This window comes from Streptomyces sp. RKAG337, assembly GCF_023701715.1.
Lineage (GTDB): Bacteria > Actinomycetota > Actinomycetes > Streptomycetales > Streptomycetaceae > Actinacidiphila.
The window spans coordinates 56,602-111,763 of the sequence record NZ_JAJOZA010000001.1; the positions used below are offsets into that span (position 1 = coordinate 56,602).

General features: G+C 71.4%; 54 protein-coding genes and 2 pseudogenes (2 of these 56 running past the window's edge). 16 read left to right on the forward strand and 40 right to left on the reverse strand.

The genetic code is table 11. The features are described from left to right. Both LNW73_RS00290 and LNW73_RS00295 read right to left on the reverse strand, forming a co-directional pair. Positions 1-658, reverse strand: a pseudogene (locus tag LNW73_RS00290) (AfsR/SARP family transcriptional regulator); its annotated part reaches 191 nt to the left of the window's first position; the annotation flags it as partial. Between the two features lie 262 nt (positions 659-920). Then, a complete protein-coding gene (locus LNW73_RS00295; RefSeq protein WP_250988370.1) occupies positions 921-1,889 on the reverse strand; it encodes an NADP-dependent oxidoreductase in 969 nt (322 codons plus the stop codon). A gap of 202 nt (positions 1,890-2,091) precedes the next feature. Here LNW73_RS00295 and LNW73_RS00300 point away from each other — a divergent pair, with 202 nt between their 5' ends. Beyond that, positions 2,092-2,472 (forward strand): winged helix-turn-helix transcriptional regulator, encoded by a 381-nt coding sequence (locus LNW73_RS00300; RefSeq protein WP_250979320.1) that lies wholly within the window; start codon positions 2,092-2,094, stop codon positions 2,470-2,472. A gap of 87 nt (positions 2,473-2,559) precedes the next feature. Next, on the forward strand, positions 2,560-2,916 hold the full coding sequence (locus tag LNW73_RS00305; RefSeq protein WP_250979319.1) for a hypothetical protein: 357 nt from the start codon (positions 2,560-2,562) through the stop codon (positions 2,914-2,916). Between the two features lie 6 nt (positions 2,917-2,922). Here the strand turns inward: LNW73_RS00305 and map are convergent, their stop codons facing one another. Further along, positions 2,923-3,690, reverse strand: a complete 768-nt coding sequence (gene map / locus LNW73_RS00310) for a type I methionyl aminopeptidase (protein WP_250988371.1) — start codon at positions 3,688-3,690, stop codon at positions 2,923-2,925. Between the two features lie 66 nt (positions 3,691-3,756). Between map and LNW73_RS00315 the strand changes: the two genes are divergently transcribed. From LNW73_RS00315 to LNW73_RS00325, 3 genes are all read left to right on the forward strand, one after another. After that, positions 3,757-4,032, forward strand: a complete 276-nt coding sequence (locus LNW73_RS00315; protein ID WP_250979317.1) for a helix-turn-helix domain-containing protein — start codon at positions 3,757-3,759, stop codon at positions 4,030-4,032. A 168-nt stretch (positions 4,033-4,200) separates the two neighbouring features. After that, on the forward strand, positions 4,201-5,142 hold the full coding sequence (locus tag LNW73_RS00320; RefSeq protein WP_250988372.1) for an AEC family transporter: 942 nt from the start codon (positions 4,201-4,203) through the stop codon (positions 5,140-5,142). A 101-nt stretch (positions 5,143-5,243) separates the two neighbouring features. Continuing rightward, positions 5,244-5,837 carry a DUF4291 domain-containing protein gene (locus LNW73_RS00325; RefSeq protein ID WP_250992757.1) on the forward strand — a complete coding sequence of 198 codons (594 nt, stop codon included), beginning with the start codon at positions 5,244-5,246 and terminating at the stop codon, positions 5,835-5,837. Positions 5,838-5,854: 17 nt separating this feature from the next. Here LNW73_RS00325 and LNW73_RS00330 read toward each other — a convergent pair whose 3' ends face one another. Together LNW73_RS00330 and LNW73_RS00335 are read right to left on the reverse strand one after the other, a co-directional pair. Continuing rightward, positions 5,855-7,471 carry an MFS transporter gene (locus tag LNW73_RS00330; protein ID WP_250988373.1) on the reverse strand — a complete coding sequence of 539 codons (1,617 nt, stop codon included), beginning with the start codon at positions 7,469-7,471 and terminating at the stop codon, positions 5,855-5,857. 132 nt (positions 7,472-7,603) lie between these two features. Then, positions 7,604-7,930 carry a carboxymuconolactone decarboxylase family protein gene (locus LNW73_RS00335; RefSeq protein WP_250979315.1) on the reverse strand — a complete coding sequence of 109 codons (327 nt, stop codon included), beginning with the start codon at positions 7,928-7,930 and terminating at the stop codon, positions 7,604-7,606. A 273-nt stretch (positions 7,931-8,203) separates the two neighbouring features. Between LNW73_RS00335 and LNW73_RS00340 the strand changes: the two genes are divergently transcribed. Continuing rightward, positions 8,204-8,689 carry an amphi-Trp domain-containing protein gene (locus tag LNW73_RS00340; RefSeq protein ID WP_250988374.1) on the forward strand — a complete coding sequence of 162 codons (486 nt, stop codon included), beginning with the start codon at positions 8,204-8,206 and terminating at the stop codon, positions 8,687-8,689. Here LNW73_RS00340 and LNW73_RS00345 read toward each other — a convergent pair. From LNW73_RS00345 to LNW73_RS00355, 3 genes are all read right to left on the reverse strand, one after another. Then, on the reverse strand, positions 8,673-9,188 hold the full coding sequence (locus tag LNW73_RS00345) for a universal stress protein (protein ID WP_250988375.1): 516 nt from the start codon (positions 9,186-9,188) through the stop codon (positions 8,673-8,675). The genes LNW73_RS00340 and LNW73_RS00345 overlap by 17 nt on opposite strands. A 236-nt stretch (positions 9,189-9,424) precedes the next feature. Continuing rightward, positions 9,425-10,774: a diaminopimelate decarboxylase gene (lysA, locus tag LNW73_RS00350; protein WP_250988376.1), complete on the reverse strand. Its 1,350-nt coding sequence runs from the start codon at positions 10,772-10,774 to the stop codon at positions 9,425-9,427. Then, on the reverse strand, positions 10,771-11,010 hold the full coding sequence (locus LNW73_RS00355; protein ID WP_250988377.1) for a hypothetical protein: 240 nt from the start codon (positions 11,008-11,010) through the stop codon (positions 10,771-10,773). The genes lysA and LNW73_RS00355 overlap by 4 nt, the downstream gene beginning before the upstream one ends. A 341-nt stretch (positions 11,011-11,351) precedes the next feature. Between LNW73_RS00355 and LNW73_RS00360 the strand changes: the two genes are divergently transcribed. Next, on the forward strand, positions 11,352-11,780 hold the full coding sequence (locus LNW73_RS00360; protein WP_250988378.1) for an SAV_915 family protein: 429 nt from the start codon (positions 11,352-11,354) through the stop codon (positions 11,778-11,780). Between the two features lie 30 nt (positions 11,781-11,810). Here the strand turns inward: LNW73_RS00360 and LNW73_RS00365 are convergent, their stop codons facing one another. From LNW73_RS00365 to LNW73_RS00375, 3 genes are all read right to left on the reverse strand, one after another. Continuing rightward, positions 11,811-12,341: a SixA phosphatase family protein gene (locus LNW73_RS00365; protein WP_250988379.1), complete on the reverse strand. Its 531-nt coding sequence runs from the start codon at positions 12,339-12,341 to the stop codon at positions 11,811-11,813. After that, entirely contained in the window at positions 12,338-13,057 is a 720-nt protein-coding gene (locus tag LNW73_RS00370) for a hypothetical protein (RefSeq protein ID WP_250988380.1), read from the reverse strand. Before LNW73_RS00370 ends, LNW73_RS00365 begins: the two co-directional genes overlap by 4 nt. An 81-nt stretch (positions 13,058-13,138) precedes the next feature. Further along, entirely contained in the window at positions 13,139-13,483 is a 345-nt protein-coding gene (locus tag LNW73_RS00375) for a MerR family transcriptional regulator (RefSeq protein WP_250979307.1), read from the reverse strand. A 257-nt stretch (positions 13,484-13,740) separates the two neighbouring features. Between LNW73_RS00375 and LNW73_RS00380 the strand changes: the two genes are divergently transcribed. Next, positions 13,741-14,181, forward strand: coding sequence for an STAS domain-containing protein (locus tag LNW73_RS00380; RefSeq protein WP_250988381.1), 441 nt, complete (start codon positions 13,741-13,743; stop codon positions 14,179-14,181). An 81-nt stretch (positions 14,182-14,262) separates the two neighbouring features. On the opposite strand, the gene LNW73_RS00385 is transcribed toward LNW73_RS00380, so the two are convergent. The 4 genes from LNW73_RS00385 to LNW73_RS00400 all read right to left on the reverse strand — a co-directional run bounded on the left by LNW73_RS00385 (position 14,263) and on the right by LNW73_RS00400 (position 20,684). Beyond that, positions 14,263-15,801 carry a DEAD/DEAH box helicase gene (locus LNW73_RS00385; protein ID WP_250979305.1) on the reverse strand — a complete coding sequence of 513 codons (1,539 nt, stop codon included), beginning with the start codon at positions 15,799-15,801 and terminating at the stop codon, positions 14,263-14,265. Positions 15,802-16,084: 283 nt separating this feature from the next. Next, positions 16,085-16,288 carry a cold-shock protein gene (locus LNW73_RS00390; protein ID WP_037915390.1) on the reverse strand — a complete coding sequence of 68 codons (204 nt, stop codon included), beginning with the start codon at positions 16,286-16,288 and terminating at the stop codon, positions 16,085-16,087. 272 nt (positions 16,289-16,560) lie between these two features. Further along, positions 16,561-17,937, reverse strand: a complete 1,377-nt coding sequence (locus tag LNW73_RS00395; protein WP_250992758.1) for an MFS transporter — start codon at positions 17,935-17,937, stop codon at positions 16,561-16,563. A 272-nt stretch (positions 17,938-18,209) separates the two neighbouring features. After that, entirely contained in the window at positions 18,210-20,684 is a 2,475-nt protein-coding gene (locus LNW73_RS00400) for an RICIN domain-containing protein (protein ID WP_250988382.1), read from the reverse strand. Between the two features lie 268 nt (positions 20,685-20,952). Here LNW73_RS00400 and LNW73_RS35790 point away from each other — a divergent pair, with 268 nt between their 5' ends. The 3 genes from LNW73_RS35790 to LNW73_RS00410 all read left to right on the forward strand — a co-directional run bounded on the left by LNW73_RS35790 (position 20,953) and on the right by LNW73_RS00410 (position 22,634). After that, positions 20,953-21,084, forward strand: a complete 132-nt coding sequence (locus LNW73_RS35790) for a hypothetical protein (RefSeq protein ID WP_285369875.1) — start codon at positions 20,953-20,955, stop codon at positions 21,082-21,084. A 291-nt stretch (positions 21,085-21,375) separates the two neighbouring features. Continuing rightward, positions 21,376-22,215, forward strand: a complete 840-nt coding sequence (locus LNW73_RS00405) for an MEDS domain-containing protein (RefSeq protein WP_250988383.1) — start codon at positions 21,376-21,378, stop codon at positions 22,213-22,215. Beyond that, on the forward strand, positions 22,209-22,634 hold the full coding sequence (locus tag LNW73_RS00410; RefSeq protein WP_250988384.1) for an ATP-binding protein: 426 nt from the start codon (positions 22,209-22,211) through the stop codon (positions 22,632-22,634). Before LNW73_RS00405 ends, LNW73_RS00410 begins: the two co-directional genes overlap by 7 nt. A 38-nt stretch (positions 22,635-22,672) precedes the next feature. On the opposite strand, the gene LNW73_RS00415 is transcribed toward LNW73_RS00410, so the two are convergent. The 3 genes from LNW73_RS00415 to LNW73_RS00425 all read right to left on the reverse strand — a co-directional run bounded on the left by LNW73_RS00415 (position 22,673) and on the right by LNW73_RS00425 (position 26,237). Continuing rightward, positions 22,673-24,163: a UDP-N-acetylmuramoyl-L-alanyl-D-glutamate--2,6-diaminopimelate ligase gene (locus LNW73_RS00415; protein ID WP_250979302.1), complete on the reverse strand. Its 1,491-nt coding sequence runs from the start codon at positions 24,161-24,163 to the stop codon at positions 22,673-22,675. Between the two features lie 569 nt (positions 24,164-24,732). Next, on the reverse strand, positions 24,733-25,272 hold the full coding sequence (locus LNW73_RS00420) for a GNAT family N-acetyltransferase (protein WP_250988385.1): 540 nt from the start codon (positions 25,270-25,272) through the stop codon (positions 24,733-24,735). Positions 25,273-25,304: 32 nt separating this feature from the next. Next, the gene (locus LNW73_RS00425; protein ID WP_250988386.1) at positions 25,305-26,237 is read right to left on the reverse strand and encodes an AraC family transcriptional regulator; all 933 of its coding nucleotides are present in this window, start codon (positions 26,235-26,237) and stop codon (positions 25,305-25,307) included. A gap of 145 nt (positions 26,238-26,382) precedes the next feature. Between LNW73_RS00425 and LNW73_RS00430 the strand changes: the two genes are divergently transcribed. Beyond that, complete coding sequence (locus LNW73_RS00430; RefSeq protein ID WP_250988387.1) at positions 26,383-26,892, forward strand: anthrone oxygenase family protein; 510 nt, start codon at positions 26,383-26,385, stop codon at positions 26,890-26,892. Between the two features lie 65 nt (positions 26,893-26,957). Here the strand turns inward: LNW73_RS00430 and LNW73_RS00435 are convergent, their stop codons facing one another. From LNW73_RS00435 to LNW73_RS00455, 5 genes are all read right to left on the reverse strand, one after another. Then, entirely contained in the window at positions 26,958-28,613 is a 1,656-nt protein-coding gene (locus tag LNW73_RS00435) for a glycosyl hydrolase family 8 (RefSeq protein ID WP_250988388.1), read from the reverse strand. Positions 28,614-28,770: 157 nt separating this feature from the next. Further along, entirely contained in the window at positions 28,771-30,036 is a 1,266-nt protein-coding gene (locus LNW73_RS00440; protein WP_250988389.1) for a discoidin domain-containing protein, read from the reverse strand. 125 nt (positions 30,037-30,161) lie between these two features. Further along, positions 30,162-30,962 (reverse strand): alpha-L-fucosidase, encoded by an 801-nt coding sequence (locus tag LNW73_RS00445; protein WP_250988390.1) that lies wholly within the window; start codon positions 30,960-30,962, stop codon positions 30,162-30,164. Beyond that, positions 30,959-32,884: a glycosyl hydrolase family 28 protein gene (locus LNW73_RS00450; RefSeq protein WP_250988391.1), complete on the reverse strand. Its 1,926-nt coding sequence runs from the start codon at positions 32,882-32,884 to the stop codon at positions 30,959-30,961. Before LNW73_RS00450 ends, LNW73_RS00445 begins: the two co-directional genes overlap by 4 nt. Before the next feature lie 4 nt (positions 32,885-32,888). Then, positions 32,889-34,184, reverse strand: coding sequence for a glycoside hydrolase family 88/105 protein (locus LNW73_RS00455; protein ID WP_374118021.1), 1,296 nt, complete (start codon positions 34,182-34,184; stop codon positions 32,889-32,891). Positions 34,185-34,536: 352 nt separating this feature from the next. Between LNW73_RS00455 and LNW73_RS00460 the strand changes: the two genes are divergently transcribed. Continuing rightward, positions 34,537-35,331, forward strand: a complete 795-nt coding sequence (locus tag LNW73_RS00460; RefSeq protein ID WP_250988392.1) for a VOC family protein — start codon at positions 34,537-34,539, stop codon at positions 35,329-35,331. Positions 35,332-35,510: 179 nt separating this feature from the next. Here LNW73_RS00460 and LNW73_RS00465 read toward each other — a convergent pair whose 3' ends face one another. Together LNW73_RS00465 and LNW73_RS00470 are read right to left on the reverse strand one after the other, a co-directional pair. Beyond that, positions 35,511-36,686, reverse strand: a complete 1,176-nt coding sequence (locus LNW73_RS00465; RefSeq protein ID WP_250988393.1) for a 4-hydroxybenzoate 3-monooxygenase — start codon at positions 36,684-36,686, stop codon at positions 35,511-35,513. Beyond that, positions 36,686-37,891, reverse strand: a complete 1,206-nt coding sequence (locus LNW73_RS00470; RefSeq protein ID WP_250992760.1) for a thiolase family protein — start codon at positions 37,889-37,891, stop codon at positions 36,686-36,688. The genes LNW73_RS00465 and LNW73_RS00470 overlap by 1 nt, the downstream gene beginning before the upstream one ends. A gap of 245 nt (positions 37,892-38,136) precedes the next feature. Between LNW73_RS00470 and LNW73_RS00475 the strand changes: the two genes are divergently transcribed. Continuing rightward, a complete protein-coding gene (locus LNW73_RS00475; protein ID WP_250988394.1) occupies positions 38,137-39,684 on the forward strand; it encodes an alpha/beta hydrolase in 1,548 nt (515 codons plus the stop codon). Here LNW73_RS00475 and LNW73_RS00480 read toward each other — a convergent pair. Together LNW73_RS00480 and LNW73_RS00485 are read right to left on the reverse strand one after the other, a co-directional pair. Beyond that, a complete protein-coding gene (locus tag LNW73_RS00480; RefSeq protein ID WP_138355235.1) occupies positions 39,677-40,048 on the reverse strand; it encodes a hypothetical protein in 372 nt (123 codons plus the stop codon). The two genes, LNW73_RS00475 and LNW73_RS00480, sit on opposite strands and share 8 nt — an antisense overlap. Positions 40,049-40,111: 63 nt before the next feature. Beyond that, on the reverse strand, positions 40,112-40,291 hold the full coding sequence (locus tag LNW73_RS00485; RefSeq protein WP_250979292.1) for an Arc family DNA-binding protein: 180 nt from the start codon (positions 40,289-40,291) through the stop codon (positions 40,112-40,114). A 29-nt stretch (positions 40,292-40,320) separates the two neighbouring features. On the opposite strand from LNW73_RS00485, the gene LNW73_RS00490 reads away from it, so the two are divergent. Then, positions 40,321-41,544 (forward strand): RNA-guided endonuclease InsQ/TnpB family protein, encoded by a 1,224-nt coding sequence (locus LNW73_RS00490; protein ID WP_250988395.1) that lies wholly within the window; start codon positions 40,321-40,323, stop codon positions 41,542-41,544. Between the two features lie 12 nt (positions 41,545-41,556). On the opposite strand, the gene LNW73_RS00495 is transcribed toward LNW73_RS00490, so the two are convergent. Next, entirely contained in the window at positions 41,557-41,772 is a 216-nt protein-coding gene (locus LNW73_RS00495; protein ID WP_138355234.1) for a ribbon-helix-helix protein, CopG family, read from the reverse strand. A 44-nt stretch (positions 41,773-41,816) separates the two neighbouring features. Then, complete coding sequence (locus LNW73_RS00500; protein ID WP_250988396.1) at positions 41,817-42,458, reverse strand: hypothetical protein; 642 nt, start codon at positions 42,456-42,458, stop codon at positions 41,817-41,819. A gap of 140 nt (positions 42,459-42,598) precedes the next feature. Between LNW73_RS00500 and LNW73_RS00505 the strand changes: the two genes are divergently transcribed. Beyond that, positions 42,599-42,817 (forward strand): DUF2277 domain-containing protein, encoded by a 219-nt coding sequence (locus LNW73_RS00505; protein ID WP_250979290.1) that lies wholly within the window; start codon positions 42,599-42,601, stop codon positions 42,815-42,817. A gap of 152 nt (positions 42,818-42,969) precedes the next feature. Here LNW73_RS00505 and LNW73_RS00510 read toward each other — a convergent pair whose 3' ends face one another. The 11 genes and pseudogenes from LNW73_RS00510 to LNW73_RS00560 all read right to left on the reverse strand — a co-directional run. Continuing rightward, the gene (locus tag LNW73_RS00510; RefSeq protein ID WP_308407622.1) at positions 42,970-44,844 is read right to left on the reverse strand and encodes a glycoside hydrolase family 3 protein; all 1,875 of its coding nucleotides are present in this window, start codon (positions 44,842-44,844) and stop codon (positions 42,970-42,972) included. Between the two features lie 212 nt (positions 44,845-45,056). After that, positions 45,057-46,115, reverse strand: a complete 1,059-nt coding sequence (locus LNW73_RS00515; RefSeq protein WP_250988397.1) for a 5'/3'-nucleotidase SurE — start codon at positions 46,113-46,115, stop codon at positions 45,057-45,059. Then, a complete protein-coding gene (locus tag LNW73_RS00520; protein ID WP_250979288.1) occupies positions 46,112-47,407 on the reverse strand; it encodes an MFS transporter in 1,296 nt (431 codons plus the stop codon). The genes LNW73_RS00515 and LNW73_RS00520 overlap by 4 nt, the downstream gene beginning before the upstream one ends. A gap of 310 nt (positions 47,408-47,717) precedes the next feature. Further along, positions 47,718-48,302, reverse strand: a complete 585-nt coding sequence (locus tag LNW73_RS00525) for a DUF1990 family protein (RefSeq protein ID WP_250988398.1) — start codon at positions 48,300-48,302, stop codon at positions 47,718-47,720. Between the two features lie 179 nt (positions 48,303-48,481). Continuing rightward, positions 48,482-49,288 (reverse strand): annotated as a pseudogene (locus LNW73_RS00530) (YndJ family protein); the annotation flags it as partial. A 27-nt stretch (positions 49,289-49,315) separates the two neighbouring features. After that, positions 49,316-49,774: a ribosomal maturation YjgA family protein gene (locus tag LNW73_RS00535; protein WP_250988399.1), complete on the reverse strand. Its 459-nt coding sequence runs from the start codon at positions 49,772-49,774 to the stop codon at positions 49,316-49,318. 139 nt (positions 49,775-49,913) lie between these two features. Next, positions 49,914-50,432 (reverse strand): flavin reductase family protein, encoded by a 519-nt coding sequence (locus LNW73_RS00540; protein ID WP_250988400.1) that lies wholly within the window; start codon positions 50,430-50,432, stop codon positions 49,914-49,916. Continuing rightward, positions 50,429-51,202, reverse strand: a complete 774-nt coding sequence (locus LNW73_RS00545; protein WP_250988401.1) for a serine aminopeptidase domain-containing protein — start codon at positions 51,200-51,202, stop codon at positions 50,429-50,431. Before LNW73_RS00545 ends, LNW73_RS00540 begins: the two co-directional genes overlap by 4 nt. Positions 51,203-51,284: 82 nt before the next feature. After that, complete coding sequence (locus LNW73_RS00550; RefSeq protein ID WP_250988402.1) at positions 51,285-52,451, reverse strand: LLM class flavin-dependent oxidoreductase; 1,167 nt, start codon at positions 52,449-52,451, stop codon at positions 51,285-51,287. Between the two features lie 5 nt (positions 52,452-52,456). After that, positions 52,457-54,865: an ATP-binding cassette domain-containing protein gene (locus LNW73_RS00555; RefSeq protein WP_250988403.1), complete on the reverse strand. Its 2,409-nt coding sequence runs from the start codon at positions 54,863-54,865 to the stop codon at positions 52,457-52,459. Then, positions 54,862-55,162, reverse strand: the 3' portion of a protein-coding gene (locus tag LNW73_RS00560; protein WP_250988404.1) for an ABC transporter ATP-binding protein. 872 nt of this gene lie beyond the right edge of the window; the window shows 301 of its 1,173 coding nt (coding positions 873-1,173); the start codon falls outside the window, past its right edge — the gene reads right to left on this strand; it ends in the stop codon at positions 54,862-54,864. Before LNW73_RS00560 ends, LNW73_RS00555 begins: the two co-directional genes overlap by 4 nt.

Sequence of the window (55,162 nt, forward strand, 5' to 3'; positions counted from 1 at the left end):
CGGTCTGCAGGTACTCCTTCACCACGCGGTACTCGCTCAGCGCCTCGGCCCGCCGGCCGGTCCTGTGCAGCGCCTCGACGAGCTGGGCCCAGAAGTGTTCGTGCGCCGGGTGGGAGCGGGCCTCGGGCCACAGCTCCGCGAGAACCTGACGACATCGGCCCAGCGCCAGCTCGATGTCGAAGACCCGTTCCAGGGTGCGCAGCCGCTCCTCGGTCAGCCGGGGGACGACCTCGCGCCGCAGGATGTCGGAGTCGATGTTGACCAGCAGCGGCCCGTGCCACAGGGACAGCGCGGCCCGCAGGGTGCGCAGCTCGCCGTCCGGATCCGGCTCCGCCTCCGCTCTCCTGAGCAGCTCGCGGAAGGCGATCAGGTCGAGCGTCCTGGCGTCCGCGGCGATGCGGTAGCCGCCGGGCACGGCCTCGATGAGGTTGCCCGCGATGCCGTACTTGGCGAAGAGCTGCCGCAGCCGCTGCACGCAGGTGTGCAGGGCCGCCTTCGCGGTGACGGGCCGCTCCTCGCCCCACACGACCCGCTGCAGAAAGTCCACCGACACCACGGAGTTCGGATGCAGGAGCAGTGCGGCCAGGAGATTGGCGGGTTTCGACGGCTGCAGCACGATGACGTCCCGGCCGTCCGTTATCCCCACAGGGCCCAGCAAAAGGAATCGCGGATAGGTCTCCCGGGAACTCGGGGCAGCACTCGTTCCCGGTTCCCAGGAATCGTCTTCCCTGATGTCGACAGATTGCTCTCTACGCATTTCCGCCCACTCCCAACTGATGCCCGAGAAAGTATCAGCGGCGAGAACAGGCCACAAGGGAGCGGGAATGCGGAAAGGGGCCCCTATCAATGACAGGAGCCCCACCCCTTAACCCTTGGAATTCCTAAGGGTTGACGTGCACTGCGAATGCGTTTCCGGCCCCTTACGCAACGTGCAGGGTGAGCTTGCCCCGGGTACGGCCCTCCTCGCCGCGGCGGTGCGCCTCGGCGGCCTCCGCCAGCGGAAGGACGTCCTCGACCTCGACGGCGATGCCGCCCTTGTCGATCAGCCCGGCGATCGTGGCCAGCGAGTCGCCGTCCGGCTCGACGAGGTAGGCCGCGGCCCGCAGGCCGCGCTCCCGTGCCCCCTCCATCAGTTCGGGCGAGACACCCGACGGGACGGCGACGAGGATCCCGCCGGGGCGCAGGGTGTCCAGCGAGCGGGTGCTCGTACGGTCGTGCTCGTCGCCGATCAGGTCGAGGACGACGTCGATGTCGCGCACCTCGTCCTCGAAGCGGACCGCGGTGTAGTCGACCAGCTCGTCGGCGCCCAGTTCACGCAGCCAGGCGTGCTTCGGGGCGCGGGCGGTGCCGGTGACGTGCGCACCCAGGTGCTTGGCGAACTGCACGGCGAAGTGCCCCACCCCGCCCGCCGCGCCGTGGATCAGCACCCGCTGCCCGGCCGTGACCCCGGCGGTGACGGTCAGGGCCTGCCAGGCGGTCAGGGCGGCGAGCGGTACCGCGGCGGCGTGGTCGTGGTCGAGCGTGGCGGGCTTGCGGGCGAAGTGCCGGGCCGGGGCGGTCACGTACTCCGCGTACGCGCCGGCCTCCCGGGGGAACGACGGCATCCCGTACACCTCGTCACCGACCTCCAGGGTGTGGACGCCGAACCCCACCTGCTCGACGACGCCGGAGACGTCCCAGCCCAGCACGAACGGCGGCGCGCTCAGCGCACCGGCCATGCCGCCGCCCTCCCGGGTCTTCCAGTCGACCGGGTTGACCCCGGCGGCACGCACCCGCACCAGCACCTCGTGCGGCACGGGCTCCGGGCGCGGCAGCTCGGTGAGACGCAGCACTTCCGGACCGCCGAAGGTGTCCTGGGTGATCGCGCGCATGGTCGGCTTCTCGTTCATCTGGTGGCTCCCGGTGGGGGGTGGGACCGGCGCGCCCGCGGCGCGCCGACCGGTTATCGTCAACACCGTGGACGCTACCTATGGGGTAGTGGTTACCTGCAAGGGCTACTACTATCTTTTGGAAAGCATCACAGGTGGGAGCCGTGAGCGGCAGCGCAACCGGCGTGTCGCCCACCCTCCACGACCAGGAAAGGCAGTGGCCATGACCATCGCGTGCACGACAGGAAACCACGCACAGCACGACGTCTACGCCGCGCTGTGTCCGTGCCGCGACGTGCTGGACCTGCTCGCCAACAAATGGACGGCGCTGGCGATCGGAGCGATGGAGGAGGGACCGCAGCGCTTCGGCGCGCTGCAGCGCCGCCTCCAGGGCATCAGCCCCAAGGTCCTCACGAGCACCCTGCGGCGCCTGGAGGACAGCGGGTTCGTCGACCGCACCGTCTACCCGGCCGTCCCGCTGCACGTGGAGTACGAACTGACGGATCTGGGGCGCGGTGTCGCCGTGCCGCTGGGCGTGCTGCGCGCCTGGGTGGAGACCCACCTGGACACCGTCAAGCCGGACGCCCCGGCCGGGTGCGCCTGACCGCCGGACTCACCTGTCGAGCCGGACGGGATACGGTCCCCCGCCCGGGCACACATCAGCGGCACGGGAGGGGACATACGTACAGGTATGAGCTTCCCCAGAGCAGAGCCGCACAAGGAAGGGACCATCGGCACCAGGTCACTGGCCGAGGTCGAGGACGCGTATCACGCCCTGGAGGCCGTCGGGGCGGGGCCTGCCCAGCAGACGCAGCTCTCCCGGGGCGCGCTGACGGGCTACCTGTGGGCGCTGGGCCGGGGGGACCCGGCCCCGGTCACGGGCGCCTCGTGCGAGGGCGCACCGGATCTGCCCCTGCTGACGGCCGAGGCGGACGCCGCGGTGGTGCAGCTGGCGGACGCCACCCAGCGCACGATCCCGCGCGACTACATCCAGGGCGTGCACGACGCGCTGGCCTGGGTCTGCGGGCACAGCGACATGCGGCCCTGACCCGCGTCAGGGCAGGGTGAGGACGCGGGGGCCGTCCGCCGTGACGGCGACGGTGTGCTCGATGTGGGCGGCCCGGCTGCCGTCGGTGGTGCGCAGCGTCCAACCGTCGGGATCGGTGCGGTACTCGTCACGTCCGCCCGCCATCAGCATCGGTTCGATGGCGAGCGCGAGACCGTGCCGCAGCGGGAAGCCGCGGCCGGGACGGCCGCGGTTGGGCACTCCCGGATCCTCGTGCATCCGGCGGCCGATGCCGTGCCCGCCGAAGTCCGCGGGCATACCGCAGCCGGCCGCCTCGGCGACGGTGCCGACGGCGTGCGAGATGTCCCCGATCCGGTTGCCCGGGACGGCGGCCGCTATGCCGGCGTCCAGCGCCCGCTGGGTGGCGTCGATGAGCCGCAGGTCGGCGGGGCGGGGGGTGCCGACGATGAAGCTGATGGCGGCGTCGCCGGCCCAGCCGTCGAGCTCCGCCCCGCAGTCGATGCTGACCAGATCGCCGTCGCGCAGCCGGTAGTCGCCGGGGATGCCGTGCACGACCGCGTCGTTGACCGAGGCGCAGATCACCGCGGGGAACGGCACCGGGGCGAACGCCGGCTGATAGCCGAGGAACGGAGAACGCGCCCCGGCCGCGCGCAGCACGTCACGGGCCACGGCGTCCAGCTCCCGCAGCCGGACCCCTACGGCCGCCGCCCCGCGGACGGCTCCGAGCGCCTGGGCCACGACGCGCCCGGCCTCGCGCATCGCCTCCAGCGCCGCGTCGGTCTTGATCTCCACCATGCTGCTGACTCCTGACTGATGACCTCGATGATGCCCAATACTTATACCGGTATTAGTATCACGGTCATGGTGAGAACTCCTTTGACCCCCTGGGAACGTGACCGCGGTGAGCGCTTCGGCGCACTGCTGCGCCGGGCCCGTGGCGACCGCAGCATGGTGGAGGTCGCCGCCGCGGCGGGACTGTCCGCGGAGACCCTCCGCAAGATCGAGACCGGCCGGGCACCGACCCCGGCCTTCTTCACCGTGGCGGCCCTGGCCGCCGCGCTGGACGTGTCCCTGGACGAGCTGGTCACCGCGTGCGCGGAAGGCGCCGAGGACGCGCCGGAGGCGCTGACCGCCTAGGGCGCGGTCCGACCGGATCGGCAGGAACCGCGGCGGGTCGGCCCGGCGGCGCCCTCCGGCATGCCCTGCCGCAGGCGCCCGGAAGCGGGCGGGGATCATGGACGGCGGCAAACCGCCGACCCGTGGCCCGTTCGGGCCGCGCCCGCGACCCATCGGACCCGAGGATTCATGCACTCCCTGCTCGCCGGCTTCGCCCCGATCTGGATACTCACCGCGGCCGGCTACCTGGTCGGCCGCACGGGTCTGCTGGGTGAGCAGGCGGAGACCGTCCTCGGCCGGTTCGTCTTCCACGTGGCCATGCCCGCCGCGCTGTTCGTCATGATCTCCAAGGCGCGCCTCGACACCTTCGCGAACACCTCGATGATCGCCTTCGCCGCCGGCACCGTCGTGGTCTGCGCCCTCGGCCTCCTGGCCGCTCGCCGGTTCTTCCACCACAAGCTCGCCGACCAGGCGATCAGCAGCATGGCGGCCGGCTACGTCAACTCGGCCAACCTCGGGATCCCGGTGGCCCTGCAGGTGCTCGGGGACGCCTCGTTCGTCGCCCAGATCCTGCTCTTCCAGGTGCTGCTGATATCTCCCGTCATCCTGACCCTGCTCGACGCCGGCACCGGCGCCGGCTGGAAGAGCGGCGGACTCACCAGGATGCTGATGATGCCGGTGCGCAACCCGATCATCATGGCCTCGGCCCTCGGCGCCGTCGTCTCCGCCGCCGGCTGGCAGCTTCCGACAGCGCTCGGTCACTCCTGCGAACTGCTCGGCGCGGCCGCCGTTCCCACCGCCCTCGTCACCCTCGGCATGTCGCTGCACGGCCGCCCCGCCGCCACCGGCGCGGGCCGGCTCACCGAGGTCGGGGTGACGGTCGTGCTCAAGACCCTCGTGCAGCCCCTCGTCGCCCTGGCGGTCGGCGGCCTCCTTCTGCACCTGCCGCAGCACCAGTTGCTCGCCGTGGTCCTCTGCTCCGCGCTGCCCACCGCCCAGAACGCCTTCATCTACGCGCGCCAGTACGACCTGGACACCGATCTCGCCCGCGACTCCGTGATGGTCTCCACCCTCGTCTCGATGGCCACCCTGTCCGTCGTCTACTGGACCCTGGGCCCGACCCACCAGTAGAAACCGCTGGCGCGCCAACGGCCGGTGGCCGCACCCTGTATCCCGTGGAAGAACCGAAACACCTCGCAGGACCGGCACACCTCGCAGAGCCGAACCACCTCGTGGACGAGCCCAAACACCGGATCCGCGCGCTGCACACGGAGACCACCGTCACCGTCTACCAGGCGTACCCCCCGCACATCGGCCTTCCCGCGGCGAGCACCGGCCGGTTTCCGGCGGCCTGGCAACGGGACCGGATGACGTGGATCAAGCCCAGCTTTCTCTGGATGATGTACCGCTGCGGCTGGGGCGTGAAGGAGGGCCAGGAGACGGTACTCGCCGTCGAGATCGCCCGCGAGGGCTTCGAGTGGGCGCTGCGGCACGCGTGCCTCTCCCACTACGAACGCGGGCTCCACCCCGACCGGGCCTCCTGGAAGCGCGATCTCCAACGCTCCCCCGCCCGCGTCCAGTGGGACCCCGAACGCGACCTCCAGCTCCAGCCGCTGCCGTACCGATCCCTCCAACTCGGCCTCACCGGCGACGCCGCCCGCCGGTACGCGGACGAGTGGACGGTCGCCATCACGGACGTGACCCCGCTCGCCCAGGAGATCCACACCCTCGTACGCGCCGGCGACCTCAGCGCCGCGGGCCGGCTGCTGCCCGCCGAACTCCCCTACCCAGCGGACGAGGAGTTGCTGGGACCGCTGCTGCCATGAGACGGGACGGCCCGCAGCTACGGCTCCGTCGAACGGGGCTGGGTCGTCGGGATCCGTGAGGTGAAGAACATCGCGAGGAGGGCGCTGAAGGCGAGGATGGCGAGTGCGGCGCGCAGGCCGTCGATCCTGGCGTCGGCGTTCGCGTCGAGGGCCGCCTGAGTCACCTTCGTACTCGTGCCCGCATCGCCGAGAGCGGACTTGAGCTGGGCGTCCGACAAGAACGGTACGCCGCTCTGGAGCTCGACGGCCGCCTGGTTCTTGACCTCGGCCGGGACCGCCGGATTCTGCTCCACGCTGGTCAGGAACGAGGTCGACAGCGCGGCGATCATGATCGACCCGGCGAGCGCCGTACCGATCGAGGCGCCCAGGTTGGTGACGGCGTTCTGAACGCCGCCGACTTCCGAGCTCTGTGCTTCCGGCACGGCGGACACGGTGACCGACCCGAGCTGGGAGGCCAGCGCGCCCATGCCGAGTCCGATCAACAGGAGCGGAACGGTGACGACTTCCGCGCCGGCGTCCGCGTCGAGCGCGGCCATCAGGATCACCGCGCCCGCGAGCAACGCGAGGGTCCCCAACCGCACCACCCGCCGCGGCGAGACATCCGGGAAGAGGCGCGGAATCAGGACGGCGGCGGCCAGCAGCGTCACGGAGAGCGGCAGGATGCGGGCGCCGGTCTTGAGCGCGGACAGGCCCAAGGCGACGGACAGATAGAGCGGTACGACGAAGAAGACGCCCATCTGCACGAGGTACTGGAAGAAGAACATGGTCAATCCGCCGGTGAGCTGCCGGTTGCGCAGCATGGCCGGGTCGACGAGGGGTTCCCTGCGCCGCTCCACCATGCGGGCCTCCCAGCGAAGGAAGAGCCAGATCAGCAGCAGGCCGGCCAGCATCAGCCACACGACCAGCGTAACTCCGAGCCACGAGGGCGCGTCGGGCTTCGGCCGGAACCAGCCCCATTCGTCCGAGCGGAGTACGCCGTAGACGAAGACCCCGAGCCCGAGTGCGGACAGCACGGCGCCCACGATATCGATGCGCGGCCGCTCGCTGACCGGCGCGTCGGCGATGCGGGCGGCGAGCAGCAGGATGCCGAGCACCATCACGACCTCACCGGCGAACACCCATCGCCAGGAGAAATACGTCGTCGCGACACCCCCGATGAGCGGCCCGACCGCGATCGCCACGGCCCCTGCGGCCGCGACGAGACCGTAGGCGGCGGGACGGCGCTCGGCGGCGAAGTTGCTCGCCACGAGTGCCACGATCGCGGGCAGGATCAGTGCCGCCCCGATCCCCTCGAGGAACGCCCAGCCGAGCAGCAGCACGGCCAGGTTCGGTGCGAGTGCCGTGGTCAGGGAGCCGCAGCCGTAGATGACGCAGCCGATCATGAACGCGCGTCTGCGGCCGATCAGCGCCCCCACCTTGCCGCCGAGGATCATGAACATCGCCATCACAAGGGTGTAGGCCGTGATGGCGCCCTGGATCCCCGTCACCGTCGTGCCGACGTCCTCGGCCACCGTCGCGATCGAGACGTTCATGACCGAGCTGTCGAGCGCCATCAGGAACTGACCCGCCGCGAGTGCCAGCAGGACGATGCGCGCCGTTGCCGGACTCACGGCGGTTCCTGCCTTGGATGCCATGGGCGAATCGTCCCAGTTGCCCAGGAGAGCGGATCCGCGACCCGCCACGGAGGTCAACCGGTTGGTGGACCCGGGTCGACCGAGTCACTTCGGACGTCAACTGCATCTGCGGCAGGACGAGCAGACGGGGAGTCAGCCCTGGGCGTCCATCTCGGCGTCGGCGACGGCGATGGCGATGCCGAGCGCCGTGGCGATGTTGCCTGCTGCCGTCATGACACGGGCGGTGCCGACGATGGGCGCGATGGCAACCAGGACGTCCTGCACCTGCTCGGCGGTCAGGCCGGCTTGCAGTGCGGGGTCGATATGCGCCACGTAGGAGATGGGCGGGGCATCCGAGGCGGCGAGTGCCGCGATACGCGTGACGATGAACATGTCCGGTGCCATCCCGCATCGCTCGATCGAGTCGACAGTCATGGCGGCAAGGGTGTCCAGGACAGGGGTTTCCGACGCAGTGGACATGGCGCATGGCCTCCTGGTGAGTTGCGAGCTCCAGGGACATATCTCGAGGGAGGGAGAGAGGGAGATATGAGGCGGAGAGAACCGAGTTCCGCGAGCGTGAAGCTTCCCCAATCCTAGAACCCATCCCGGGCTCCCGCATGGGGGCGCATGGTCCGCCGCGCCATGGGGGCAGGCGGCGCTGCCGGTGCGGCACCCCGAGGTGCGGAGTGATCCCGGTGGGTCGACATTGGAAGTAGCCCGAGCGGCCGAGCGGCCGAGCGCGAGCGCGCGGTAATGATCTTCGCGGGTATCGCCGCCATCGCTGAGGACGACGTGTTGCCAACGCGCCCGCTCACGCACGGCCTCGATGCGGCGCCCGACGCCCCTGCCGTTTCCGGATCGGAGACACCCATGAAGGACCTCAAGTTCGAGCAGAAGCGCTCACTGACACGCCTTGAGGCGGCTGATCAGCTCACAGCCCTCGCAGCCGCGCTGAGGGAAGGTGAGGACGCCGAACTTGAACTCAGCCCGGGAACACTGAGCCTGCGGATCGCGGACGACCTTCGCAGCGAGATCGAGGTCGAGATCGGCAATGGGGAGATCGAGCTCGAGATCGAGTTCAAATGGTCGACCGGGCCGACCCGGACAGAGCCGTCGCGGAAGGCCGCAGGCACGGCGAAGGCCGCAACGCGGAAGAAGGTGCCCGCAAAGCCGGTACGCGGCAGAACGGGCACCAACGGACGCAAAGGCGCGAAGCGGTCCGCTACGAAAACGACGTGACCGTCGACGGGAACGGGAGGCCGTGGCGTCCCGCGCGTTCCAGCGTCTCCAGCAGGTCGGACGGCGGTACGGCGATCACCGGGCACTTGGCGTGGGCCAGGCAGTAGCGGGCCACCGAGCCGTGGAACATCCGGTTCAGCGGGCCGCGCCGGCCCGCGCTCACCACGAGCAGGTCGTCCGGCTGGTCGGCGATCTGCACCAGCGCCTGACCGGGCGCGGCGCGTACGACGAGCGGGCGGATGCGCAGGCCGTTGGGGTAGCCGCCGAGGGCCTGCTCGAAGGCGGCGTCCAGGCGTTTGCCGGCCGCGCGCTCCCATTCCTTGAGCAGCGGCGGGCAGGGCGTCCTGCGGTACGCGATCTCGCCGCCGACCGGTGCCCAGGCGAGCACCGGTACGAGGAGGGCGTCGTGGCGGCGCGCCTCGGCGACGCCGCGGTGCAGGGCGGCCAGGCTGCTCAGCGATCCGCTGACTCCGACGATGATCCGCGTGGCCTCGGCCATGGTGGTTTCGCTTCCTTCTCCGCTGCGACCGGTGAACCGGGGACCGTGTGTCCCGGTTCGTGTCCCGGTTCCTTGTGCTTCGTGCTTCGTGCTTCGTGCTTCGTGCTTCGTGCTTCCAGTGGATCTCCGCGCAGCGCGGGCCGGGCGTCCCTTGACGGACCCGATACGCGGCCCGCGGGATCCTTGACGGCCCCCTGACAGCCGCGCGCCCGGACGGCGGGTCCTGACGGCGGCTGTCACAGGCCGATGTCGCGCACGCTCATGTCCATCAGCGTCTCTCGGCGTACCAGGAGCCGGGCGCTGCCGTCGTGGACGGCGACGACGGGCGGGCGGCCCACCAGGTTGTAGCCGGACGCCATGGACAGGTGGTAGGCACCCGCGACCGGGACGGCCAGCAGGTCACCGGGGCGGACGTCGTCCGGCAGTGCCGCACCGGCCGCGAGGACGTCACCGGCCTCACAGTGCCGGCCGACGACGGTGACCGGCCGCACCGGGGCGGTGGAGCCGCGGCCGATGACCCGGGGCGCGTAGCGCACCCCGTACAGGGCGGGCCGCGGGTTGTCGCTCATGCCGCCGTCCACGGCGACGAAGCGCTGCCCGCCGGTGTCCTTGACCGACAGCACGCGGTAGACCGCGACGCCCGCGGGGCCGGCGATCGCCCGTCCCGGCTCGATGGTGAGCCGTGGCAATGGCAGCCCGGCGCGGGCGCAGCCGTCCGCGAGCTCGGTGCGGACCCGGGCGGCGAGCGCGGCCACGTCGAGGACGTCCTCGCCCGGCCGGTAGGCCACCGCGTGGCCACCGCCGAGATCGAGTTGCGGAAGCACGACGCCGTGGTCGTCCCGGATCCGGGCCAGCAGGCCGATCAGCCGGCGCAGCGCCGTGATGTACGGCTCGACTTCGGCTATCTGGGATCCGATGTGGCAGTGCAGGCCGACCAGTTCCAGCTCGGGCCGGCCGAGGATCCGGACGACGGCCTCCTCGGCGGAGCCGTCGGTGATCGACAAACCGAACTTCTGCCCGTCGGTGCCGGTTCTGACGGCCGCGTGGCCGCCCGCCGAGACGTCCGGCACCACCCGCACCATGACCTGCTGCCGGGTGCCCCTCGGCACCAGCACGGCCAGGTGGTTGATCTCCGAGGCGCTGTCGACGACGATCCGCGCGACACCGAGCCGTACGGCCGCGCTCAGGTCCTTGGGACTCTTGGCGTTGCCGTGCAACACGATCCGCTCGGGCGGGAATCCCGTGGTGACGGCGAGCTCCAACTCGCCCGCCGAGCAGACGTCCAGGCCCAGTCCTTCCTCCTCCACCCAGTGCAGCAGGGCGCGGCAGAGGAAGGCCTTGGCCGCGTAGATCACATCGGCCTCGGGAAAAGCGGCGCGGTAGGTGCGGCAGCGGTCGCGGAACTCGCCCTCGTCCAGGACGTAGAGCGGGGTGCCGAAGCGGTCGGCCGCCTCCGCCAGCGAGACGCCCGCGACGGTGACGTCGCCGTGCGCGGCGGACCGGGCGGAGGCGGGCCATACGACGAGCGACGAAGGGTCCACGGCCGGCGCCGTGGCCAGGGCCGGCACGAGCGAGGTGGCGGTCATGCGCAGCGCGCCCGCGTCGTGCGGTCCGCGTGGCGCCAGTTGTCCGGTGCCAGGGTCGTGGCGGGCGCGGGAGCGACGACGTCGGGGCCTGCGGCGGAGTACGCCGGGGCCGACCGGGCGCAGAGGGTGGTGCGGACGTACGGAGCCGGGTGGTCCGACGGCGCCGGGAGGAGAACGGATCCGGCCGCGAACGGTTCGGTCGGCTCGGGTTCGTCCTCGTACTGGCACAGGCACATGGCGGTCCTCCGGGGGGGAGACGAGACGCTCTCCGGCGTGATCGCCGGGAGCACTCCATCGACGCTAAGCCCGCAGGTCCGGGCCCCGGCTCCGCCCTGACGCGGGCTTGACGCGCAGGCCGAAGCTTTGACGCCCTCCTGACGACGCACCCCTCCTGACGACGCGCCCCTCAGGACGCCGCTGGGCCGTGCCCGCCGTCAGGAGCGCGTCAAAGGGCCCCGTGTCCGCATCAAGCACCCGTAAGAGCGTGATCGACAACCCCTCGCGCGGGGATACCTTCATCGGAGCGGCGCCGGCGATCACGCCGGAGACCGCTTCGCCTCTCTCAAGGAGCACTGTGATGGTCGACCACCACTACGCGGAGGATCCCGAACCTTCCGAACGCATCCCGGCCGGACCACTTCTCGTCCCTGTCCGGCCGGGTTCCGCGGGCTGTACCGCCCGCTTCTTCCGCACCCCGCTCGGCGACCGCACCGCCGTCGCCTTCACCACCGAGCGGCGGCTGGTCGCGGCGCTGGGCGCCGGCCAGGAGTGGATCAGTCTGTCGGCGACCGCGCTGCACGCCCTCGGGGCGCCGCTGGGCGTCACCGCCCTCACCGTCGATCCGTCGCTGGTCGCCCCCGCTCCCACACCCGTCGGAACCGCCACGCCCCTCGGAACCGCCGCGCCCGTCAGAACGGCCGGACCCGTCAAGGCCGCTGGACCCGCCAGAACCGTCGCGGCCACGGCCACCGCAGCGAGCGTGGCGCCCGCCGGGACTTTCCGCTGAGGCGAGGAACGCTCCTCCGGCCGCCCGTGGTCAGGAACGCTCCTCGCGCCGCCCGCGCGGAACCACGAAGTCGGTCAGCAGGGCGGCGCCCGGCTCGAGGGCCGACCACGGTCCGCTCCAGGTGAGCACGGCGGTGCCGGACGTGGGGAACTTCGTCCGCGCGCGCTCCAGAGTGTCGCCGGCCGCCTCGCCGGCGAGCAGCAGGGCCAGTTCCTGGAGGCCGGGGTTGTGGCCGACCAGCAGCAACGTCCCGACGTCGGCGGCCACTTCGCGGACGACGTCGAGCAGGTCGTCGTCGTCCGCCGCGTAGAGGCGCGGTTCGTAGCGGACCGGTGGAGCGCCGTCCAGCTCGGCGGCGGCCAGTTCCCATGTCTGGCGGGTCCGGCGGGCGGAGGAGCACAGGACGAGGTCGGGCAGCCGGCCGGCCTCGCCCAACCACCGGCCGGCGGCGGGGGCATCACGCAGACCACGCCGGTTGAGCGGCCTGTCGTGGTCGGGAACGCCGTCGGGCCAGGCGGACTTGGCGTGCCGCAGGATCACCAGTCGCCGCGTCCCGCTCATGCCGGTGCCCCGGCGGAGCGCGGACGGCCGATCTCTCGGACGACTTCCAGGCCGAGAACCCGGTCGAGGTGGGCGAACGTCTCGAACTTGGCCCCGGCCGGTACCTCACCGGCCGTCTCCAGCCCGCGCAGCAGCCGCAGCACCTCGGAGGTGTCGAGGGTGTCCTCCAGCGCGGCGCGGGCCGTTCGCACCAGGTCGGCGGCCATCGGCTTGGACGGCTCCTCGGCCCAGTCGGCCACCGCGCGCCGCCAGCGGGCCAGCTGGCGGACGGCCGCGGCGATCTCCTCGGACGTGACGGCGAGCGGTTCGTGGTGCGGGTGACCGAGCAGCAGCACGCGCAGGGCGAGCGCGTCCTGGTCCACCGGTTCCGGCCCCGTGGCGCTCGCCTCGCCGACCCGGAGGCCGGCGCGGCCCGCGCCCTCGTAGGCGCGATGGCTGATGTGCACGACCGGTGGGCCGCCCAGCGTCCCGGTGATCTCCTCGAGGGTGCCGGTGGCGTCGGCCGGACGGATGCCCGCCACGTCGGCCGTCGGCACCCGCGGTCCGGTCCACCCCATGAGCACGGCCCGGCCGCGCAACTCGACGACGCGCGCCAGCACGTCCGCGACGAGGAGCACCCGCAGTCCGGTCAGATCGCCCGGATCGCCGTCCTGTGGGGCATGGGCACAGATCCGCAGCGGACCAGGGCCGGTCAGTTCATCCACGATGCTCAGCACAGGACCGACCCTAGGCGCTCCGGCGCCGTCGTGGCACGGGCTCGCACCGGCCCGTCCGGCCTGGATGCGCCGCCTGGACGGTCAGACGTCCTCGGGCGGCGGGCCGCCGGCCCGGCGGCGCAGCTCCTCGTTGAGGCGCAGGGCCTCTTCGAGCTGGTCCTCCAGGATGACGATGCGGCAGGCCGTGTCGATGGCCGTGCCCTGGTCGACGAGTTCGCGCGCGCGGGCGGCGATGCGCAGTTGGTAGCGCGAGTAGCGGCGGTGGCCGCCCTCCGAACGCAGCGGGGTGATCAGCCGCGCGTCGCCCAGCGCCCGCAGGAAGGCGGGCGTGGTGCCCAGCATCTCGGCGGCCCGGCCCATGGTGTAGGCGGGGTAGTCGTCGTCGTCGAACTTGTCGGTCGTGTTCGTACGGGTTCTGGGGGTCATTGCACCTCTGCGGCGTACAGCCCACTCGGGGGGAGGCGACAGCCGGAGATCACCGACGTCCTTCATTACGTCAGAAAACCTAACAACCCGATCGGGAAATGTCTATCGTGGCCGAGACAGATTTACGCACGCCGGGAAGCCAGGTACGCTACCCTCGCCCAACCTCGGCACGGGTCGGCCGACCCGTGCCGAGGCAGGGTGGGGGGCGACGTGAGCACACCCAGTATTTCCTCGATCTTGATCTTCGGGAGACGACCATGACTCGGCTGCAGGTGCGGCCCGTACGCCACGGCCAGGGGGATGTCGACGTACTCGCGCTGGCGGGCGAGCTCGACCTGGACAGCGAGGGCGTCCTGGCGACCGCCGTGGCCGAGCTGCTCCGCGCCCGGCAGGACGGCCGGATCCGGAACGGCGAGCTGCCGGCCCAGCAGGACGGCGACACCCGCCGGTCCCGCCTGGTGCTGGACTGCGCCGGGCTCACCTTCTGCGACTCCCGCGGGCTGGGCCTGCTGCTCACCATCCGGCAGACGCTGCAGGACCGCGGGGACGTCCTGGTCCTCGCCGACGTCAGCCCGCAACTGCTGCGCACCCTCGAACTGACCGGCGCGGACCAGGTCCTGACGCTCGCCGACGGGGTGGGCGAAGCCCTGCTCCCGGTCGCTCCGCCCGAACCGCGCATCGGCGACGCGTCCGCCTGACGGCGACAACGAAAAGCCGGACCCCACTCGTCAGTGGGGCCCGGCGGTATTCCGGTGTTGCGGGCCAGGGGCCGGCAACGGTCAGACGGCGGTCGTACGGGGCCTGGAGGAACGATCCGGCGCACCGGCGCGACGGGCCTGGGCCGTACGGCTGCGGCGCCCGCGGGTCGAGGCGGCACTGCGCTTCGCGGCCTCGGACACCGGCGCGGTGATGACGACCGGAACGCCAGACGGGGCCTGGGCTCCGGTGATCCGGGTCAGCTCGGCCTCGCCGGAGCGGACCTGGGTGGTCTTCGGCGTGATGCCGGCGTCGGCCATCAGACGCGTCATGTCGCGGCGCTGGTTCGGCAGCACCAGCGTGACGACCACACCGGACTCCCCCGCGCGGGCGGTACGGCCGCCGCGGTGCAGGTAGTCCTTGTGGTCGCTGGGCGGGTCGACGTTGACGACCAGGTCCAGGTTGTCGACGTGGATGCCGCGGGCGGCGACGTTCGTCGCCACCAGCACGGTCACGTGCCCGTTCTTGAACTGCTCCAGCGTCCGGTTGCGCTGCGGCTGCGACTTGCCGCCGTGCAGCGCGGCCGCCCGCACCCCGCTGGCCAGCAGCTCGCGGGTCAGCAGGTCGACGGCGTGCTTGGTGTCCAGGAACATCAGCACCCGGCCGTCGCGGGCGGCGATCTCCGTGGTGGTGGCGCGCTTGTCGGCGCCGTGCACGTGCAGCACGTGGTGTTCCATCGTGGTGACCGCACCGGCCGAGGGGTCCACCGAGTGGACCACCGGGTCGTGCAGGTACTGGCGCACCAGCTGGTCGACGTTGCGGTCCAGGGTGGCCGAGAACAGCATCCGCTGGCCGTCGGTGCGCACCTGGTCGAGCAGCGCGGTGACCTGCGGCATGAAGCCCATGTCGGCCATCTGGTCGGCCTCGTCGAGCACCGTGATGGCCACCCGGTCCAGCCGGCAGTCACCGCGGTCGATCAGGTCCTTGAGCCGGCCCGGCGTCGCCACGACGACCTCGGCGCCGCCGCGCAGCACGCTGGCCTGGCGGCCGATCGACATACCGCCGACGACCGTGGCCAGCCGCAGGTGCAGCGAGCGGGCGTACGGGGTCAGCGCGTCGGTGACCTGCTGGGCCAGCTCGCGGGTCGGCACCAGGACCAGGGCGAGCGGCTGACGGGGCTGGGCACGCTGTCCGGCGGTGCGGCAGAGCAGCGCCAGACCGAACGCGAGGGTCTTGCCGGAGCCGGTGCGCCCGCGGCCGAGGACGTCACGGCCGGCCAGCGAGTTCGGCAGCGTCGCGCCCTGGATCGGGAACGGCTCGTTCATGCCCAGGCTGGTGAGCATCTTGAGCACCTCGACGGGCATGTCCAGCGCGCCGAAGGTGGTGACGGCGGGAAGCGCCGGGGTGATCGTGACGGGCAGGGCGAACTCGCCCTGCAGCGCGGCCGGCCGGCGTCCGGAACCGCCGGAGCGGTTCGGGGACTGCGAGCGGGAGCGGCCGGTGAACCCGGCGGTGTTGTTGCCGGAGCCGGCGGAGCGGCTGCTGTAGCTGCCGCCACTGCCCGAGCCGCCGGTGCGGCTGCTGCGGGAGTAGGGGCTGTTCGAGCGCGTGGTGCGGTTCATGCGGAACCTTCCTCGAAGCGGCGCGTGTCGAGGAAGACCCGGCGGCCGGCAGCCGCGCAAGGAATCGCAAGAAACGAACCGAAGCAAATGGCGAATGCGGAGTCCGGCGGAAATCCCCGCGCGGTGAACTCCGATGAAAACGGCGCCTACTGAGAAGTGGCGGCCGGAATGCCGGACCGATGAGGTCCGTGTGGTGAAGGGTGCCCGGGGGGTCCTACGGAGTCCGGGCAACGGCCAGGGCCCGCACCGTGAGGTGCGGGCCCTGGCTCAGCTCTTGTCAGCGTCAGGCGGGAACGATGTTCTCGGCCTGCGGGCCCTTCTGGCCCTGCGTGACGTCGAAGGAGACCTTCTGGCCTTCCTGGAGCTCACGGAAGCCCTGGGTGGCGATGTTCGAGTAGTGGGCGAAGACGTCAGCGCCGCCGCCGTCCTGCTCGATGAAGCCGAAGCCCTTTTCCGCGTTGAACCACTTCACGGTGCCAGTAGCCATGTCAAATCTCCTCTGATAGGGGGCACAGCCGGAATACGCACTTCACGTGTTCCGCGTCGCCGCAATGAGCCCATCCGGAGATGACCGGAAAAACAAAATGCACCTGATGGATGTAACCGTCAGGTGCACACAAAGTTTCATGGGTACCACAACTGCAACTGAGATCTACGATAGCACGTGGCCCGCATCCATGGCGGATGCGGGCCTTCCGGCGGCGCCCCGGGGGCGGAGTGCCCTTGTGGCACACGGCCGGAAGCGGCCTGAGACCCGCGTCACGTCCGCCGCGCGCCGCGCAGGAACAGGGCCGCGAGGACCGCGCCGGCCAGCACGATGGCCGCGTTCACCAGGACCGCGTTCCCGATGCCGTCCAGTACCGCGCCCGTGCCGGACGAGACGGTGATCCCGGCGGTGGCGATGGCGCTCATGACCGGGGCGCCCATGGTGATGCCGACCTGCTGGGTCATGGTGGCCAGACCGGTCGCCATGCCCTGCTCGGCGTCGGGGATGCCAGAGGTGGCGGTCACCATGAAGCCGACGATCACCAGCATGTTGCCGATCCCGCCGAGGAAGGTGCCCGCCAGCAGCAGCGCCATCCAGCCGCGGTCGTCGCCCAGCGCGACCAGCGCCACCGTGGCGACGGCCTGGACGGCACCGCCGGTCACCAGGGTCGCCCTGGTGCCGATCCGGCCGATCACCCGGGCCGCGACCAGACCGCCGGCGACGGTGCCCAGGCCCAGCACGCCGAAGGACAGGCCCGCCGCCAGCGGGGAGAAGCCGAGCACCTTCTGCAGATAGAGGGTCATGAGGAAGACCAGCGAGGTCTCGGTGCCGAAGGCGATGAGGCCCGCGACGTTGCCCCAGATCACGGTGCGGCGCCGCAGCATCGCCACCGGCACCAGAGGAGCGGACGCGCCCTTCTCCACGACGTAGAACACGACGAGCAGTACGGCGCCGGTCGCCAGGGACACCAGGCCCACCGGGTCGCCCCACCCCTTCTCCCCCGCCGTGGTCAGCCCGAGGACCAGGGCGAGCAGGCCGAGGGTGACCGCGACCGCGCCGGGCACGTCCAGCCGCGGGCGGACCGCCGGGCGGCTCTCCTTGATCACCAGCGGGGCCACGATCAGCACCGCGACGGCGACCGGCACGTTGACGAAGAACGCCCAGCGCCAGGAGAGCAGCTCGGTCAGCACACCCCCGAGGACCGCACCGGCGGTGAAGCCGGCCGACATCAGGGCCCCGTTGAGACCGAGCGCCTTGTCCCGCAGCGGGCCCTCGGGAAAGGACGAGGTCAGCAGCGACAGCCCGGCCGGGGTGACGGCCGCCGTCGCCAGCCCCTGGGCGACCCGGGCGGCCAGCAGCATGCCCGGGCTGACCGCCAGCCCGCCGACCAGCGAGGAGACCCCCAGCAGGGCCAGGCCCGCGAGGAACAGCCGGCGGCGGCCGACGATGTCGGCGATCCGGCCGAACAGCAGCGTGAACCCCGCGGCGGCCAGCGCGAACGACGTACCGATCCACTGCAGGTCCGCCAGCGGGAACCCGAGCCCCTGGCCGACCACCGGCAGCGCCACATTGAGGATCGAGAAGTCCACGGCCAGCATGAACTGCGCGACCAGCAGCACCACCAGGACCAGCCGCAGCCGGCCCGTCATCCGCCCGGGCACGGACTCCCGCACGGACCCGCCGACCGGCGCCTCCACGCCGGCCGGCACCCCTTCAACAATCGCCATCGTCCCGTTCCCTCCGGATACCGGGCCCGTCGCGCCGATCGCGCCGCGGGCTCCCGGAAGGAATACTTCGCCGCCCGGCGCGGCCGGCCCAGCCCCCTGTGCCACGTACGCACACGGCACATACCAGCGCGGTTCGTACCACTGGCAGGGTCAGGACCGGCCGCCCCGGAGGCACGGCACCCGGCCGGAACGGATCAGGAGACGGGCACCAGCTGCCACTGCTGGTTGCCGCCGCCGTTCGCCGGCCACTGGACGACCGGCGCCTCGTCGGCGGTGGACGCGCCGCTGACGTCGGCGAGCTGACCGCTGTCGCGGTCCTCCAGCGTGTAGTAGCCGCCGCCGCTGGGGACGATCAGCCACTGCTGGTTGGCGCCCCCGTTGGACGTCCAGAGGTCGAGTCGGGTCCCGGCGACCTTGGCAGCGCCGGGTACGTCGAGCGCCTTGCCACTGGCCACGCCGGTGACGGTGTAGTAGCCGCCCGGGGCCTGAGCGATCCTCCACTGCTGGTTGCCGCCGCCGTTGCGGGTCCACTGAATGATGGGCGTGCCGTCGGCGGTGCCCTGCTTGGCCGCGTCGAGCGCCTTGCCGCTGTTGCGGTTGACCAGGGTGTACGTCCCCGACAGGACGGCCGGGGAGCCGGGGGTGACGCTGAGGTTGTCGAACTGGGCGGCCACGTACCCAGCGGTGCCGATGCCGACCTGGCCCGCCCCGTAGGAGTCATCGCTGACGGAGCCGGCCTTCGTGCCGTCGATCGTCGCGGTGATGGTGCGGCCGGCGAAGGTGAGGGCGAGCCGGTGCCAGCTGCCGGTGCCGGGCGCGGCGACGGTGCCGGAGGCGAGGGTGGTGACCGCTCCGGTGGCGCTGTTGCGCAGGATGGACCAGGCCCCGCTGTTGGTGAGTTCGAGGTAGTAGGCGTTGATGCTGCCCGGGGAGAAGCCCTTCTGGGTGCCGACCCGGCCCATCAGCTGGACCGCGCCCGCCTGTTCGAGCATCGCGTCGGCGGACACGGTGTAGTCGGCCCAGCTCAGGTCACCCAGCGTCGCGTACGGGTCGCTGCCGTCGTCCCAGGTGATGGGGGTCGTCGTGGCCATCTGCCGTACGCAGGTGCCCGTGCGGCCCGCCCCGCAGGCCGCGCCCTCGAAGGAGCCGTTCATGTCGGCCAGATACCGGGCCTCGCCGCCCTGCCGGGTGGACTGGAAGTCGTCGGAGTACGGCAGTGCGAGCAGCCCGCGGGTGGGCGAGGCGGCCGTTCCCGCGCCCTGTCCCGTGGTGGTGGTCACCGAGTACACCCGGCCCGGCTGCAGGGTCAGCTGATAGGCACCGCTGACGGGTGTGAGGTCGGCGGTGTGCACGAGGTAGTCGCTCTGCCGGCCGGAGGCGAAGTCGCTGGACCAGACGTGCACCGTGCCGCCGGGCAGTCCTCCGGCGGTTTTGAGGCTGACGGTCTGCGCGGCCGTGGCGTCGAGGGTTTCGAGGACGGTGCTCCAGGCGGTCTTTCCCGGTGACCTGTAGCTGACGTAGCTGCCGTTGGCGCGGTCGCCGCCCAGGTAGCCGCTGCCGGAGTCCAGGTACTGCCAGCCCGGCTGGGTGAACTGGGTGGTGTGCGCGGTGGCCCAGGTGCTCTTTCCGACGCTGTACGTGCCCGACCAGGGCTGGGTGGCGGTCAGCATGCCGTCGGTGTTGTACGGGAGGTTCTGGTAGAGCGCGGCGGCCAGCGGCCAGTTGATGAACGCGGAGAACTTGGCGTCCAGATAACCCCGGTTGATGGCACGGGCGATGGGCGCGCCGCCGGTGTTGTAGTCCTCGGAGCCGTTCTCGCTCGCCCACAGCTGCTTTCCGGTCGCCAGGGCGTCGGAGGTGGTGGAGCACGACGTCATCGCGGACATGTAGCCGCAGGGATAGTGCGCGCCGACGATGTCCACGGAGGCGGCGAAGGCCGCGTCGCCGCGGATGTCCCCGGCGACCGACCAGTCGGAGTCCGCGCCGACGATCTTCGTCGATCCGTAGCCCTTCGCGGCGAGGGTCGCGTGCAGGTTCTCGTACCAGGCCTTGTTGTAGCCGCGCTCGTTCCAGCCGCCCAGGTAGTCGATCCTGAGTCCGTGCTGGGTGGCGCAGCCCATCCAGGCGATCAGGTAGTCGATCATGTCCTGGGACCAGAAGTTGCCGTTGCCGATCCAGCCGGGCGCGCCCCAGGCGAGCCCGTAGAGCTTCACCGCTGGATTACGGGCCTTGGCCTGTTCCATCAGCCACCACTCGTATCCGGTACCGCAGTCGACGGTGCCGCGGGTGTGCTCGTGGCTGGGTTCGGCGCCGTCGGTGGAGTTGGTGTCGCCGCCGATCTCGACCTTGAAGATCTGCAGGGCCGCGCCGTAGCCGGGCTTGAACAGGTAGTCCAGGATCTGGCCGCGCTGCGGCTCCGGATAGTCCGCCAGCAGCCGCGAGTTGCCGCCGCCGCCGCTGATCGCTCCGACTCCGTCGAAGATCCGGCCCGGGGAGTTCCCGTCGACCGTGATCGCGGTGTTCACCGCCGCGTGGGCGGGCGGGGCCTGGAGGACGGCGAACGCCGCCATGACGAGCACGAGCAGTACGGTCAGGGGCGTTCGCAGGGTGCGTAAGGTGCGCGGGGGCGCTACGGCGCGCAGTTGCGGTACGGCGTGCTGGCTTCGCATACGCGGGGCTCCTTCTTCGCGGCCGGGCACAGACGGCCGTTGGGGTTTGTGGAGAAGGGTTGCAAAAAGCGAACAGAAGACAACTCAGTCCACCGCCATCGGACGGTAGAACTGTGACCGTGTCCCGTCAACAGTTCGGACAACAGCGGATGCGTCCCCCGAACGGGGGTATACGGCCCGGAGAGAAGCCCGTACCGCGCACCCGGCGGTTAACCTGGCGCCTTCCTGATGTACCGCGCCACCTACACCGACAGGGAGGACGAAGATCATGCCCGGCACCACCAGCGGCCCGAGCCAGTCCACCGACAGTCCGCAGCAGAAGCCCGCGCCCGTACCCGTCCAGCGCTCCGACTCCGCCCAGTCGGCGCACCGCCGCTTCATGCAGCGCTCGAAGTGGTAGGACGCGGCGCTCCGCGCTGACCCGCGCCCCTGGCCGCGCCCCGCGCACCGGCCGCGCACCGGCGAACGGTCAGATGTGATCACGCGATGACCAATCGCGACCCTTCCTGAAAACGGAAGGGCAACTTCCTTACGCCATCGTTCACTTCCGTCGGCGCATGCCGCGCCCGGAAGCAGACTCGCTAGCTTTGCCACGACTCCGGTCCGCGGGAACAGCGGTACGGGTCGCAGAAAGCGAGGGGCGATGCCTGTCTGGGATGAGGTCCATCCCGCCACGATCTCCGTGCAACGCATGCGAGCTGGCGACCACTGCTTCGTCAGTTACGGCGACGACGAGTCGAACTGGGACGTGCTGACCACCTTCGCGTGGACGGGTCTGGCCCGCGGCGAGAAGGTGATGGTCTTCGCGGCCCCCCGGGTGAGCGATGACGAGCTGTGGTCCCGGCTGGAGGCCGACAGCCCTTCGATGGCCCGGGTCAGGGCCCGCGGCCAGCTGGTGCTCACCAGCATGCGGTCACTGATCCGCCCCGACCGCGACTTCACCCCCGAGCGGCAGTGGCAGCGGATCCGCGAGGAGACCGCCCTCGCGGGCCGGCAGGGGTACACCGGGCTGCGCACCTTCATCGACATGCACTGGGTGCCGGACCTGGACGCCGACATCGACGTGATGACGCATCGCGAATCCCACGCCGGGCAGCTGTTCACCGACGGCTCCTACAGCGAGATCTGCGCATACGACCGCCGCTGGTTCGACGAGGACGTCCTGGCGCGGATGTGCCGGGCGCATCCCGTCAATCTGCTCACCCGGCTCGGCGAACTGCGGGCGGTGTACGGGGACGGTTCCCTGCGGCTGATCGGCGAGGCGGACCTCGCCACCGGCGAGCAGTTCGGCGCCGCCGTCGGCGAAGCGCTCAGGCGCACCGCGGACGCCGGGAAACTCGTCGTGGATCTGACGCGGTTGAGCTTCCTCAGCGTCCGGTGCGCCGACGACCTCCTCCGGCTGGTCCGCGCCGCCGACGGCCACGACCGCGTCGAGGTCCGCTGCGAGAGCGGCCAGCTCCGCGTACTGCGCGCACTGGGCGAGCACGGCTCGGCCCGCCTGGTGCTGACCGGAACGGAGCGCCGATGCTGACCGGGCCGGCCGGCGGCCGGGCCGGCGAACCGGCGGAGTGCCTGCTGCAGGTCGCGTTCACCGGCGAGGACCTGCCGCGGCTGCGGGTCCTCATCGAGCAGCGCGCGTCCCTGGCGGGGCTGTCGGAACCGCGCCGCGGCGAGTTCGTCCTCGCCATGGACGCGCTTGCCTCGAACGTGGTGGAGCACGCCGGCGGGGACGGGGCCCTGGCGCTGACCAGGGTCGGCGACGAACTGGAGTGCCGCATCAGCGATTCCGGTCCCGGCTTCTCCGAGGACGTCATCCCCGAGCTGGCGCCCGGGATCAACGGCGGCCCGGTCGGCCGCGGGCTGTGGCTCACCCGCCTGCTCACCGACCGGCTGGTGATCGCCACGGCCTCCCCCGGCGCCGTCGTGACCTTCGCGATGCGACTGGCCTGAGCGGAACCGGCCCCTCGCATCGCGGCACGACCGGCGAGCTACAGGGCCGCGACGGCCGGCTCCAGCGCCAGCTCGCGGACCACGCCCATGTCGCTGAACGGGAGCAACTCGTCCCCGATGATCTGGAACGGCTCGCTGCCCTTGCCCGCGACGAGCACGACGTCGTCGGGACCGGCGACGGACAGCGCGTAGCGGATCGCGTCCCGGCGGTCGGTGATCCGCTGGAACGGGATCCCGGTGTGGACCAGGCCGGGGGCGATCTGGTCGAGGATGCCCTCCGGGTCCTCGTAGCGCGGGTTGTCCGAGGTGAGGACGCACAGGTCGGAGAGCTCGCCGGCGATGGTGCCCATGGCGACGCGCTTGGTGATGTCCCGGTCGCCGCCGCAGCCGAAGACGGTGATGACCCGGCCGGTCGCGAAGCTGCGGATGGTGGTGAGGACCTTCTCCAGCGAGTCCGGGGAGTGCGCGTAGTCGACGATCACGCAGGAGCCCTGCGGGGTGGTGTAGCGCTCGAAGCGGCCCGGGGTGGGCGGCATCCGGTCGAGAGCGCTGACGAGGCCCTGCAGGTCGTGGCCGAGCAGATGGCACGCCGCCACGGTGGCCAGCGCGTTCGCCACCGAGAAGCGGCCGGGCACCGGAATCGCGGCCGGGTACTTGCGGCCGGCGTGGTGCAGTGTGAAGCGGCTGCCCGCCGCGTCCACGACCAGGTCGGTGGCGCGGTAGTCGGCCGGGGCGTCCAGGGCGTACGTGGTCACCGTCTCCGGCATCAGCGCGATGATCTCGGCGCTGACCGGGTCGTCGGCGTTGACCACCGCGCGCCGGCAGAGCCCCTGGAACAGCCGCATCTTGGCGTTCTTGTAGTGCTCCATCGTGCCGTGGTCGTCCAGGTGGTCCTGGGTCAGGTTGGTGAAGACGCCGACGTCGATGAACACGCCCTCGACCCGGCGCTGCAGCAGGCCCATCGAGGTCGCCTCCAGCACCACGCTGGGCGTCGCGCGGTCGCGCATGTGGCCGAGCAGGTACTGCAGGTCGGGCGCCTCGGGGGTGGTCAGCACCGACCTCGGCATCGGGATCGACTCGTCGCCGATCCGGCTGCCCGAGGTGCCGATGACCCCGACCTTCACGCCCTCGGCGATCCGCAGGACCGCCTCGACCATGTACGAGACCGAGGTCTTGCCGTTGGTGCCGGTGATCGCCACGACGTCCATCGCGCGACCGGGCTCACCGTAGTAGCGGGACGCGACGACCGCGGCCAGCGCCCGGATGTCGGTCACCCGGACCACGCAGACCGCGGCGGGCAGGCCCGCGAGGTGCGGTGCGTCGCCCTCGGCCAGTACCGCGACGGCGCCGAGCTCCAGCGCCCGCCCGATCAGCTCGGGGCCGCCGTCCTCGTGGCCCGGTACGGCGATGTACAGCGAGCCGGCTGTCACCCGGTGGGCGTCGAAGCTCATTCCCGCGGTGATCGGCGTCGCCAGGTCGCCCTGGAGTACGTGGTGGTCGTGCCCGTCGAGCAGTGCACTGAGTTTCACAACTATCCCCTCGGAAGCGGCCGGTGGTGCGCTGCGGGTGGCCCGGCCTGTCGGCAGGGGTGAGGGCAAACCGGATACCGCGATGATGACCATGACCCGGCGTCCCGGCACCGGTCGTCCGGTGCCCGGCTGCCGGGGATCGTGCTGTCGGCCGGGTGCGGACCCGCTCCGGCGCAGTGCGGTGCACATGCGACGCGGAAGCCGGGGCACCGGCGGTGGTACGCGTGAAGGCGAGCGGTCCCCACAGGGGGGCGATCTGCGTGCGGACCGAAGGGCCGGATCGGCCGAGGACCGCTACCTGTCACTGCGCAACAACTGCGGCATGCGTCCGGACCGGCTCAGGACCCGTTCTGGGGTCGGCCGAAATCCGGGCGGCAGCACTCTCTGGTCTGGCCGCAGACGGTTGGATACAGGTGGTGCATACAGGTGGCCGGGCGGAGCAGGGACCTGCCCGACACCACTTCAGTGTACGTCCGACCCTGCCACCTGCGGCCATGGTGCCAAATGCTGACATTTCGCCATGCCGGATTTCCCTCGCCGAGTTGCCGCGGGAGCGTCCCGGCCTGCCCTCAGCGGTCGACCGCGGTGAGGTCCACCCGCCAGTCGTTGCACCGGATCGGGTTCCCCGGCGGGTACTCGAAGTCGCAGACGGAGACCAGGGTGAAACCGGCCTTGCGGCAGATCGCGTTCGAGGCGGGATGGTCGACGGACGGGTACGCGTGCAGGGATTCGTGCGTGCGCCGGGCAGCGGCTTCGGCGATGACCGCCGTGGCGGCCGCCACCGCGATCCCCCGGCCCTGATACTCGGGCAGCACGCCCCAGCCGGTCTCGTACACCGGCTCGCCCTGCCAGACCCGGTCCCAGTACCCGATGGTGCCGACCCTCTCGCCCTCCGGGAGCAGGACGACGCTGAACATCCGTCCCGTTCCCGCAGCTTCGGTGTCCAGGTACCGCCGGTGGCGTACGAGCAGCTTCTCCTCGGGCTCGGGACCGCCCAGGTGCTCCGTCATCTCCGGGGAGTTCGTCAGCCGCAGCAGCTCCAGATCCCGCTCCGCCCAGGTCTCGAGCCGCACCCGCACCATGGCGACCGCGTCGCGCCGTTCGGACATCCCGCCGGTTCCTCCCCTCGGACCCTGAGCCGTCACCCGCCCGCCCGGTGCTCCTGGGGGCGGATGCCGCGGACCCGCTTGAAGGCGGTGCTCAGGGCGAACGCGCTTCCGTAGCCTACCTTTCTGGCCACGGAACCCACCGTGGCATCGGGCTCCCGCAGCAGGTCGGCGGCGAGCGACAGCCGCCATCCGGTGAGGTACGCCATCGGCGGCTCGCCGACGAGTTCGGTGAACCGCCGGGCGAGCGCCGCGCGCGACACCCCGGTCTTCGCCGCGAGCGTGGCCACCGACCACGCGTGCGCCGGGTCGTCGTGGAGCAGACGCAGCGCCTGGCCCACCACCGGGTCGGCCAACGCCACGTACCAGGTGGGTGCTTCGGCCTCCGGACGGGAGAACCACGCCCTGACGATGGCGATCAGCAGCAGGTCGAGAAGCCGGTCGAGGAAGACCTCCTGGCCCGGCTCGTCGCGGACGATCTCCTCGCCGAGCAGCGCGACGAGCGGGCAGTCCCAGGAGTCGGCGGGCATCACGAGGAGCGTGGGCAGCGCTTCCAGCAGCCGCCGGCTGATCTCGCCGTCCATCGCATAGGTGCCGGTGAACATCATCGTCGCGCCGTCCGGGCGGTTGCCCCAGGTACGCACCCCCAAGTCCATGGTCTCGCACAGCTCGTCGCCCTCCGTGGAGGTGGAGAGCTGCCCGGGGTGGATCACGATCCGCGGCGGCGTGTCCGGCGTATCGGCGACGGTGTACGGGGCAGGGCCGCGGACAACGGCGATGTCACCGGGGCGCAGGCACACCGCGGCACCATGCTCGGGCACCACCCACGCCTCGCCGCGCACCAGGGAGATCAGGGTCAGCGGAGCGCGGTCCTCGACCCGCAGCGACCACGGCGGGTCGAGGACCGACCGCATCAGGAATGCGCCCCGGGCCCGGGGCCCGTCCAGGAGACCGGCGAGTGCGTCCATGTCATTCAGCCTAGACGCCCGTGTGGACGCACGCGTATGGAGTTGAGGCTCTGAATCATGGCCGGTCCCGGCCGTTGCGACTTGACTGTCCCCACGACCGATCAGCCGCACGGCGGTCCGGCGGTCCGCTGAGGGAGGTTCGACGATGGACGAGTTCCGCACGGTGGCGCTGGTGGCCGCCACGCTCACCACCGGGTTGATCGCGGGCCTGTACTACGGCTTCGCCTGCGCCGTCATGCCCGGTCTGCGCAGGACCGACGACCGGACGTTCGTCGAAGCCATGCGGTGGATCAACGTCCGGATCCTCAACGGCTGGTTCGCCCTCGGTTTCGGCGGGTCACTGGTGCTCACCGTCCTGGCCGGGGCGCTGCACCTGCCCGGGGACGCCCCGGACGGTCCGCTGCCCTGGATCGGCGGCGCGGCCGCCCTGTACGTGCTGACGCTGGTCTCCACGTTCGCCGTGAACGTCCCGCTCAACGACGAGCTCGCCGCGGCCGGCGACCCGGGGTCGGCCGGCGCCTCCGCTCTCGCCGCGGTCCGCGAGCGCTTCGAGACGCGGTGGGTCCGCTGGAACCTGCTCCGCGCGGTGGCCGCCACGGGCGCGCTCGGCTGCCTGATCTGGGCACTGGTGCTCTACGGGCGGGCCACACCGTAGGTCCTGTCGCACCGACGGTGTCCCGGCGGAAGCCACTCCGCCGGGACCCTGTCGGCCGGTTCCCGTCAGGGAATCCAGTAGTTGCCGGAGACGACGATCATCGACTGGAGCTGCACACTGCCGCCGTAGTAGAGCGAGGTGTCGATGGGCGTGCCGGTCAGCTTGGTCCACAGGGCGTCGAGCCAGGCCTGGGAACCGGGGTCGGTCAGGGCGGCGACCGCGAACGGTGCGGTGAAGGCCATGTCGTGGCCGCTGTCGAACGTCGATCCGTTCAGGTGGTAGCCGGTCACGATGCCGGCGGGGTTGCCGCCGGTCTTGGTCCTGATCCAGGCGTTGAGCTTGCGGGCCGAGGCGAGGGACGCCGGGTCACCGCTGGTGACGGCGTCCGTGGCCACCCGCCAGGGGTCACGGCAGGCGTTCCATCCGAAGTCCCCGTCGTTGGGGCTTTCGAGCACCTCTCCCGCGGCGGGCTTGGGGGTGGTGTTGGTGTTGACGACGAAGTCGGCGAGCAGTCCGGTGCCGGGCGCGTAGCTCGCCTGCTGCTGGGTGATCAGGTTCTGGTGGGCGGTGCGGATGGTGTCCCAGGCGCTGTCGCCGGTCGCGGTCCTGAAGGCGCGGAAGTGGTCGATCAGCCAGTCGGAGGACCGGGTGATCCAGTGGTGGGACTCCCCGGAGCCGCTCCAGTCGCCGAGCAGCATCAGGTGGGTGGTGGAGTTGACCTCACTGGCCTTGATGGCGTTGATGTGCTGGACGGCGAGGTTCTTGTAGTTGTAGGTGCCGGTGCTTCCCCACTGCCGGTCGGCGAGCAGCAGTCCGTAGGCGACGTCGAGGTCGCCGTCGGTGGCGGAGTCCGAGCCGTCGACGCTCTTGCAGGAGCTGTCCTGTTCGGCGGCGAGCAGGTTGGGGTTGTTCACCGACGGGTGCGCGATCATGAACTTCACCATGCCGTCGAAGGCGGTTCTGGCATTGGTGTCGGCGCCTGCCATCAGTGCGGTGACGACCATGCCGTAGCCCTGGCCCTCGGCGACGTACGGGTGGTCGGCGTCGGGCGAGATGACCTCGTACCAGCCGTTGCCGCAGTTGTGCTTGACGAAGGCGGCCTTCCACCGGTTGTAGGTGGTGACGACCGCCTGGTCGATGGTGCTCTGCGCGCCGGAGGGCTTGAGGGTGCCCGCGGTGTACGGGAACTGGTGGCTGCCGAACGGCACGGTGGGACCACCGCCGCCGCCTCCGCCCTGGGGGTTCGCGTCGAGGTAGTCGAGGTTGGGTCCGCCGTTGGCGGTGGTCGCGGTGGCGCGGATCTTGTTGGTGCCCGCCAGCAGCGTGGCGGTGAGGGTCTTGGTCTGCCAGGTGTCCCAGGAGCCGGTGTCCGCGAAGGAGACCCCGGACGCGACGGTCGTGCCGTTCACCGCGATGTCCATGGGACGGTTGACCGTGGTGCCGTTGGCGAAGCCGAGGACGAGGGTGCCGCTTCCGGCGGCCGCCGCGGTGACGGTGAACTCCACCGAGGAACCGGCGATGTTGGTGTAGTCGACGAAGCCGGAGCCGGAGAAGCCGGTGTGGTTGGTGGCGACGGCGGACTGCGACAGCGCCGCGTTCTCGGCCTCGTAGCGGGTGGTGGCCGCCTGGGCCTGCGGTACCTCGGCGGCCAGCGGCAGCAGCAGGCCGAGCGATGCGGTCAGGGTCAGACCGAGGAGTCTTCGGGGGATGGGGATGCGCACGTGGGGACCTTCCCTCAGGACAGCGGGACGGGACGCGGACACAGTTAGGAAAGTTTCCTAACTAAGCATGCATGGGAGCGCCGCGCGGGCCTTCTGTCAAGGGTCCCCGGGAGAACCGTTGGCCGATCGCGGCGAACGGCCCTCCCGGGGCGCCCCGCTACCCCACGTCCAGATGGTCCAGATTGGGTGCACCGGTGGCCGTGGTCGCTGTCACCCGGACGGTGTTGGCCCCCGCGTGCAGCGCCGCCGTCAGCGTCGAGTCGGCCCAGGTGTTCCAGTCCCCGGTGCCGTTGAACGCCCTCGCGGACACCACGGTCGTGCCGTTGACCGCGATGTCCATCGGACGGTTGACCGTGGTGCCGTTGGCGTAGCGGACGGCCAGCGGTACGTTGCCGGCGGCGGCCGCGTCGACCGTCCATTCCACGTAGGCGCCGGACGCGTTGCCGGTGTTGACGAAACCGGTCCCGGTGTACCCGGTGTGATCGGAGTCGACGGTGCTGCCCGCGGAGAAGGCGGCGGCCTCCGCCTCATAGCGGCCCGGGGTCGGATCGGTGCTCGCGGTCGCGTACCCGGACCCGATCCAGGTCTCGTCGATCCGCAGCCGCTTGTAGCGCGCGGTGTCGGTGGAGGCGGCGTAGGTGCTGGTCACTTCGAGGCGGACATGGCGGGTGGTGACGGCCGGGATGTCGATGGTCGCGACCCCGCGCGCACTGGGCAGGGTGCCGGACTTCACCGGACTCCCCCACGTACTGCCGTCGCTGCTGACGTACACGTTGTAGCCCTTGATGCGCGCCGACTGCTCGGTGGCGGACCGGGCGTAACTGACCGAGTCCTCCCGCTGGTTGATGCCGACGTAGCGCACCGGCTTCGACGCCCCGAGGTCGAAGTCGAGCCGGACGGGCAGCGTCTGGTTGCTGTCCCAGTACGTCAGATAACTGCCGTCGGCCGCCGCCTGAGCGCCGTGTCCGCTCGCCGAGGCGCTGGCGCTCATCGTGTACGAGGAGGCCGGTTGGATCCCCGTGCGGCCGTCGGCGGTCACCTTGAAGACCGTGTCGTACGGGTCCCAGCCGCCGAGCCCGGTCAGGGTGAGACTGCCGCCGGACTGGCTGAAGGCGATGGGCGCGCCGGTGCGCAGATTGCTGACGGCGGAAATCCGGTACCCGTTGTCGCGCAGCCGCAGGGTGCTCGTCGACGGCGGGGTGATCACGTGGATGTACTGCCGGTCGGGGTCGGAGGTGCTGATGGTCGTGACGCCGCGGGCGCCGTCGTTCCAGGCCCCGGGCTGCAGGCCGCCGTACAGGTAGCCGCCGCCCTCGGTGCCGTGCAGCGATTCCCAGATCGGGTTCAGATAGCCGTTGGCGAAGGTGTTGAAGGCCTCCTGGTTCGACGGGAACCTGCCGTTGACCTGCGCGGTCTCGGCCATCAGCGCCTTCACGGACGATCCGGCGTTGGTGACCAGCCGGCCGAGGGTGAGGGCCCGGTCGACGGCAGGATTGGAGCCGTCGTACCACCAGGCCCCGGTGGAGGGCAGTTTGAAGTCGGCCTCGGTCAGCCGGGGCCGGCGGTGTAGAGCGCCTGCGGGTAGTCGTACGCCGGGGACATGCCGGTCTTCTGCTCGTTGCTGATCATGTCCATGATGGGGGTGTCTTCGTTGTTGTTGCTGATCGTGTAGTTGGGGCGCTGCTGGTAGATCTGGGCGTAGAGGTCGTGGCTCTCCCAGTAGGCGTTGTCGTTGTCGATCCAGAACCCGCCCAGCGTGGGATAGCGGTTCATGACCTCGAAGAAGTTGTCGTAGGAGAACTCTCCGAAGCCGTCACGGGTGGTGAGGTCGACGGTCTTGCCCTTGTACGCCGAGTACGCGCCCGAGTTGAGCCACTCATGGCCGCCCTCGGAGTGCCACTGCGGGTCGTCGGACATGTAGAGGATGACCTTCAGGCCCTTCGCGCTCGCGGCGGTGATCAGCTCGCCGAGGAAGTCGCGATGGGTGCTGCAGCTGCCCGGGATCGCCGACGGCCACGGCCGGGCGTAGCCGAGCCGGCTGTGGAACGTGGCGAGCACCAGGTACTGCGCATGCAGCTTCCGGGCCTCGTCGACCCAGTACTCCGGGGTCCAGCCGCCGTTGGTGACATCGGACTCCCACTGGGCGCAGTCGGTGTGCGCCGGGGCGGTGCGCTCGCCCCAGTGCAGAAACAGCCCGCTGGTCGAACCGCGCAGGAAGTCCTGCCGCGGGTTCTGCAGATCGGCGCGCGCCGCGGTGCCGGGCAGCAGCAGGGCGCCGAGGATCAGCGCGACCACGGCCAGCAGCCGCACGAACGTCCTCCGGTCCGCGTCCCTGTGCATCGCGTTCATACCGGACCGTCCAGGTAGTCGAGGTTGGGGCAGCCCGCCGCGGTCGTCGCGGTGGCGCGGATGGTGTTGGCTCCCGCGCGGAGCGGGACCGCGACGACGGCGGTGTGCCAGGTGTTCCAGCTGCCGGTGCCACCGAAGACCGTACCGGCCGGAACCGCGGCGCCGTTGACGATGAGGTCCATCGGACGGTCGGCCGTGGTGCCGTTGGCGTACCCGAGGGTGATGTCCGCGGTTCCCGCCTGCGCGGAGTTCACCGTCCACTGGACGTAGGCGCCGGCCGCGTTCGCGGAGTTCACGAACCCGGTCCCGCTGTAGCCGGTGTGGTCGGTGTCGACCGTGCCGCCCGCGGAGTACGAGCCGTCCTCCGCTTCGTACCGCGCGGCGGTCGGCGGTGCGCAACCCGTGGTCGAGCCGGTGGCGTTGACGCGCAGCACCCCGCCAGTGGTGTTGGCGCTGTCGGCGACGCAGTAGCCGGTGAGGCTCTGGAAGCCGAGGTCGTACGGGCTGTTGGTGCCGCGCTGGGCGGTGAAGTGGTCGAACCTCACCGTGCTGCCGGTGTTGGCCAGGACTGCGGGCCGGCCGTCGTTCGCGGCGAAGCGCACCGAGCTGTCGGTGAAGGTGATGTGGTCGGCGTTGTGCAGGTACCAGCCGTAGGCGGGGCGGGTGCCGATGCTGTTCGGGTTGTAGTCGGTGGGGTTGTTGGACGGGACGGTGACCGCCGTGGTGCCGCTGCCGCCCGGGACGGTGATGTTGACGTTCGTGAAGGTCACACCGTCGATGTGGTTGCCGCCGGACTCGCCCCACAGGGTCGGGCTGAAGGCGGACGAGGCGCCGGTCGCGGTGATGTTGTCATAGGTGATGTCACTGATGTGACCGACGCCCGGGCTGTTGCCGCAGCGTTTTCTCGTGCCGATCTTCTGCATGATGGGTGAGCGCACACCGGTCATGGTGATGTCGCGGTAGTGGACGTCGGAGATGTCGGCGCCGTCCATGGAGACCATGCCCAGGCCCGACTTGTCGGCGCCGGTGATGGCGATCGCCTGGAACCGGTAGTCGGTGAAGTCCCCGCACGTCTCGGAACCGAACATCAGGGCGTTGCAGCAGCGCGCCGACAGATGTGAGTCCTGCACGACGACATGGCCGTTGGGCAGCTTCGCGCCGAGCGCGTAGTCGCTCTTGAAGACGAGCGCGTCGTCGTTGGCGGCGATGTCGGCATGGGTGATGACGGCGTTGGTGGTGCTGATGATGTTCCAGCCGTCCCGGTCGCTCGCGGTGTCGATCGTCAGACGGTCCGAGGTCACGTTGGAGCAGCCGTTGATGAGTGCGGCGAAGTGGCCGCCGCGGCGCAGGGTGATCCCGCTGAGGGTCAGGCCGTTGCAGCGCGTCAGCGAGACGATCTTGTCCGCCTCGCCCGCCTTCGGATTGCCGGTGATGAGGTTGCCGCCGCCGTCGATCGTCCCGGATCCGGTGAACCCGATGTTGGTGAGCCGGTCGCCCCAGATCATGGCGTCGTGGAAGTGGCTGTGCCCGAAGTCCTGGTACCCGTCGTAAGGGTTGGACTCCGCCGCGTCGTAGGTGCCGGCGCTGGAACCGGTGAGCGTGGCGCCCGAGTCCAGCTGGAGGGTCACATTGCTCTTGAGATGGATCGAATTCGCCGACTTGTAGTTGCCGGAGGGGAAGCGGACGGTGCCTCCGCCGGCGGCGTTGGCGGCGGTGATCGCCTTGTTGACGGCGGCGGTGTCGTTCGTCGAGCCGTTGCCCGTCGCGCCGTAGTCGCGGACGTTGAACTCGGCGGCCACCCGGGCCGCCGTTCCGGGTGCGGAACCGGGTGCGGCGCCGGCCGGGCTTCCCATGGCAGGTGCCTGCGCCAGTCCGAGGAAGACGAACAGGGCGAGTCCCACCAGAACAGCGATGCGCTTCATCACGTCACTCCCCGGCCTTCGGCGAGCCGCTGCCGGTGGTCCTCCGGAGCTGCTCGTTCATGATCAGGAAGGCGCCGAGGCCGTGGAAGTCGTTCGTGGCCCGGGTGCGCCCGATGTAGTAGGAGTAGTCGCCGACATTGGTCCCGATGGAGACGTCGGAGAGGTCGGTCCGGCCGTCGGGGCCGAGCGCGACCTTGGCCAGCACACCCTGGTAGCCGCGCTGCGCCACCGCCGCGTAGTGCTGGTCGATGTAGCCCTGCTCCGCCGCGCGGGACAGGGTGAAGGTGAACATGCTCGAGCAGGACGTCTCGGTCCAGTCGTCCGAGTGGGCGCCCTTGTCGGCGACCTGGAACCAGCGCCCGGTGGCCGGGTCCTGGTAGTGCTCGATACCGGCCGCCAGGTTGCGCAGGATGGTCAGCAGCCGGTCCCGCCGCGGCTGGTTCGCCGGGATGGTGTCGAGCACGTCGACGGCCGCCATGCCGTACCAGCCGACCGCCCGGCACCAGTACTCCGGGGCCAGTCCGGTGGACGGGTTCGCCCAGCTCGCGGTCTTCGACTCGTCGTAGGCGTGCTTGAGCAGGCCGTTCGGCTGCTGGAGGTGGGTTCCGTAGACCACCAGCTGCTTCGTCGTCTCGTCGTCGGCGTACGTGGCGTCGTTGAACTCCCGCCCGTACTCGACGAGGAACGGGTTGACCATGAACGTGCCGTCGGCCCAGAGCTGGTGGGCGCGGCTGTCCGAGGTGGAGTGCCAGAAGCCGCCGTCGGAGGTCCTGGGGTACGTGGCGAGCCGGTTACGGATCTTGGTGGCGGCCGTCTGGTACTTCGTCTGGCCGGTCTCGTGGTGCAGGATCACCAGCAGCCGGCCGGCGAGCATGCTGTCCAGGTTGTTGAAGCTCTGGCCGATGGTGCCCTTGCTGTCGACGAACCGGTCCACCCAGCTCTTGATGTACGCCAGGTCCTTCGGGTTGTGGGTGCGCTGGTAGACGAGGTACTGGCCGTAGAGGTAGAGGCCTACGGGGTACGACCAGCCGCCGATCTGGCCGGGAGTGAAGCGCGCCATCGTCGAGTCGGTCATCGCGACCGACCAGTCGGTACCGGCGGCGGAGACGCCGGGGGCGGACATCGGAGCCGTGGCCGGGGCCGAAGCCGGGGCCAGGGCCGGGGCCAGGGCCGGAGCCGGGGCCAGGGCCGGAGCCGGGGCCGAAGCCGGCTTGGGTACAGCGGCCGCCGGTGGACCGTTCAGCGCGACGAGCGCGGCGCAGGCCGCGAGCGCGGCCGTCAGAGCACGTAATCCGTTCATGATCCCCTCACCCTGAATCCCCTGCCTTGGGGGCCGATCGGGTAGCAAAGGTTGGACCTTTAAGCGGAATCTAGCAGCGCTGAAATATCTGTCAATAACCCTAACAATTATCGTCGAACCAACAACTGGCTGGATCTTTGACTCTTGGAGTGACCCCTGAGACGAACCAGCGCCTCGATGATTCGGACATGCCAGACATCAGATGTCGGATGTATTACCAAGAACCATAAGTCGCCAGAAATGCGACGCGCGGGGACGATGAGTTCTGCGGCAGCGGGTCGTCTACCTCACAGACGGCCGCGCCCGAACTCCGCGCCGGGCAGGCACCGCGAACAGCTGGAAGGAACCCCCCATGCTCTCCACCGACTACGTCCCGGGCGCGCCGAACTGGCTCGACCTCGCCAGCCGCGACATTCCGGCGTCCGCCGCGTTCTACAACGCGGTCTTCGGCTGGGACTTCCGGTCCGCCGGCCCCGACGCCGGCGGTTACGGCATGTTCGTACTCGACGGGAAGACCGTCGCCGGCGTCGGACCGATCATGGCCGAGGGCGTGGAACCGCGCTGGACGCCGTACTTCATGTCGCCCGACGCGGACGCCACCGCCAAGACCGTGGAGCAGGCGGGCGGCACCGTGCCGTTCCCGGCGATGGACGTCTTCACGATGGGCCGGATGGCCGTCTTCACCGACCCGGCCGGCGCCGCGTTCAACGTCTGGCAGCCCGGTGACAACAAGGGCCTGGACCTGGTGACCGCCGACAACGCGCTGTGCTGGGTCGAACTGCACACCACCGACGCGGCCGCCGCGAAGGCCTTCTACCACCAGGTCCTCGGCTGGGACTACAACGACGCCCCGATGCCCGGCATGACCTACACCCTCATCCGCCCGGCGGGCACCGACGCCGAGGCGGAGCACGGCGGCCTCATGGAGCTGCCCCCGGGCGGCAGCGGGCCCGGCAGCACCCCGAACTGGCACCCGTACTTCGGGACCGCCGACTGCGACGCGACCTTCGCCACGGCCGTCGCGCACGGGGCCACCGCCATCATGCCGCCGGACGACGCGCCCGGGGTCGGCCGGCTGGCCATGCTCCTGGACCCGGCGGGCGCCCAGTTCGCCCTGCTCACCGGCGAGGCGCCGGACGCCGGCTGACCGCACCCACCGACGGCCGTCCTGCGACGCGAACGCTCACCGGCACCCGCTCCCACGGGGGGAGGGGGTTCCGGTGAGCGTTCGCGTCGCGGGCCATGCGGTCACGTGCCCGGGTACCGTTCGCATCAGCCGTGCCGTTCGCATAAGCCGTGCCGGTCCCGTCAGCCGTCTCTGTCCCGTCAGCCGATCGGCAGGCCCGTGTAGTTCTCGGCGAAATCGGTGGCGGCGGCCGTGGACCCGGCGATCCGGTCGAGCTGGGCGGTCTGCAGCCGGGTGGTGAACGGCGATTGTCCGGGCTCGTTGTGCAGTGTCGTCGTCAAGAAGTACGAGAAGTGCTCCGCGCGCCACACCCGGCGCAGACACGTCCGGGAGTAAGCGTCGAGCAGCTCCGACGATCCGGTGTCCCGCAGCGCCGCCAGCGCCCGCGCCAGGACGATCACATCGGCGGCGGCCAGGTTCAGGCCCTTCGCACCGGCCGGGGGCACGATGTGCGCGGCGTCCCCGGCCAGCAGCACCCGCCCGTAGCGCATCGGCTCGGTGACCGAACTGCGCATCGGCAGCACGGACTTGGCGGTGATCGGCCCCCGATCCAGCTTCCAGTCGCCGTCGATCGCGAAGCGGGCGTCGAGCTCGTCCCAGATCCGCACGTCCGGCCAGTCGGCGGGGTCCTCGCCGTTGGGCACCTGCAGATACAGCCGGCTCACCAGGGGCGAGCGCATGCTGTGCAGCGCGAACCCGCGCGGTGAGTGGGCGTAGATCAGCTCGTCGCACGACGGCGCCACGTCGGCCAGGATCCCGAGCCACGAGTACGGGTACACCCGCTCGAACGTCTGCCGTACGCCTTCGGGGATCGCGTCGCGGGCGACACCGTGGAAACCGTCGCAGCCCACCACGTAGTCGCACTCCAGGGTCCGCTCACGGCCCTGGTGCGTGAAACGGATGACGGGCGTTCCGGTGTCCGCGCCCTCGACAGCGGTGGCCCGCGCCTCGAACAACAGCGGCCCGCCACCGTCCAGTTGCAGGGCTATGAGGTCCTTGACCACCTCGGTCTGGGCGTAGACCATCACCCGGCGCCCGCCGGTGAGGGACGGAAAGTCGATACGGTGCGCCCGGCGGTCGAACCGCAGCTCGACACCGTCGTGGACCAGCCCCTGCCGGTCCATCCGCTCCCCCGCCCCACACGCGCGCAGCGCGTCCACGGTGGCCTGCTCCAGGATTCCCGCGCGCTGCCGCTGCTCGACGTAGGCACGGTCGCGGGCCTCCAGGACGACGCTGTCGACGCCTGCCAGCTGGAGCAGCCGCGCCAGCAGCAGTCCGGCGGGACCGCCGCCGATGATCCCGACCGTGGTGCGCATCAGCGCTCCAGGACCAGGGCGAGCCCCTGCCCCACCCCGATGCACAGGGCCGCGAGCCCGGTACCGCTGCCCGCGGCCTTCAGCTGGTGGGCGACGGCACCGGCGATACGCGCGCCGGACGCGCCGAGCGGGTGGCCGATGGCGATGGCGCCGCCGCGCGGGTTGACGACCGCCGGATCGAGGCCGGGCCACTCCGCGAAGCAGCCGAGGGCCTGGGCGGCGAACGCCTCGTTGAGCTCGAAGGTGCGCAGGTCGCCGAAGCCACGGCCGGCCCGCGCCAGCGCGCGGTTGACGGCCTCCACCGGGCCGAGCCCGAAGTACTGCGGTTCGATGCCGGACACGGCGCTCGCCCGGATGCGGGCCAACGGCTCGCGGCCGGTGGCCGCCAGCCCCTCCTCGTCGGTGATCAGCAGGGCGGCGGCGCCGTCGTTGAGCGGGGAGGCGTTGCCCGCGGTGACGGTGCCGCCCTCGCGGAAGACCGTCTTGAGCTTGGCCAGCGATTCCACCGAGGTGTTGTCGCGGATCGTCTCGTCCCGTACGAGGGTCGTGCCGTCGACGGGGACGACCTCGGCGTCGTACAGCCCGTCCTTCCAGGCGCGCGCCGCCTTCTCATGACTCGCGACGGCGAAGGCGTCCTGCTGCTCGCGGGTGATGACGTGCTTGTCGGCGATCAGTTCCGCGCCCTCGCCGAGCGGAATCGTCCACGCGGGTTCATGGCGCCGGTTGACCATGCGCCAGCCGATGGTCGTGGAGTACATCTCCTGATGGCCGGCCGGGAAGGCACGGTCGGGCTTGGGCAGCACCCAGGGAGCGCGGCTCATCGACTCGACGCCACCGGCGACGGCGATCGACACGTCCCCGAGGGCGACCGCCCGGTACGCCTGGACCACCGCCTCCAGCCCGGACGCGCACAGCCGGTTGACGGTCACGCCCGGCACCGAGACCGGCAGGCCCGCGAGCAGCACGGCCATCCGCGCGACATCGCGGTTCTCCTCGCCCGCGCCGTTGGCGTTCCCGAAGAAGACATCGCCGATCCTGGCCGGGTCCAGTTCCGGCGTGCGGTCCACCAGCGACCTGAGGACGTGTGCGGCCAGGTCGTCGGGGCGGACGCCGGACAGCGCGCCACCGTACTTCCCGACGGGGGTGCGGACGGCGTCGACGATGTAGACGTCACGGGTGTTCGGCACGTTCGGCACGCTCGCCATATGGGTCACCGGTCCCTTCCTGCGGCCTTCGGGGCGCGGCGCGGAGAGTTCTTCGCCGGCGTCGGGTGCAGGATACCGAGCCGGGTGATCACCACGACCGGCGCCCGGCGACCGGATCCGCGGACGGGGTGGCACTGGCGCCACCGCCGGAGTGGCACCAGCGGGATCGATCTTCGTCCCCGTACGCCGGAACATTGGGGGTGCGACAGCAACACCCTCCAGGAGGAACGATGTTCAGGTTCGGCATGTCACGGTGGAGGATCTCCGCGGTGTCCGGCGCGGTGGTGGCGGCCATGGCGGCCGCGGCGCTGCCCGCGGCGGCGGTACAGCCCGCGGGGCAGCGGCCCACGGTGCCCGCCCGCTACGCGGACCAGCGGCTCGGCTGGGAGCCCTGCGATCCCGGCTCGGCGCTGGAGTGTGCGGCCATGACCGTCCCGCGCGACTGGCACCACCCGGGCGCCGGCCAGGACCTCACTGTGGAGGTGTCCCGGCACCGTGCCGGGGACCCGGCACGGCGGCGCGGGGTGCTGATGATGGCCGCCGGAGGCCCCGGCGCGTCAGGCCTGGGGCGGCCGGAAGGCTTCGCGGAGAAGCTGCCGTCGGTGGCCGCCGTCTACGACGTCGTGGGCTTCGACCAGCGCGGCCTCGGCCGCAGCACTCAGGTGCGGTGCCAGACGGACGAGGAGTTCCAGGCGTTCTTCGCCGGGGACTTCCGCGACCGCTCCCCCGCCGCCGTTGGCCAGGTCGTCGCCCGCTCACGCCGGTTGGCCGCGGACTGCCGGCGGCGCAGCGGCGACCTGGCGCGCTACATCACCACCGACCAGACGGTCCGCGACATGGACCTGTTCCGTTCGCTGCTCGGCGTCCGGAAGATCACGTACTACGGGCCCTCGTACGCGACGATGATCGGCGCCTACTACGCGACGGAGTTCCCCCGGCGCGTCGAGCGGGTCGTGCTGGACAGCAACATCGCGTTCACCGGCAGCTGGGAGGCGTTCATGACAGGCCAGCCGATGAGCTTCCAGCGCCGCTTCGAGCAGGACTTCCTGCCCTGGCTCGCGCTCCACGACTCCGTCTACCAGTACGGCGCCACCGCCGCCGCGGCGAAGGCCCATTGGGAGACGCGCCGGCTCGCCCTCCACGACCACCCGCTGACCATCGGCAGTCTGGTCCTGGGCCCCAACCAGTTCGACAACGCCACGATCCAGGGGATGTACAACGCGGCCGACGAGTTCGAGGGGCTGGCCACCGCGCTCACCACCCTGGACCGCTGGGACACCGCGACCCCGGCGGACCGGCAGCGCGTCGCGGACCGCTTCGGCTCCTACCTCAGTCCGGGGTTCGTCGCGGAGTTCTTCTCGGTGACCTGCAACGACACCCCGTGGTCCCGGGACATGGCCGCCTGGGTCAAGCGCAGTGCGAAGGACGCCGCGGACCACCCGCTCGCCGGTGCCAGGGAACTCGCCTTCGCCGCCACCTGCGCGGCCTGGCCGTCGCCCCCGGCGCCCGAGGTGAAGGTCACCGGCGCGGGACTGCCGACGATCCTGATGGTCAACTCCGTGCACGACCCCGCGACGTCCTACGAGGGCGCGGTCGCGGCACACCGGCAGCTGCGGGGCTCACGCCTGGTGACGGTCACCGGCGGCGGTGACCACGGCCAGTACCTGAACGGCAACGCGTGCGTCGACGCCATCGTCACCGGCTATCTGCTCACCGGCGCCGCGCCGGCCCACGACACCAGCTGCCCGGCGAACCCGCTCCCGGCACTGACGAACTCGTACGCACTCAGCTGAGCGGCCGCAGCACCTCGGCGACCTGCTGGATCCCGGTCCTGTGGGTCTTGACCCGGTCCACCAGATCGCCGAGGGCGACGGTGTCCGGCAGCGTCTTCCAGCCCGCCGCGGCGCAGTACGAACGGGTCATGGCCATCGCGTAGAACTCATTCATCGGCGATTCGAGCGGCGGGCACACCGTCAGGGTGTGCAGCAGCGCGGCGGCCCGCCAGGCCGTGTCGTGGCCGGGGCTGTCGGGCGCCATGACGAGGTCGGAGGCATGACGCGCTATGGCGGCCTCGATGCCCGAAGGGTCCCAGACCGTGGGGTCGGACGGCAGGTGATGGGCCAGGACGTTCCAGGCCCAAGTCAGGTCGATCTTCACCGAATTCCTCCGAGGATGCCCCGGCATTGAGACCGGGGAGGGATCGGACTCCTGCGGAGCAGGTCAGGAGACGGGTACATCGCCGTCAGGGCGATTCATCATCTGCCTGGGGTTGCCACGCTGAACCTCCAGGCGATGAAGGATTTCGGAGTTGAGGGACCGTCGGGCCTTCTTTGCCTCCGCGGCCAGCCATGCGTGGAGGGCTGCGGGGAGCCTGAGCGTGATACGCACTTCGTCATCCACGCACCCGATCGTAGTAGTAGTTTGGTGTCATGGCGACACCACCGGAGGAGGCGGGTGCCGGGTACGCCCGGTACACCTACCGCCTACGCGTGTCGTCCACCGCGCTTGCCGCCTTGTCAGGGGAATGGGAGCGCTGCCGATGGGTCTGGAACGAATGCTGCGCCCGCTCCCGGAAGGCCCACCGGGAGGGCGAGAAGTGCGGTCCGGCCCGGCTTGACACCATGCTGACCGAAGCGCGCAAGGGCTTGGAATGGCTTCGTGAGGGCAGCAGCGTTCCGCAGCAGCAACTCATCCGCGACTTCGGGAAGTCCCGCGCCAAGGCCTTGAAGGACATCAAGGCGCGGCTACCGATGCGCCGGCGGGCCGGGATGCCGAAGTACAAAAAGAAGAACACGGCGGATCCGAGCCTGAACTACACGCGGCGCGGTTTCCGCCTCAAGAGCGGGAAGCTGTGTCTTGCGGGCGGCATCACCCTGACCGTGGTCTGGTCGCGGGATCTGCCCGCAGATCCTACGAGCGTGCGGATCTACCGGGACAGGCTCGATCACTGGTACGCCTCATTCGTCGTCCCTGTCCAAGTGCAGCGGCTTCCCGCCACAGGCAACATGCTCGGCATCGACTGGGGAGTGAAGGAGACCGCGACCACGACCAGCGACCTGCACGACCTCCCCTATGCCGGGCATGGGAAGAGGGCCGCCAAGACTCTCGCGCGCTATCAACGAAAGATGGCCCGCCGTAAACCGTCGAAGGGCAAGGCGGCATCGAAGGGCTACCGGAGGGCTGCCCGGCAAACCGCAAAGCTGCACAAGAAGGTCACTCGTCAGCGCCAGGATACTGCCCGCAAGTGGGCCAAGTCAGTGACCCGCGACCACGACCAGATCGCCGTGGAGGACTTCAAACCGAAGTTCCTCGCCAAATCAACCATGGCCCGCAAAGCGGCCGACGCGGCTATCTCCTCGACGAAGCGCGAGCTGATCAACATGGCCCGCAAACACGGCCGCATCGTCCACCTGGTGCACCCCGCTCACACCAGCATGGACTGCGCGCAGTGCGGAGCGAGAACCAAGCACGCACTACCTCTTTCGGAACGTACCTACACCTGCACCGCCTGCGGAACCGTATCCCCCAGGGATAAGAACTCCGCCCGCGTGATGCTGCTCCGGGCTGGCCTCAACCCGGCTGGTGCTGATCGTGCAAGACCTGACGGACCGCCGGTCCACAGGCAACGTGAGCCAGCAATCCCCCTCCATTAGGAGAGGGAGGAGTCAAGACTTGGGGCCGAACCTCTCCTGGACGTACGCCCAGTTCTCCTCGTTGTTGAAGTCCGCCGCCGCGGCCAGGAACCGGTCACGGTTCTCGTCCAGCTCGCGCCTGGCGGCCTCGGTGATCAGAGCGGTGACCGTGGTGCCCTGCTCAGCGGCGCGGACCTTGAGTCGCTCGAGGAATTCCTCGTCAAGGCGGATCGTCACATGCTTCGACATTGCACCAGCGTACAGCGATAGTGCTGTACACCGCGAGGGGATCGTCACGCGCGACGCGGCGAGGCCAGCAGGAAGCGGCCGGCCGCGCCGTCCGGATGCTCGGTGACCTGCCAGCCGGCCTGCTCCAGGGCGGTCGCGCAGGTGGCCGTTCCGAGCGCGGCGGACTCGGCGTCGCCGCCGGTCCACTCCACGCGCACGGCCTCGGGCTGCTGCGCGGGGCCGACCCGATAACCGGCCTCGCCCGCCACCGCCGGGGAGCAGCCGGCCGCCTCCAGTGCCAGGGCGGCGCCGGAGACGAGGTGGGCGCGTTCCCACGGGCAGGGCTGGTCGGTGATCCCTCGGTTGGTGACGCGCCGCAGCTCCAGGAGGCCTTCCCAGGCGACGGCGACCTCCCGGGCCCGGCGCGGATCGTCGGCCGTCGCCGGCTCGTCGCCGGTGCGCGCCGCGAAGGTCTCCACCTCGGGCGGCGGGTCGGCGGGGTGCTCCGGCGGGGGCGCGAGCAATTCGGTGCGCAGTGCGAGTCCGGCCGGGGTCAGATAGCAGCGATGGGGCGCGCGCGTGTGCTTCACGGCGAGCCCCTGGCCGCAGAGCGCGTCGAGCAGCGCCTTCGAGCCGCGGAGCAGCCCGGTGTTCGGGTCGGCGGCGGTGATCAGGCGGCGCTGGGCCACGGTCGGCTGCTTGGTCATGTCCACCCCCGTCCGGAGTCGGTCGTGCGGCGGGACGCGCGCCGGTGCTGCGGCCCGCTGTCCCGTGCGATGACAGTACCGACCGGCCGGCCGGACGCCTGTCCCGGCCGACTGTCCGAGGGGCGGAGCACACTGGAGTCATGTGCCGAAGCATCAAGACTCTCCGACCCCCGATGACCCCCGACGTCGATGACGACGACATCAGGGCGGCGGCGTTGCAGTACGTCCGCAAGATCTCCGGATTCCGCGCCCCGGCCGCCCACAACCGCGAGGTCTTCGACCAAGCGGTGGACGCGGTGGCCGAGGCCACCCGGCAGCTCCTCGCCGAGCTGACCGTGCGCGGCGCCCCGACGCCGTAACCCGACCGCCGCCGCGGCCGGCATCGCGGACAGCACCTGACCGCGATGCCTCCTGGTGTCGGACCCACCGGTGGAGGGTGATCCGCCGCCCGCCCGCGGTACGGGCGGACGGGCGGCGGACGGCGGAGGCCGGAACTCCGGTGGGCGGGGCGTCAGCCGATGGTGAGACCGTGCCCGAAGGGGAAGAGCGGGTCGCCGGAGTCGTTGGGCATGTCCTCGTGGCCCGCTTCGACCTGGGCCATGGACCGGGGCAGTTCGAAGGGCAGCCGCCCCTCGGGCGCGGCCCTGCCGAAGAGCACGTCCAGCACAGCGGCGTCGGAGGCCCCGAAGTTGCCCACCAGGGCCGCCGCCTGCTCCGCGATGCCGGGGATCACCGCCGGCCGGTCGAGGAAGATGTCGACGACCGTGGGCACCGCCGCGGCGACGTCGAGGATCGGACGGAGTTCGTCCTCGGTGAAGTCCAGCCGCCCGGCGCGGAAGAAGGATTCGAAGCCTTCGGTGCGCCGGTCGAACGGGGTGGCCATGCGCAGCACCGCGACATCCGCCTCCTGCGGTGTGGCGACCACGGTGCCGTAGCGCGCCGCGACCTCGGGGGCGACGCCCTCGGTGTAGAGCCGCAGCCCGGTGGTGAGCGGCAGCAGCGGTGCGGCGGACGCGGCCGGGCGGTCGGTCAGTACGGTGACCGAGCGGCTCTGCGCCGCGGTGCCCGCGTCGCTGAACTCCTGGCTGCCGCAGATCCGGGCGGCCTCGTCCGGGTCCACGAACGGATCGTCGAACAGGCCCAGGACGAACTTCTCGCGCAGCAGCCGGACCACCGACTCGTCGATGCGCTCCTCGCTGATCCTGCCGCCGCGCACCAGCTCGATCACGAGTTCCGGGCAGGCCTCGCCGCCGAGCTGGTCGGCGCCGGCGTCCAGGATGCGCTCGACGCGGGTCAGCCGGTCCAGGTGCTCGGCGCCCCAGGCCCGGGCGGGGAAGGGCGCGCCGAAGATCTCGGAGTCGGTGACCAGTCCCCAGTCGGTGCAGACGATGCCGTCGAACCCGTAGGTGCCGCGCAACAGCCCGGTGATGACGCCCTTGTTGAAGCCGAAGCCGATCTCCTCGTACTCGGTGCCGACGGGCATCGCGTAGTACGGCATGATCTGTGAGGTCCCCGCCTCGAACGCGGCCTCGAAGGGGATCAGGTGGTGCTTGAAGTTGTCGCCGGGGTAGACCTGCTCACGGCCGTACGCGAAGTGCGCGTCCTCTCCGTTGAGCTGTGGTCCGGCGCCGGGGAAGTGCTTGGTCATCGCCGCGACGCTGGTGGTGCCGAGGGTGTCGCCCTGCAGCCCGCGGATGTAGGCGGCGACCATACGGGCGGCCAGTCCCGCGTCGGATCCGAAGGTGCCGACGACGCGCGCCCAGCGCGGTTCGGTCGCCAGGTCGGCCATGGGGTGCAGGGCGAGCCGGATGCCGACGGCGAGGTACTCACGGCGGACGATGTCCGCGTGCCGCCGCACCAGTTCCTCGTCACCGATCGCGGCGAGGCCCGGCGGCTCCGGCCACAGCGAGAAGCCTTCGGTGTGCACGCTGGCGGCCGGGTTGTCCATGAACCCGTTGCGCGGGTCGGTGGAGATCGTCACCGGAATGCCGAGCCGGGTGGTCGCGGCGAGTGCCTGCAGGCGGTTGTTCCACTCGGCCATCCGGCGCGGGGCGGCGGCGCCGAACAGGTTGAAGTGGTTCATCAGCTTGCCGGTCACCATGCGGGAGGTGGAGGCGCGCATCGGGTCGTCGTCGGCGGCGCCGCTCTCGGGCTCGACGAGGGTGCCGTCGGGGTTGATCCCGACCATCGTCTGGAAGAGCAGCCCCGCCTTCTCCTCCAGCGTCATGCGTCCGACGAGGTCGGCCGCCCGTTCGCCGGCCGGCAGCCGGGGGTCCTCGTACGGTTCCATGACGCCGTTGCCGTTCAGGTCCCGGAAGGGTGTGCCGTCGGGTGCCTGGAGCAGGGGTGCTCGGGTCGGCGGGCGGGTCGTCGGGTGCTGGGACACAGGGTTCGTTCCGTTCTGTCAGCTCGGTCGGCTCTGTCGCTTCGCACGCCGAGCACGAGCGCCGCCCGCCGTGCGGAAGGCCCGTCGGGTCGGCAGTGGGCGCGCCGCCTTCCGGCCCGCGCATGACGGTGGTGCGGTCCGAGGGCACCGGCACCGGCACTTCCCCTCCGGAGTGCCGGGGCCGGTGTCCTCGTCCGGCCGCTGAGGTCAGGTCAGCGGCCGGTCCTGACGAAGTGTTCGAGCCGCCCGGCCTCGCGGCCCTCGAACGTCCGGTCAGGAGTGATGGGGGTGACGGTGACGTCGCCCTGCTGCAGCAGCCGGTAGTCGGCGTCGCGCTTGGTCTCGGGACGGCACTTGGGGTTGTCGGCGGCGCAGAGGGCGCCGCCGACGGTGAACGTGTCGCCGTTCGGGGCGGTCTGGGCGTAGCTGGGCTGGATCAGCTTCTGGCTGCCCACCGACGACCAGACGGTGCTCCGGGGCCGCTGTCCCTCGGCGAGGTACGGGTAGTTGACGTTGACGACGAAGTCGGTGGTCAGCAGCCCGCGATGGCGGAGGGAGGCGATGAAGGCGGCACCGAAATCGGCCGTCTGCCGGTAGGTGCGGTCGGCTACCTCCAGGGAGGTGGTGACCGTCGGGTCGTAGGAGCTGTTGAGGGCGACGGCGGGCGTGCCCTCCTCGATCGCGGCGAGAGCGGCGCTGACGGTGCCGGAATCGTTCACCACCGAGGCGACGTTGGGACCGAAGTTGCTGCCCGTGACCACGAGGTCGGGAGCCTTCGTCCAGCCCGCCTTGGCGGCGAGGCCGCCGTTCAGCGCGAGCCGGACGGTGTCGACCGGGGTGGCGCCGACGCTGGTGGCGTCGCAGGCGGTGGCGCCCTTGCACACCCCGAAGACGGCGCCGGCGGCGGGCGCGCCCGCGCAGTCCTGGCCGTATGCAGCGGGCAGGACCGTACGCCGCTGCACGGTGAGCGCGCCGCTGCCGGCGGCGCCCGTACCGGCGCCGCTCTGGTTGGCCCAGGGGGCCATGACGACGACGTCGGCTCCGGCGGAGCACAGCGCGCGGCGCACCTCGTAGAGGCCCTTGCCGTCGGAGGCGTTGGGGCGGGCCATCTGCATGGAGTCGTCGTTGCTCATCAGGATCCGCATCCCGGCGAGCGGCCTGCTGTCGTGGTGGTCGCCGGTTCCGGCGTTCGCGCTGCCGCTCAGCGGCAGGACGAGCGTTCCGGCGGCGAGCAGCGTCGTGACGGTGCCGCGGTGGTCACGGAGTCTCATCGCACACCCCGCACGCGCAGCACGAGGACGGCTCCCGCGAGGGAGACGACGGCGGCCACCGGGAACAGCGCCTCGTACCCGGCGGCGCTGACGATCCAGCCGGCGACGGTCGGGGCGAGGATCTGCGGGCCGGCGTTGGCGATGTTGATCAGGCCCATGTCCTTGCCCGCGTCCGCGGTGGCCGGCAGGACCTTGGTGATCAGGGCCATGTCGACGGCCATGTAGACGCCGAAGGCGACGCCGCCCGCGACGTTGTAGGCGACCATGCCGCCCTCGGTCGGCGAGATCATCGGAATGGTCAGCGCCAGCGCCGCCCCGATGCCGGAGGCCAGCACGAACGGCTTCATCCGGCCGACGCGGTCGACGAGCGGCCCGATCAGCACCACCGCGGCGATCGTGCAGACCGCGTTGACGATCATCAGGAACCCGACCGTCGGGAGCAGGTCCTGCGGCGGGATCTTGATGTAGTCGGCCAGCAGGTACATGTTGTAGGTCAGGACGACGAAGTAGCCGAGCATGACCCCCAGCCGGGAAAGGAAGGCCCAGATGAAGTCGGGGTGTTCCTTCGGGTTGACCCAGAAGTTGGACAGGAACGCCCGCAGGTCGAACTTCTGCCGCGGGAGGTCCCGGGCGGAGGCGTCGGGCGACACGACGGTGAAGATCAGCGCGGCCACGACGACACAGGCCGCGATCAGGTAGTAGCCCTTCTCCCCCGCGAACCGGCCGCCGAAGCCGCCGATGACCCCGTCGAGTCCGAACTTGCTGCCCGGCACACCGCCGATGACCAGCGCCGCGACGATGGTGCCGAGCGGCACGCCGAGTCCGACGAGGGCGGAGAACGTGCCGTACTTGGACTGCGGGACCCGGTCCGGCATACAGGCGGTGAGCGCCGCCTGGTAACCGTTCATGATGAACTGCACGACGCCCCAGCTCAGTCCGAGCATGGCGATCGAGTTCGCGTGCGCCTGGCCGATCAGCGCCAGCGCGCCCATCCCCGCGCAGAGCAGGATCCACGGGGCGCGGCGGCCGAAGCGCGATCGGGTGCGGTCCGAGAGCTGGCCGAATATCGGGTTGCCGACGGTCGCCAGGATGGCGCCCGTGGTGCTCGCCGTGGACAGCGCCCCCGTGTCGTTCGTGCCGGTGATCTGCGCGACCTGGATCGGCAGCAGGAAGCTGCCCACGCCCAGCCACAGCAGGTACAGGGCGACGTTCGCGAGCGGCAGCGTGACGTACAGCGGGCCCAGGCGGTAGCGGTTGACGGGGCGCATGACCTCGTCTGGACCTCCGGTCATGAGGACCGAAGACCCTTCTTCGGGAAGCAGTGTGCTCATCGGTGGACCCTTCAACGGAAGAGACAGCGGAACGGGGGCAGAGCGAGGAGAACGCGCGCCAGTAGTCGAACCGACCGGCTCCGGAAGCCGCGGCGGGGGCGTTGTCGGTGAGCGTAGATGACACGTGTCAGCAATGTAAGAGGTCGGTTCACGAAGCAATGGATCCGTGATGCACGACTGTGTGTTCAAGAAGTGAACACATCATTGCGACAGCGCCCGTTCCCGGCCCCGCTGTCCCCGGCTCCCGTCCGGGCCCCTTCCAGGGTTCGGGCTACCCGATCGGAGCCGTGCCCTCCGGCGGCGCGGCGGCCAGCCGCCGCAGGGTCCGGCCGCAGTGGCGGGCGTAGAGACGCTGGCAGGGCGGTATGAGCGGCCCGGCCAGGCGGGTGTACCAGCGGCCCGGACGGCTGAACGCGGTGACGCTGAACCGTACGGAGTCGTCGGCAAGGAGCTCCACGACGAAGGACTCCTCACCGCACTCCGGATGCCCGGTCAGCGTTCCGTAGGCGAAGCCGATCCGCTGGGCCTCGTAAGCGGTCCACACCACGCGGCAGGGAGCGGCGACCCGGAACGGCCCGACGCCGATCGCGCATTCCACCGCGATCCCGGGCTCCGCGCGCAGCGCACCGGCCCGGATCCGGACACCGGCCGCGCGGTGCATCCGCCAGCTGGTGACGGCGGCGCCCGCCCTCTCGAAGACGTCCCGGCCCCGTCCGATCACGACCTGGTGACGCAGGTGGTGGTATCCGTCGGGCAGTTCCTCGTGCCGAGTGGCGCCGAACTCGGGATAGTTCGGGACCGGGTCCCGGCCGGGACCGGCGTTCGCGACGGGCTTCCGCCCGGGGTTCCGCGTCATGCGGGGGTACCCGCCGTCGGAACGCACCGCACGGCACCGCCGCGGGCCGGTTCCGGCCCGTCGTCCGGCTCCGGTCGTCCACCGGGTTCCCGCCGGACGTCCGGCTTGCCGGCCGTCCGCTCGGCCGGCAGTTCGTCCCGCCATTCGTCCCGCTGCTCGTCCGGCTGTTCTTCCGGCCGGCGCAGGCGGCGCCAGGCGAGCACCGAGCACAGCGCGAAGCCGAGGGCGTTGCCGAGGCCGTGGGTCGCCGCCATCCAGGTCAGCGTGGGGTGCGGAATGCCGGTGGCCTCTCCCAGGGCCCAGCTCAGCGCGAGCAGCATCGTCACCAGGAGGACGGCCGCCGACGTGCCGAGCAGACCGCGGGTGAGCCGGTCGGGGGCGCCGGTGCGGATCTCGCGCCAGGTGAGAAGGCCAACGAGCCACATGCCGGTGGTGAGGACGACCGCTCCGGCGAGCTCCGCCCAGTCGTCGATGAAGTAGCCGGCCAGGACGAGCAGCGTTCCCACCGGCACGCTCAGCGCGGCGAGCCGGCCCGTGGTCCGGTCCGGGGTGGCGCGGCAGACCAGCCCGGCCATCAGAGCGGCGGTGAAGCCGGCGAAGTGGAAGTGCGGCACGGTGAGCTCGAGGATCTTCAGATCGAAGCCGAGGAGCCGGTGGCCCGAGCGCTCGGCGACCAGCGCCAGTCCCGCCACCGACGGGGTCACGAGCGCGGTGAGGACCGCGATCTCACGGGGTGCGAGCGACCGGGTGCGGGCCAGCCGCAGCGGGGCGGTGACAGCGAGGACCACGGTGGCGGCCGCGTAGACGGCGGCGAGCCCGGTCGCCGGACCGCCGCGCGGCAGCCACAGCGCCACACTCCCCGGCACGGCGCCGATCAGCCAGAACGTACGGACCGTGGTGATGCCCGGCCCGTGGATCAGCGTGAGTCCGCACGGGACCACGACGAGCATGCCCAGCATGACGATCAGGTTCACCAGAGCCGTCACGGCGCCCCACCCCTACATTGAACGCGTTCAATTCTCCCGTACGACGCCGACTGTACGCCGCGAACTGAACGCGTTCAACATGGCATGGACGAACCACCCCGACACCGCTCCGACGGCGTACCAGAACAGGTCGGGCGCGTTGAAGGTGGAGCCGAGGACAAGCCGCGCGAGCGTGCTGCGCGCGGACAGTTCGCCGGGCACCGTGCTGAGCTGCGAGAACTCGACGGCCCAGCTGACGCCGAGCGCGACCGCGGCGGCCACCAGCGGCCTCACCCGGGGCACGGCGAGGACGACCAGTGCGTGGAGCAGCACGGTGTACAGCGCGTCTCCGGCGTACTTGCCGACCGCACCCGACACGCCCGACGCGCCCGTGGCACCCGTGGCGCCCGCCCTGATGCCCAGGGCCACCGCGACCGTGAGAACGGCGGCGCCGGCCGCGAGCAGCCGGGTCGACAGTGGTCCGCCGCGTCTCCAGGAGTCGTTCATGCCGGAGACCTTATGCGGCGTGAGGGGCGGCGGGCGGCGGACCGCCGCCCCGCGGGCCCGGCGCCGCCGGACCGGGATCGGGTCGGCGCCGGACCGGGCCCCCGATGTCGCGCGCCCGAGCGACGGGGGCCCGGGTCGGCTACAACGACGCGGTCGTCCCGAAGACCCCGTCGTGGTGCACCAGCCCGGGGCCGGTGGCCGGGCCGCCGCAGGTCTCGACCTCGCCGACGACCTGCAGATGGTCGCCGATCCGCTGCCGCAGCGTCACCCGCGCGGTGAGCCAGGCCGGAACACCGCCGAGGATCGGGACCCCTTGGGGGGACTGCGTCCAGGGGACCCCCGCGAACCGGTCCGTGCCGCTGCGGGCGAACTGCTGCGCCAGCGCGACGTTCCCCGGGCCGAGCACATGTACCGCGAAGTGTCCGGCCTCCTGAACGGCGCGGGCGGTGGAGGCGGTGAGGCCGAGGTAGAAGGTGACCAGTGCCGGATCCAGCGAGACCGAGGTGAAGGACGTCGCGGTGAATCCGGCGGGACCGGGGACGGTGATCACCGTGACTCCCGCGGCATGCCGCCGCAGCGTGCGGCGCAACAGCGCGGCGGCGTCGGCCGCGCCGGCGGTGGGGGCGGACGGGACCGCGCGTTCAGTGGTGACGGTCATTCCGGGATCCTTCCGAGGACGTGGTGCGGGTCGGTCTCGACGGTGAGAACGGGGCTCAACTCCGCTCCCCCGCGCAGGCGTTCGAGCCACTGGACGACGGCTGCGGCCACGGTGCGGTGCGACGCGTCGTTCAGTACGTCGTGCAGTCCCCCGTGGACGATCCCGACGACCGCCCGCGGGAACCCCTCGGCCCGCCGCCTCGCCTCGTCGGCGGGGGTGAGCGGGTCGGCGTCGCCGTGCAGGACGAGCGCGGGGAGTGCGCGCGCCGTCAGCGACGTCGGTTCGAGCAGCTCCGCGCCGACAGGCGCGGACAGCGCTCCCCTGACGAACTCCGGGTCCGAGCAGAGGCGCTGGCGGTGCACCGGGCAGGCGGTACGGGCACCGAGTTCGTCCTGCCAGCCGGGCCCGTCGCCGGGCCGGTAACCGGCGGAGTCCCCGCTGGACACGATGCCGGACACGGCGGGCTCGGCGGTCCGGCCGGGGACGGCCACGGCCGGTTCGGCGGAGGCGATTCCCGCGAGGACCAGTCCGTCCACCGGCAGCCGCGGGTCCCCGGCGGCCCGCAGCGCCAGCAGCGCCCCGGTGTCCGCGCCGACCAGGACCAGCGGAGCGACGGGATCGGGCCCCGCCGCGTCCAGCAGCGCCCCGCCGACGCCGTCCGGTGTGTCCTCCAGACCAGGGCCCGTCGTGTGGACGGCGTACCCGTCGGCCGCGAGACGGCGGCCGAAGCGTTCGTAGACGCCGCCGTGTTCGCCGCGTCCGGGCAGCACCAGGAGGGTGCCGCGGGTGGTGACGCCCCCGGTGGGTGCCAGCTGTGCGTGACCGAGGTCGCGGTGGTGGTCAGGACGTCGGTCATCGCGCGCTGCCCGCGGTCGCGAGCGCGGCCGGCTCCGTACCGGCCGGAACGGTGTCGGCCGAGTCGTTGGCGGCCTCGCGGCGGGCGAGTTCCTGGCGGACCAGCGGGATGAGGTGGCGTCCGTAGTCGATGGCGTCGTCGAGCGGGTCGTAGCCGCGGATGAGGATGGTCGTGACGCCGATGTCGATGTAGTCGAGCAGGGCCTGCGCGACGGTCTCGGGGGTGCCGACCAGAGCGGTGGAGTTGCCGCCCGCGCCGGTGGCCTTGGCCGGAGCCGTCCACAGCGCCCGGTCGTGGCGGTCCGCCTTGGCGGCGGCCGCCAGCAGCCGCTGGGAGCCGACGTTCTGCGGTCCCTCGTCGCCGGTGAAGCGCCGGAGCTTGCCCACGAACGAGCCGCCGTTGCCGCCCTTGATGGTGTCGAGGATGCGGTGCGCGCGGTCCCAGGCGAGTTCCTCGGTCGGGCCGAGGATCGGACGGAACGAGACGCTGATGCCGGGGATGTCGGTGCGGCCCGCCTCGACGGCCGCCGCCCGGACGGACGCGATCTGCTCGGCGGTCTCGGCCAGCGGCTCGCCCCACAGCGCGAACGTGTCGGCGTGCCGGCCGCCCACCCGGTACGCAGCTTCGGAGGAACCCCCGAAGAACAGCGGAATGCCGGAGGCGCGGACCGGCAGGACGTCGCTGCGGTAGTCCTCGAACCGGTAGTGCTCGCCCTCGTGGCTGAAGGCCTCGCCGGAGGTCCAGGCGCGGCGCAGGATCCCGAGATATTCGTCGGTGCGCGCGTAGCGGTCCTCCTTGCCCAGGTAGTCGCCGTCGCGGCGCTGCTCGGTGTCGTGTCCGCCGGTGATGGTGTGGACGGCGACCCGGCCGCCGGAGAAGTGGTCCAGCGTCGCGAAGCTGCGGGCCGCCAGGGTCGGCGCGATGAAGCCCGGGCGGTGCGCGATGAGCAGGCCGAGGCGGTCGGTGCGGGCGGCGACGTGCGCGGCGACCTGAACACCGTCGGGGCTGCCGGAGCTGTAGCCGATGAGGATGCGGTCGAACCCCGCGTCCTCGTGGGCGCGGGCGAAGCGGACGGTGTAGTCCGTGTCGATGGCCGGGCCGTGGGCGGGCCGGGTCTCGGAGACGTCCTGGGTGCCGATCATGCCGATGAATTCGACGGACATGGGGATCAGTTGCCTTTCGGTGCGGCGGAGGGTGCGGAAGCTGCGGAGGATGAGGGGGAGTCGGAGGGTCCGGGTTCCGGGCGGTGGCGGGCGAGTGCGGTCCGGCCGGCGGCCAGCAGGACCGAGTCGTCCTGCGGGGTGTGCACCCGGCCGCAGAGGACGTCGCGGAGATGACGTTGCAGGGGGTTGTCGAGGGTGAGGCCGTGATTGCCGATCAGGGCGACGGCCTGTTCCACCGCGGTGATCGCGGCGCGGACGCCGAGGAGTTTGGCGATCCCCGCCTGTCCGACGGCTTCGGTGTCGCCCGTGTCGATCCGCGCGGCGAGCGCGTCGACCAGCGTGTCGGCCCCGACGAGAGCGGCTTCGATCTCGCCGACCGCGCTCTGGAAGCGCGGCAGGGTCGCCAGCGGCGCGCCGAGCGCGGTGGGCACCCGTTCATGGAGGAAGCCGGTGAGCCAGTCGCGGGCGGCTCCGGCGACGCCGAGGTAGAGGGCGGTGAGTCCGAGCGCGCCCCAGGCGCCGGCCACCGGGTCCGGGGCGGCGGGCCCCGGTTCCGCGAGCACGACGACGTCGCCGAGCGGGACGCGGACGGAGTCGAGGAGCACGTCGTCACTGCGGCTGGCGCGCAGCCCGAGGTGGTTCCAGGTGCGCTCGACGGTCAGGCCGGGGCTTCCCGCGCGGACGATGAAGGAGCCGACGCGTACCGGGTCCTCGTCGGTGCGCGCCCAGACCAGCAGCCGGCTGAGCCCCACCGCCCCCGTGGAGTAGATCTTGTGTCCGGTGAGCAGCCAGTCGTCCCCGTCCCGGCGGGCGGTGGTGGCGGGCAGTCCGCCGCGCACCGGGCTTCCCAGTTCCGGCTCGACCCGCAGCGCGTTGACGAGGGCCGGAGCGGCGGCGGCCTCGGCCAGCAGCTCCGCGTACCCGGCCCGGGGCCAGTTCGCGGAGCGCGCCTCGGCGGCGTGGGTGAACAGCGTCATGGCGGTGACCAGGGCGACGGCCGGATCGCCGCCGCCCAGCGCGCGCAGGATACGTACGGTGTCGGCCAGTCCCGCGCCGGGGCCGCCGTGCCGGGTGGCCACGGTGGCGGTGAGCAGGCCCGCACCATGGGCGAGCGCGAAGCCTTCGGTGGGGAAGGAGGCGTCCCGGTCGTGTTCGGCGGCCCGCAGGGCGAGCCGGGCGCGGATGCCGGGAAGCCGGTCGAGGTCCAGGGGCGGCAGGGCGGTCGGTGCGGCGGTGGTGGGCACGGTGTCTCCTTCCGGTCGGGGCGGGTGGTGGACATACGGCGGATGGGGAGGCGGGAGGCGACGTGGGACGGGATCAGACGAGCTCGCTGCGCCAGGTCGTGGCGTGATGGCAGGCGACCGAGCGCGCCCCGGGCCCGTCGGAGTCGACGGTGCCGAAGTCGTCGGACAGGGCGGTGCCGAGGTCGTCGGACAGGGCGGTGCCGGGCCCGTCGGACCGGACGGTGGCGGGCCGTTCACGGCACTCCGGTCCGGCGAAGCGGCAGCGCGGCGCGAACGCGCAGCCCACACCGTCCGGCCAGCGCTCCCGGTCGCCGGTGGCGCGCAACTGCGCCGGCAGCAGCCGGTGTTCACGCCGGACGCTGGGGCGGACGCGGTGAGCAGCGCCGTGTACGGGTGGCGCGGGTCCTCCAGCACCTCGCTGATCGGCCCCTGTTCGACGAGTTGGCCCCGGTAGAGGACCGCGACCCGGTCGGCGATCCCGGCGAGTGAGCTGAGGTCGTGCGAGATGACGATGACCGCGAGGTCGAGTTCCCGGCGCAGCCGGTCCAGCAGGTGCAGGACGAGGTTGCGGTTGGAGGCGTCCAGCGCGCTGACCGGTTCGTCGGTGATGAGCAGCCGCGGACGGGTGACGATGGCGCGCGCGACGCAGACCCGCTGCCGCTGACCGCCGGAGAGCTGGCCGGGGGTGCGTGGTCCCAGGGCGGCGGGGTCGAGCCCGACGCGGCTCAGGGCCTCCGCCACACGGGCGGCGCGCCGGTCGCGCGGGATGCCGGCCACCGCGAGCGGTTCCCCGACGATGCGGTCGACGGTCAGCTCCGGGTCGAGCGAGCGCAGCGAGTCCTGGAAGGTGAACTGGACCTGCCCGGTGCGGCGGAAGGCGCGCAGCGCGCCGCCGCGCAGGGCCGCGAGGTCCTGGCCGTCGAAGCCGATCCGGCCGGCCTCGGGCCGCACCAGGCCGACGGTGGCACGGGCCAGTGTGGTCTTCCCGGAGCCGGTCTCACCGATGATGCCGAGGATCTCGCCGGACCGGGCCGCGAGGTCGACGCCGTTCAGGACACGGGTGTTGGCGCCGCGGCGGCCGTACGACACGCTCAGCCCGCGGATGTCGAGCAGCGGCGCGGCAGTGGTGCCGGGTGCGACGGCGGGGGCGCTGTCCGTGGCGGTGCTCATACGGTGGCTCCTTCCTTGTACGCCGCGGCCCGCGACGTCTCAGCGGATCCGGACCCGGACCCAGCTCCGGACCCTGACCCTGACCCGGATCCGGACCCCGCCTCGGCCACGCGCAGGCAGCGGGACCGATGGCCGTCGCCCGCGGTGTGCAGGGGAACGGGTGCCGCGGTGCAGGCGGCGGTGGCGTAGGCGCAGCGGTCGGCGAAGCGGCAGCCGGGCAGTTCCGCGCCGGCCTCGGGCGGGCGGCCGGGGATGACGTCCAGTTCGCGGCGTCCCCAGGTGCCGAGCGAGGCGACG

Bases quoted from the DNA above. Each gene is read 5' to 3' on its own strand.
- LNW73_RS00500 (WP_250988396.1), bottom strand. From the start codon at position 42,458: ATGACCAAGCAGCCGACCGTGGCCCAGCGCCGCCTGATCACCGCCGCC.
- LNW73_RS00345 (WP_250988375.1), bottom strand. From the start codon at position 9,188: ATGGCCGAGGCCACGCGGATCATCGTCGGAGTCAGCGGATCGCTGAGC.
- LNW73_RS00465 (WP_250988393.1), bottom strand. From the start codon at position 36,686: ATGCGCACCACGGTCGGGATCATCGGCGGCGGTCCCGCCGGACTGCTG.
- LNW73_RS00315 (WP_250979317.1), top strand. From the start codon at position 3,757: ATGGTGAGAACTCCTTTGACCCCCTGGGAACGTGACCGCGGTGAGCGC.
- LNW73_RS00380 (WP_250988381.1), top strand. From the start codon at position 13,741: ATGACTCGGCTGCAGGTGCGGCCCGTACGCCACGGCCAGGGGGATGTC.
- LNW73_RS00440 (WP_250988389.1), bottom strand. From the start codon at position 30,036: ATGGCCGAGACCGCGCAGGTCAACGGCAGGTTCCCGTCGAACCAGGAG.
- LNW73_RS00555 (WP_250988403.1), bottom strand. From the start codon at position 54,865: ATGAGCACCGCCACGGACAGCGCCCCCGCCGTCGCACCCGGCACCACT.
- LNW73_RS00470 (WP_250992760.1), bottom strand. From the start codon at position 37,891: ATGGCGAGCGTGCCGAACGTGCCGAACACCCGTGACGTCTACATCGTC.
- LNW73_RS00420 (WP_250988385.1), bottom strand. From the start codon at position 25,272: ATGTCCGAACGGCGCGACGCGGTCGCCATGGTGCGGGTGCGGCTCGAG.
- LNW73_RS00520 (WP_250979288.1), bottom strand. From the start codon at position 47,407: ATGACCGGAGGTCCAGACGAGGTCATGCGCCCCGTCAACCGCTACCGC.
- LNW73_RS00375 (WP_250979307.1), bottom strand. From the start codon at position 13,483: ATGACCCCCAGAACCCGTACGAACACGACCGACAAGTTCGACGACGAC.
- LNW73_RS00320 (WP_250988372.1), top strand. From the start codon at position 4,201: ATGCACTCCCTGCTCGCCGGCTTCGCCCCGATCTGGATACTCACCGCG.
- LNW73_RS00355 (WP_250988377.1), bottom strand. From the start codon at position 11,010: ATGTGCCTGTGCCAGTACGAGGACGAACCCGAGCCGACCGAACCGTTC.
- LNW73_RS00305 (WP_250979319.1), top strand. From the start codon at position 2,560: ATGAGCTTCCCCAGAGCAGAGCCGCACAAGGAAGGGACCATCGGCACC.
- LNW73_RS00505 (WP_250979290.1), top strand. From the start codon at position 42,599: ATGTGCCGAAGCATCAAGACTCTCCGACCCCCGATGACCCCCGACGTC.
- LNW73_RS00395 (WP_250992758.1), bottom strand. From the start codon at position 17,937: ATGACGGGCCGGCTGCGGCTGGTCCTGGTGGTGCTGCTGGTCGCGCAG.
- LNW73_RS00335 (WP_250979315.1), bottom strand. From the start codon at position 7,930: ATGTCCACTGCGTCGGAAACCCCTGTCCTGGACACCCTTGCCGCCATG.
- LNW73_RS00365 (WP_250988379.1), bottom strand. From the start codon at position 12,341: ATGAGCGGGACGCGGCGACTGGTGATCCTGCGGCACGCCAAGTCCGCC.
- map (WP_250988371.1), bottom strand. From the start codon at position 3,690: ATGGTGGAGATCAAGACCGACGCGGCGCTGGAGGCGATGCGCGAGGCC.
- LNW73_RS00360 (WP_250988378.1), top strand. From the start codon at position 11,352: ATGGTCGACCACCACTACGCGGAGGATCCCGAACCTTCCGAACGCATC.
- lysA (WP_250988376.1), bottom strand. From the start codon at position 10,774: ATGACCGCCACCTCGCTCGTGCCGGCCCTGGCCACGGCGCCGGCCGTG.
- LNW73_RS00490 (WP_250988395.1), top strand. From the start codon at position 40,321: ATGGCGACACCACCGGAGGAGGCGGGTGCCGGGTACGCCCGGTACACC.
- LNW73_RS00550 (WP_250988402.1), bottom strand. From the start codon at position 52,451: ATGTCCGTCGAATTCATCGGCATGATCGGCACCCAGGACGTCTCCGAG.
- LNW73_RS00535 (WP_250988399.1), bottom strand. From the start codon at position 49,774: ATGAACGACTCCTGGAGACGCGGCGGACCACTGTCGACCCGGCTGCTC.
- LNW73_RS00390 (WP_037915390.1), bottom strand. From the start codon at position 16,288: ATGGCTACTGGCACCGTGAAGTGGTTCAACGCGGAAAAGGGCTTCGGC.
- LNW73_RS00425 (WP_250988386.1), bottom strand. From the start codon at position 26,237: ATGGACGCACTCGCCGGTCTCCTGGACGGGCCCCGGGCCCGGGGCGCA.
- LNW73_RS35790 (WP_285369875.1), top strand. From the start codon at position 20,953: ATGCCCGGCACCACCAGCGGCCCGAGCCAGTCCACCGACAGTCCGCAG.
- LNW73_RS00455 (WP_374118021.1), bottom strand. From the start codon at position 34,184: ATGAACGGATTACGTGCTCTGACGGCCGCGCTCGCGGCCTGCGCCGCG.
- LNW73_RS00295 (WP_250988370.1), bottom strand. From the start codon at position 1,889: ATGAACGAGAAGCCGACCATGCGCGCGATCACCCAGGACACCTTCGGC.
- LNW73_RS00495 (WP_138355234.1), bottom strand. From the start codon at position 41,772: ATGTCGAAGCATGTGACGATCCGCCTTGACGAGGAATTCCTCGAGCGA.
- LNW73_RS00300 (WP_250979320.1), top strand. From the start codon at position 2,092: ATGACCATCGCGTGCACGACAGGAAACCACGCACAGCACGACGTCTAC.
- LNW73_RS00410 (WP_250988384.1), top strand. From the start codon at position 22,209: ATGCTGACCGGGCCGGCCGGCGGCCGGGCCGGCGAACCGGCGGAGTGC.
- LNW73_RS00405 (WP_250988383.1), top strand. From the start codon at position 21,376: ATGCGAGCTGGCGACCACTGCTTCGTCAGTTACGGCGACGACGAGTCG.
- LNW73_RS00340 (WP_250988374.1), top strand. From the start codon at position 8,204: ATGATCTTCGCGGGTATCGCCGCCATCGCTGAGGACGACGTGTTGCCA.
- LNW73_RS00450 (WP_250988391.1), bottom strand. From the start codon at position 32,884: ATGAAGCGCATCGCTGTTCTGGTGGGACTCGCCCTGTTCGTCTTCCTC.
- LNW73_RS00460 (WP_250988392.1), top strand. From the start codon at position 34,537: ATGCTCTCCACCGACTACGTCCCGGGCGCGCCGAACTGGCTCGACCTC.
- LNW73_RS00515 (WP_250988397.1), bottom strand. From the start codon at position 46,115: ATGAGACTCCGTGACCACCGCGGCACCGTCACGACGCTGCTCGCCGCC.
- LNW73_RS00475 (WP_250988394.1), top strand. From the start codon at position 38,137: ATGTCACGGTGGAGGATCTCCGCGGTGTCCGGCGCGGTGGTGGCGGCC.
- LNW73_RS00540 (WP_250988400.1), bottom strand. From the start codon at position 50,432: ATGACCGTCACCACTGAACGCGCGGTCCCGTCCGCCCCCACCGCCGGC.
- LNW73_RS00430 (WP_250988387.1), top strand. From the start codon at position 26,383: ATGGACGAGTTCCGCACGGTGGCGCTGGTGGCCGCCACGCTCACCACC.
- LNW73_RS00525 (WP_250988398.1), bottom strand. From the start codon at position 48,302: ATGACGCGGAACCCCGGGCGGAAGCCCGTCGCGAACGCCGGTCCCGGC.
- LNW73_RS00385 (WP_250979305.1), bottom strand. From the start codon at position 15,801: ATGAACCGCACCACGCGCTCGAACAGCCCCTACTCCCGCAGCAGCCGC.
- LNW73_RS00445 (WP_250988390.1), bottom strand. From the start codon at position 30,962: ATGAACGCGATGCACAGGGACGCGGACCGGAGGACGTTCGTGCGGCTG.
- LNW73_RS00330 (WP_250988373.1), bottom strand. From the start codon at position 7,471: ATGGCATCCAAGGCAGGAACCGCCGTGAGTCCGGCAACGGCGCGCATC.
- LNW73_RS00400 (WP_250988382.1), bottom strand. From the start codon at position 20,684: ATGCGAAGCCAGCACGCCGTACCGCAACTGCGCGCCGTAGCGCCCCCG.